The 57,019-nt window shown below is 69.6% G+C and carries 54 protein-coding genes and 1 tRNA gene (2 of these 55 cut by a window edge); 24 read left to right on the top strand and 31 right to left on the bottom strand.

The features are described 5' to 3' along the window. From A5730_RS20480 to A5730_RS20460, 5 genes are all read left to right on the top strand, one after another. Positions 1–1,127: the 3' portion of a PPE family protein gene (locus A5730_RS20480; protein WP_067904409.1), read on the top strand. Its footprint begins 64 nt before the window's first position; 1,127 of the gene's 1,191 nt are visible here — the last part of the coding sequence; its start codon lies beyond the left edge, outside the window; its stop codon occupies positions 1,125–1,127. A gap of 37 nt (positions 1,128–1,164) precedes the next feature. Beyond that, entirely contained in the window at positions 1,165–1,734 is a 570-nt protein-coding gene (locus A5730_RS20475) for a dTDP-4-dehydrorhamnose 3,5-epimerase family protein (RefSeq protein WP_055402669.1), read from the top strand. A 65-nt stretch (positions 1,735–1,799) separates the two neighbouring features. Continuing rightward, positions 1,800–3,302 (top strand): sugar transferase, encoded by a 1,503-nt coding sequence (locus tag A5730_RS20470; protein ID WP_231994736.1) that lies wholly within the window; start codon positions 1,800–1,802, stop codon positions 3,300–3,302. Between the two features lie 6 nt (positions 3,303–3,308). Next, entirely contained in the window at positions 3,309–4,772 is a 1,464-nt protein-coding gene (locus A5730_RS20465; protein WP_067904404.1) for a flippase, read from the top strand. Next, on the top strand, positions 4,769–6,685 hold the full coding sequence (locus tag A5730_RS20460; protein ID WP_067904401.1) for a glycosyltransferase: 1,917 nt from the start codon (positions 4,769–4,771) through the stop codon (positions 6,683–6,685). Before A5730_RS20465 ends, A5730_RS20460 begins: the two co-directional genes overlap by 4 nt. Positions 6,686–6,718: 33 nt before the next feature. Here the strand turns inward: A5730_RS20460 and A5730_RS20455 are convergent, their stop codons facing one another. Continuing rightward, positions 6,719–7,588 carry a hypothetical protein gene (locus tag A5730_RS20455; protein ID WP_067904400.1) on the bottom strand — a complete coding sequence of 290 codons (870 nt, stop codon included), beginning with the start codon at positions 7,586–7,588 and terminating at the stop codon, positions 6,719–6,721. A gap of 177 nt (positions 7,589–7,765) precedes the next feature. On the opposite strand from A5730_RS20455, the gene A5730_RS20450 reads away from it, so the two are divergent. Next, positions 7,766–8,584, top strand: coding sequence for a methyltransferase domain-containing protein (locus A5730_RS20450; RefSeq protein ID WP_067904399.1), 819 nt, complete (start codon positions 7,766–7,768; stop codon positions 8,582–8,584). An 11-nt stretch (positions 8,585–8,595) separates the two neighbouring features. After that, positions 8,596–9,639 (top strand): glycosyltransferase family 4 protein, encoded by a 1,044-nt coding sequence (locus tag A5730_RS20445; RefSeq protein WP_197506303.1) that lies wholly within the window; start codon positions 8,596–8,598, stop codon positions 9,637–9,639. Positions 9,640–9,645: 6 nt separating this feature from the next. Here A5730_RS20445 and A5730_RS20440 read toward each other — a convergent pair whose 3' ends face one another. The 8 genes from A5730_RS20440 to A5730_RS20405 form a co-directional block, all read right to left on the bottom strand. Next, the gene (locus tag A5730_RS20440) at positions 9,646–11,349 is read right to left on the bottom strand and encodes an FAD-dependent oxidoreductase (protein WP_067904397.1); all 1,704 of its coding nucleotides are present in this window, start codon (positions 11,347–11,349) and stop codon (positions 9,646–9,648) included. Further along, on the bottom strand, positions 11,346–12,272 hold the full coding sequence (locus A5730_RS20435) for an aldo/keto reductase (RefSeq protein ID WP_067904541.1): 927 nt from the start codon (positions 12,270–12,272) through the stop codon (positions 11,346–11,348). The genes A5730_RS20440 and A5730_RS20435 overlap by 4 nt, the downstream gene beginning before the upstream one ends. Before the next feature lie 16 nt (positions 12,273–12,288). Continuing rightward, positions 12,289–13,302: a glycosyltransferase family 4 protein gene (locus A5730_RS20430; protein WP_067904396.1), complete on the bottom strand. Its 1,014-nt coding sequence runs from the start codon at positions 13,300–13,302 to the stop codon at positions 12,289–12,291. Further along, positions 13,299–14,777 carry an O-antigen ligase family protein gene (locus A5730_RS20425; RefSeq protein WP_067904393.1) on the bottom strand — a complete coding sequence of 493 codons (1,479 nt, stop codon included), beginning with the start codon at positions 14,775–14,777 and terminating at the stop codon, positions 13,299–13,301. Before A5730_RS20425 ends, A5730_RS20430 begins: the two co-directional genes overlap by 4 nt. Then, entirely contained in the window at positions 14,774–16,231 is a 1,458-nt protein-coding gene (locus A5730_RS20420) for a polysaccharide biosynthesis tyrosine autokinase (RefSeq protein ID WP_067904389.1), read from the bottom strand. Before A5730_RS20420 ends, A5730_RS20425 begins: the two co-directional genes overlap by 4 nt. A 162-nt stretch (positions 16,232–16,393) precedes the next feature. After that, a complete protein-coding gene (locus A5730_RS20415; RefSeq protein ID WP_067904387.1) occupies positions 16,394–18,070 on the bottom strand; it encodes a hypothetical protein in 1,677 nt (558 codons plus the stop codon). A gap of 10 nt (positions 18,071–18,080) precedes the next feature. Next, positions 18,081–19,943, bottom strand: a complete 1,863-nt coding sequence (locus tag A5730_RS20410) for a bifunctional diguanylate cyclase/phosphodiesterase (protein WP_067904384.1) — start codon at positions 19,941–19,943, stop codon at positions 18,081–18,083. A 244-nt stretch (positions 19,944–20,187) separates the two neighbouring features. Further along, positions 20,188–21,801: a hypothetical protein gene (locus tag A5730_RS20405; RefSeq protein ID WP_067904538.1), complete on the bottom strand. Its 1,614-nt coding sequence runs from the start codon at positions 21,799–21,801 to the stop codon at positions 20,188–20,190. A 291-nt stretch (positions 21,802–22,092) separates the two neighbouring features. Here A5730_RS20405 and A5730_RS20400 point away from each other — a divergent pair, with 291 nt between their 5' ends. Genes A5730_RS20400 through A5730_RS20390 form a run of 3 tightly spaced genes read left to right on the top strand, consistent with a single transcriptional unit; the run spans position 22,093 to position 25,476 of the window. After that, the gene (locus A5730_RS20400) at positions 22,093–23,274 is read left to right on the top strand and encodes an NAD(P)/FAD-dependent oxidoreductase (RefSeq protein WP_067904382.1); all 1,182 of its coding nucleotides are present in this window, start codon (positions 22,093–22,095) and stop codon (positions 23,272–23,274) included. Continuing rightward, positions 23,271–24,182, top strand: a complete 912-nt coding sequence (locus A5730_RS20395) for an RNA polymerase sigma-70 factor (protein WP_067904380.1) — start codon at positions 23,271–23,273, stop codon at positions 24,180–24,182. The genes A5730_RS20400 and A5730_RS20395 overlap by 4 nt, the downstream gene beginning before the upstream one ends. A 40-nt stretch (positions 24,183–24,222) precedes the next feature. Further along, positions 24,223–25,476: an aminodeoxychorismate synthase component I gene (locus tag A5730_RS20390; protein ID WP_067904378.1), complete on the top strand. Its 1,254-nt coding sequence runs from the start codon at positions 24,223–24,225 to the stop codon at positions 25,474–25,476. 3 nt (positions 25,477–25,479) lie between these two features. On the opposite strand, the gene rsmI is transcribed toward A5730_RS20390, so the two are convergent. Next, positions 25,480–26,316, bottom strand: a complete 837-nt coding sequence (gene rsmI / locus A5730_RS20385; RefSeq protein WP_067904376.1) for a 16S rRNA (cytidine(1402)-2'-O)-methyltransferase — start codon at positions 26,314–26,316, stop codon at positions 25,480–25,482. Positions 26,317–26,341: 25 nt separating this feature from the next. Between rsmI and A5730_RS20380 the strand changes: the two genes are divergently transcribed. Then, positions 26,342–27,910, top strand: a complete 1,569-nt coding sequence (locus tag A5730_RS20380; RefSeq protein WP_067904373.1) for a dolichyl-phosphate-mannose--protein mannosyltransferase — start codon at positions 26,342–26,344, stop codon at positions 27,908–27,910. Positions 27,911–27,926: 16 nt separating this feature from the next. On the opposite strand, the gene arcA is transcribed toward A5730_RS20380, so the two are convergent. After that, positions 27,927–29,141: an arginine deiminase gene (gene arcA, locus A5730_RS20375; protein ID WP_067904371.1), complete on the bottom strand. Its 1,215-nt coding sequence runs from the start codon at positions 29,139–29,141 to the stop codon at positions 27,927–27,929. 88 nt (positions 29,142–29,229) lie between these two features. Here arcA and A5730_RS20370 point away from each other — a divergent pair, with 88 nt between their 5' ends. Then, positions 29,230–29,826, top strand: coding sequence for an alpha-ketoglutarate-dependent dioxygenase AlkB (locus tag A5730_RS20370; RefSeq protein WP_197506298.1), 597 nt, complete (start codon positions 29,230–29,232; stop codon positions 29,824–29,826). Between the two features lie 9 nt (positions 29,827–29,835). Here A5730_RS20370 and A5730_RS20365 read toward each other — a convergent pair whose 3' ends face one another. The 3 genes from A5730_RS20365 to A5730_RS20355 are packed head-to-tail and all read right to left on the bottom strand — an operon-like array spanning position 29,836 to position 32,157. Continuing rightward, positions 29,836–30,489: a DUF5642 family protein gene (locus A5730_RS20365; protein WP_067904361.1), complete on the bottom strand. Its 654-nt coding sequence runs from the start codon at positions 30,487–30,489 to the stop codon at positions 29,836–29,838. A gap of 28 nt (positions 30,490–30,517) precedes the next feature. After that, positions 30,518–31,210 carry a DUF5642 family protein gene (locus tag A5730_RS20360; RefSeq protein WP_067904358.1) on the bottom strand — a complete coding sequence of 231 codons (693 nt, stop codon included), beginning with the start codon at positions 31,208–31,210 and terminating at the stop codon, positions 30,518–30,520. Next, complete coding sequence (locus A5730_RS20355) at positions 31,207–32,157, bottom strand: GNAT family N-acetyltransferase (RefSeq protein WP_067904535.1); 951 nt, start codon at positions 32,155–32,157, stop codon at positions 31,207–31,209. Before A5730_RS20355 ends, A5730_RS20360 begins: the two co-directional genes overlap by 4 nt. A gap of 261 nt (positions 32,158–32,418) precedes the next feature. On the opposite strand from A5730_RS20355, the gene A5730_RS20350 reads away from it, so the two are divergent. Next, positions 32,419–33,213 carry a WecB/TagA/CpsF family glycosyltransferase gene (locus A5730_RS20350; protein ID WP_231994727.1) on the top strand — a complete coding sequence of 265 codons (795 nt, stop codon included), beginning with the start codon at positions 32,419–32,421 and terminating at the stop codon, positions 33,211–33,213. On the opposite strand, the gene A5730_RS20345 is transcribed toward A5730_RS20350, so the two are convergent. The 3 genes from A5730_RS20345 to A5730_RS20335 are packed head-to-tail and all read right to left on the bottom strand — an operon-like array spanning position 33,200 to position 35,405. After that, a complete protein-coding gene (locus tag A5730_RS20345; RefSeq protein ID WP_067904353.1) occupies positions 33,200–33,754 on the bottom strand; it encodes an HAD-IIIA family hydrolase in 555 nt (184 codons plus the stop codon). The genes A5730_RS20350 and A5730_RS20345 overlap by 14 nt on opposite strands. 14 nt (positions 33,755–33,768) lie before the next feature. Continuing rightward, a complete protein-coding gene (locus tag A5730_RS20340) occupies positions 33,769–34,386 on the bottom strand; it encodes an SIS domain-containing protein (protein WP_197506297.1) in 618 nt (205 codons plus the stop codon). After that, on the bottom strand, positions 34,374–35,405 hold the full coding sequence (locus tag A5730_RS20335) for a GHMP kinase (protein ID WP_055402624.1): 1,032 nt from the start codon (positions 35,403–35,405) through the stop codon (positions 34,374–34,376). Before A5730_RS20335 ends, A5730_RS20340 begins: the two co-directional genes overlap by 13 nt. Positions 35,406–35,532: 127 nt before the next feature. Here A5730_RS20335 and A5730_RS20330 point away from each other — a divergent pair, with 127 nt between their 5' ends. Next, complete coding sequence (locus A5730_RS20330) at positions 35,533–36,273, top strand: class I SAM-dependent methyltransferase (RefSeq protein WP_067904346.1); 741 nt, start codon at positions 35,533–35,535, stop codon at positions 36,271–36,273. 5 nt (positions 36,274–36,278) lie between these two features. On the opposite strand, the gene A5730_RS20325 is transcribed toward A5730_RS20330, so the two are convergent. From A5730_RS20325 to A5730_RS20315, 3 genes are all read right to left on the bottom strand, one after another. Then, a complete protein-coding gene (locus A5730_RS20325) occupies positions 36,279–36,530 on the bottom strand; it encodes a hypothetical protein (RefSeq protein WP_067904343.1) in 252 nt (83 codons plus the stop codon). A gap of 85 nt (positions 36,531–36,615) precedes the next feature. Next, the gene (locus tag A5730_RS20320; protein ID WP_067904340.1) at positions 36,616–37,761 is read right to left on the bottom strand and encodes a M42 family metallopeptidase; all 1,146 of its coding nucleotides are present in this window, start codon (positions 37,759–37,761) and stop codon (positions 36,616–36,618) included. A 69-nt stretch (positions 37,762–37,830) separates the two neighbouring features. After that, positions 37,831–39,051, bottom strand: a complete 1,221-nt coding sequence (locus A5730_RS20315) for a cytochrome P450 (RefSeq protein WP_067904337.1) — start codon at positions 39,049–39,051, stop codon at positions 37,831–37,833. Positions 39,052–39,207: 156 nt separating this feature from the next. On the opposite strand from A5730_RS20315, the gene A5730_RS20310 reads away from it, so the two are divergent. The 4 genes from A5730_RS20310 to usfY all read left to right on the top strand — a co-directional run bounded on the left by A5730_RS20310 (position 39,208) and on the right by usfY (position 41,923). Then, on the top strand, positions 39,208–39,801 hold the full coding sequence (locus A5730_RS20310) for a TetR family transcriptional regulator (protein WP_082946925.1): 594 nt from the start codon (positions 39,208–39,210) through the stop codon (positions 39,799–39,801). Between the two features lie 45 nt (positions 39,802–39,846). After that, entirely contained in the window at positions 39,847–40,434 is a 588-nt protein-coding gene (locus A5730_RS20305; RefSeq protein WP_067904334.1) for a TetR/AcrR family transcriptional regulator, read from the top strand. Next, the gene (locus tag A5730_RS20300) at positions 40,431–41,255 is read left to right on the top strand and encodes a hypothetical protein (RefSeq protein ID WP_067904332.1); all 825 of its coding nucleotides are present in this window, start codon (positions 40,431–40,433) and stop codon (positions 41,253–41,255) included. The genes A5730_RS20305 and A5730_RS20300 overlap by 4 nt, the downstream gene beginning before the upstream one ends. 308 nt (positions 41,256–41,563) lie before the next feature. Then, a complete protein-coding gene (gene usfY / locus A5730_RS20295) occupies positions 41,564–41,923 on the top strand; it encodes a protein UsfY (RefSeq protein ID WP_231994726.1) in 360 nt (119 codons plus the stop codon). Here the strand turns inward: usfY and A5730_RS20290 are convergent, their stop codons facing one another. The 6 genes from A5730_RS20290 to A5730_RS20265 all read right to left on the bottom strand — a co-directional run bounded on the left by A5730_RS20290 (position 41,924) and on the right by A5730_RS20265 (position 46,998). Beyond that, on the bottom strand, positions 41,924–42,508 hold the full coding sequence (locus tag A5730_RS20290) for a hypothetical protein (RefSeq protein ID WP_067904329.1): 585 nt from the start codon (positions 42,506–42,508) through the stop codon (positions 41,924–41,926). A 255-nt stretch (positions 42,509–42,763) separates the two neighbouring features. Continuing rightward, a tRNA-Ala gene (locus A5730_RS20285) sits at positions 42,764–42,836 on the bottom strand. A 51-nt stretch (positions 42,837–42,887) separates the two neighbouring features. After that, complete coding sequence (gene glpR / locus A5730_RS20280; protein WP_067904326.1) at positions 42,888–43,910, bottom strand: gephyrin-like molybdotransferase receptor GlpR; 1,023 nt, start codon at positions 43,908–43,910, stop codon at positions 42,888–42,890. Between the two features lie 163 nt (positions 43,911–44,073). Next, on the bottom strand, positions 44,074–44,727 hold the full coding sequence (locus A5730_RS20275) for a GNAT family N-acetyltransferase (RefSeq protein WP_067904527.1): 654 nt from the start codon (positions 44,725–44,727) through the stop codon (positions 44,074–44,076). A gap of 21 nt (positions 44,728–44,748) precedes the next feature. Further along, complete coding sequence (gene glp, locus A5730_RS20270) at positions 44,749–46,038, bottom strand: gephyrin-like molybdotransferase Glp (RefSeq protein ID WP_067904323.1); 1,290 nt, start codon at positions 46,036–46,038, stop codon at positions 44,749–44,751. Positions 46,039–46,089: 51 nt separating this feature from the next. Further along, on the bottom strand, positions 46,090–46,998 hold the full coding sequence (locus tag A5730_RS20265) for a UTP--glucose-1-phosphate uridylyltransferase (protein ID WP_067904320.1): 909 nt from the start codon (positions 46,996–46,998) through the stop codon (positions 46,090–46,092). A 76-nt stretch (positions 46,999–47,074) separates the two neighbouring features. Between A5730_RS20265 and A5730_RS20260 the strand changes: the two genes are divergently transcribed. From A5730_RS20260 to mscL, 4 genes are all read left to right on the top strand, one after another. Beyond that, positions 47,075–47,668 (top strand): 5-formyltetrahydrofolate cyclo-ligase, encoded by a 594-nt coding sequence (locus A5730_RS20260; RefSeq protein ID WP_067904317.1) that lies wholly within the window; start codon positions 47,075–47,077, stop codon positions 47,666–47,668. 88 nt (positions 47,669–47,756) lie between these two features. After that, a complete protein-coding gene (locus A5730_RS20255) occupies positions 47,757–48,083 on the top strand; it encodes an FmdB family zinc ribbon protein (protein WP_067904314.1) in 327 nt (108 codons plus the stop codon). Between the two features lie 67 nt (positions 48,084–48,150). Beyond that, positions 48,151–48,813, top strand: a complete 663-nt coding sequence (locus A5730_RS20250; protein ID WP_067904311.1) for an SAF domain-containing protein — start codon at positions 48,151–48,153, stop codon at positions 48,811–48,813. A gap of 67 nt (positions 48,814–48,880) precedes the next feature. After that, complete coding sequence (gene mscL / locus A5730_RS20245) at positions 48,881–49,339, top strand: large-conductance mechanosensitive channel protein MscL (RefSeq protein WP_067904308.1); 459 nt, start codon at positions 48,881–48,883, stop codon at positions 49,337–49,339. 6 nt (positions 49,340–49,345) lie between these two features. Here the strand turns inward: mscL and A5730_RS20240 are convergent, their stop codons facing one another. From A5730_RS20240 to rpmF, 5 genes are all read right to left on the bottom strand, one after another. Continuing rightward, positions 49,346–49,903: a molybdenum cofactor biosynthesis protein B gene (locus A5730_RS20240; protein WP_055402749.1), complete on the bottom strand. Its 558-nt coding sequence runs from the start codon at positions 49,901–49,903 to the stop codon at positions 49,346–49,348. Further along, positions 49,903–51,381: a S1C family serine protease gene (locus A5730_RS20235; protein WP_067904305.1), complete on the bottom strand. Its 1,479-nt coding sequence runs from the start codon at positions 51,379–51,381 to the stop codon at positions 49,903–49,905. Before A5730_RS20235 ends, A5730_RS20240 begins: the two co-directional genes overlap by 1 nt. A gap of 72 nt (positions 51,382–51,453) precedes the next feature. After that, positions 51,454–52,992: a HAMP domain-containing sensor histidine kinase gene (locus A5730_RS20230; RefSeq protein WP_067904303.1), complete on the bottom strand. Its 1,539-nt coding sequence runs from the start codon at positions 52,990–52,992 to the stop codon at positions 51,454–51,456. Positions 52,993–53,008: 16 nt separating this feature from the next. Next, entirely contained in the window at positions 53,009–53,698 is a 690-nt protein-coding gene (gene mprA, locus A5730_RS20225) for a two-component system response regulator MprA (protein WP_067904300.1), read from the bottom strand. 66 nt (positions 53,699–53,764) lie between these two features. Then, positions 53,765–53,938, bottom strand: a complete 174-nt coding sequence (rpmF, locus tag A5730_RS20220) for a 50S ribosomal protein L32 (protein ID WP_007168835.1) — start codon at positions 53,936–53,938, stop codon at positions 53,765–53,767. Positions 53,939–54,229: 291 nt separating this feature from the next. Here rpmF and A5730_RS20215 point away from each other — a divergent pair, with 291 nt between their 5' ends. Together A5730_RS20215 and A5730_RS20210 are read left to right on the top strand one after the other, a co-directional pair. Further along, positions 54,230–55,939: an acyclic terpene utilization AtuA family protein gene (locus A5730_RS20215; protein WP_067904297.1), complete on the top strand. Its 1,710-nt coding sequence runs from the start codon at positions 54,230–54,232 to the stop codon at positions 55,937–55,939. Further along, positions 55,936–57,019, top strand: partial view of an acyl-CoA dehydrogenase family protein gene (locus tag A5730_RS20210; RefSeq protein WP_067904294.1) — the 5' portion only. It continues 65 nt past the right edge of the window; only the first 1,084 of its 1,149 coding nucleotides appear in the window; it begins with the start codon at positions 55,936–55,938; the stop codon falls past the right edge of the window. Before A5730_RS20215 ends, A5730_RS20210 begins: the two co-directional genes overlap by 4 nt.

Below are 57,019 nucleotides of genomic sequence, written 5' to 3'. Positions count from 1 at the left end.
CGCTCTCGCTGGTGGCCGCCTCGGTGGCCTGGGACAGCCTCGCCGCTGAGTTGTACACCGCGTCGAGCTGCTACCGGACGGTGATCGCGGGCCTGACGACCGGCCGCTGGTTGGGTCCCTCCTCGCTGACCATGGCGTCCGCCTTCGCTCCCTACATGGCATGGACCGCCGGCGCGGCCGCGCGGGCCGCCGAGACGGCCGGTCAGGCCAGGCTCGCGGTGGAGATCTACGAGGCGGCGTTCGCGATGACGGTTCCCCCGCCGGCCGTCGCCGCCAACCGGGTCCAGCTCGCCACCCTGATCGCCACCAATTTCTTCGGCCAGAACGCCGCGGCGATCGCGGCCACCGAGGCCGAGTACGGCGAGATGTGGGCGCAGGACGCCGCGGCGATGTACGAGTACGCCGCGGGTTCGGCGGCCGCGTGCGAGGTGACCCCCTTCACCCCGCCGCCGGACGTCGCCAACCCGGCCGGCGTGGCCAGCCAGGGCAGCGCGGTCGCCCAGGCCGGAACGTTGGCGGCGACCCACACCACGCTCTCGAACGTTGTCTCCACGGTGCCGAACACCCTGCAGGGGCTTTCCTCACCGGTGAGCGCGCTGACGAGCGGAACCACGGCGGCCACCGGCGGCACCGGCTCGGCCACGTCGTCGCTCATGGACAGCCTGGTGTCCAGCCTGCCCAGCTCCGTGCCCACCTACTTCATGGCCGCGGCCACGCCGCTGTACGGCATGTCCTCCATCCTCGGCATGGCGCAGACCGCGCAAGGCTTGGCGAACGGGGCGATGGCGGCCGCGAGCACCGCGGCGTCGGGGGCGGCCAGCGCGGCGAGCACCGGCGTCGGCGCGCTCGGATCGCTGGGCTCGCTCGGGTCGGGTGTCGCCGGCAGCCTGGGCAGCGCCGCGTCGCTGGGACCGCTTGCGGTGCCGGCGAGTTGGACCAGCGTGATCCCGACGGCGCAGAGCGCCGCGTCCGCGCTGCCGGCCATCAACCTCGCCGGCGCCAACACGCCCCCCAGCATCATGGGCTCGCTGCCGCGCCTGGCCGCCGCGTCGGGCAAGAACCTCGGACCCCGTTACGGCGTCATCCCCACCGTGATGACCCGCCCGCCGTCCGCCGGATACGGATGATCCGGCCAGAACTGCCCGTGATGCTAAGGAGCGGTAAGTGAAGTACACGCCCACTCAGGTCGCCGGCGTGACGATCATTGACCTCGAACCGCAGCGCGACCATCGCGGCTTCTCTTCCCGTTCCTACTGCGCCGACGAATTCGCCAGTCGCGGGCTGACTTTCGACGTCACCCACACGCACATCTACTTCAACTACACCCGCGGCACGGTGCGGGGTCTGCACCACCAGGGGCCGCACGCCCAGACCCAGCTGATCCGCTGCACCCGCGGCGCCATCGCCGCCGTCGCGGTGGACATTCGCCCCGGGTCGAAGAGCTACGGCGACCACACGATGGTCGAGTTGAGCGCCGAGAACTACCGGGCGCTGTTCCTGCCGCCGTTCGTGGCGCACGGCTTCCAAACCCTGGTCGACGACACCGAGGTCAGCTACCAGGTCAGCGGTCCGCCGGCGCCGTTCGACGAGCAGGGATTCCATTGGAGCGAACCCGAATTCGGGATCGTGTGGCCGTTGCCGGTCACGGTGATCTCCGAACGCGATGCCAGTTGGCCCTCACGAACAACCAATTACCCGTCGATCGAGAGTGCAGCGTCATGTCTGAGCCGTTGATGACCCAGGAATCGGTGGATGTCATGTACGTCGAACCAGGGCCGCAGAAGCGGAAACCGGCCGCCATGACGTCGTTGTCCCGCCGCACCACCGCGTTGCCGGTCACCGCCACTTCGGCGCCCGCCCCCGCCGCAAATCCCGTTCGGCGCTGGCAGCACCGGTATTCGCACCGGCTGCGCATCACCGACACGGTGATCGTGTGCGCGTCGGTGCTGCTCGCGCAGCACGTCCGATTCGGTGAAATCGCCAACACGTCGGGTTACTCGGACCTGAGCATGACGCTGCTGTCCCTCCTGTTCGCGGCGCTGTGGCTGTCGTCGCTGGCGGCCTTCCAGACGCGCAAACCGCGGGTCATCGGCGCCGGCATCGACGAGTACCGGCGGATCGGCAGCGCGTCGTTCTGGACCTTCGGAATCATCGCGATGGTGACGCTGCTGGCCAAGGTCGACTTGGCCCGCGGATACCTCGCGATCGCGCTTCCCATCGGCACCATCGGCCTGCTCGGCAGCCGCAGCCTGTGGCGCCAGCACATCACCCGCATGCGGACGCTTGGCCACTGCCAGACCACGGTCCTGGCGATCGGGGACCGGCAGGCCGTTTCCCACCTTGCCCACGAACTGGCCCGCAACCCGCTGGACGGCTACGTCGTGGTGGGCGTGTGCATCCCCGGGTACGGCCCGCCGCGCGGCAACACCATCACCCTCGGCGGCCGCGCGGTGCCGATCCTCGGTGACGTCACCCACGCGGTCGCGGCGATCCAACGCTGCGGCGCCGACACCGTGGCGATCACGCAGACGGATCACTTTGGCATGCACGGGATCCGGGAGCTGATGTGGCAGTTGGAGACCATGGATGTTGACGTCGTCGTGTCGCCCGGGGTGATGGACGTCGCCGAAGCCCGGCTGACCCTGCGCCCCACCGCTGGAATGCCCCTGCTGCACGTCGAAAAGCCGCAATACGAAGGGACGCAACGCTTCCAGAAGCAGGTGTTCGACTTCCTGTTCTCGCTGGCGGCCCTCATCGGCACGGCGCCCATCCTGATCGCGGCGGCCATCGCCATCAAGCTCACCAGCAAGGGCCCGGTGTTCTACCCGGCCGAGCGGATCGGCATCGACGGCAAGCCCTTCACCATGTTCAAGTTTCGGACCATGACCGACGGGGCCGACACCCAGCTCGAGCAGCTGTTGGCCCACAACGAGGGCGCCGGCGGGATGCTGTTCAAGATGCGCCAGGACCCGCGGGTCACCCCCGTAGGCAGGATCCTGCGCAGGTTCAGCATCGACGAACTGCCCCAGTTCATCAACGTGCTCAAGGGTGACATGAGCGTCGTCGGACCCCGCCCGCCGTTGCGGCGGGAAGTCGAAAATTACGACGGCGACGTCAAGCGGCGGCTGTTGGTGAAGCCGGGCGTCAGCGGTTTGTGGCAAGTCAGCGGCCGGTCCGACCTGTCGTGGGAAGAGTCGGTGCGGCTGGACCTGTCGTACGTCGACAACTGGTCGATGTCGGGTGACCTGATGATCGTCGCCAAGACGGTTAAGGCCGTTCTCACCAGTCACGGCGCATACTAGGGAGTCATGACTGAGCCGACGACGCCTGGCGCGGTCGTCCCGTCGGTTCCGCTCTCGCGGATGGCTCACGCGTTCTCGATCCAGCTGATCTGCCGCGCCCTGGGCATGCTGGCCTCGGTGGTCTCCGTGGCGATGACCGCGCGCTACCTGGGCCCGGGACGCTACGGCCTGCTATCCATCGCCGTCCTCTTCATCGCCATGTGGACCAGCCTGGCCGATCTGGGCATCGCCACCGTGATCGTGCGGCGGGTGACCTCCGGGCGGGGCGACCTCGAGCGCCTGGTGCGCGTGAACAGCGGCATGGCCCTGATCTATTGCGTTCCGCTCGCGTTGCTGGCCGCCGGATCCGGGTTGCTCATCTATCGCGACACCGACGTGCGCGTGATGCTCGTGGTGCTGTCGGGGGCGCTGCTGATGCAGACCATGACGACGCGGTTCGAGCCGGTTTTCCTTGCCACCGTGCGGTTCTCCGCGGTGGCCATCTCCGACGTCGTCGGCCGGCTCGGCGCGCTGGGCATGGTCGCCTTCCTGGTCGCCCAACGCGCGGACGTCATCTGGTTCGCCGTCGCGCAACTCATCCCACCCGCCGTGCAGCTGATCATCCAGGGCGCCGCGGCGATGCGGCACATCTCGGTGCGCCCGGTCTTCGCGCCGCGGGAGGCCGTCGACCTGTTGCGGGAAAGCCTGCCGCTGATGGGTTTTCTCGTCGTAGGACTACTGTACTGCCGCGCCGACGGCGTGATCCTGTCCCTGCTGAGCACCCACTCCGAGGTGGGCGTGTACGGGTTGGCCTTCACGATCGCGTTCAACACCATCGTGGTGTCCCTGGTCTTCCTCAAGTCGACGCTGTCGACGGCCACCGAGCTGTTCGCGCGCGATGTCGCCGCGTTCGCCGGCTTCCTGCGCCGCAGCGTGGAGCTGATGTACTTCGTGGCGGTCCCGGTCGCGGTGGTCGGCGCGCTGCTGGCCGGGCCGTTGATCGGGTTGTTCGGTGACAAGGCGTTCATCGCGCGCGGGACGCCGACGCTGGCGCTGTTGTTCGTCGCGGCCGCCGTGCGATTCGTCAGCGGCACCCTGGGCCAGGGTTTGGTCGCCAGCCATCACCAGCGGATCCTGTTGTGGCTGACGGTCGCGACCCTGGTGCTCAACGTGGCGCTCAATCTCGCCCTCGCCGGCCGGTTCGGCGCCGTCGGCCCCGGCGTCGCCCTGGTGTGCACGGAGTTCTTCAACATGGTCGTCAGCAGCTGGTGGCTGCGCCGGCACTGCGGCTACCGTACGCCGGTGATGTTCTTGCTGCGGGTGCTGATACCGACGGGAGCGAGCGCCGCGGTGGCGCTGTTGCTGCAGGAGCATCACGTGATTCTCGTTCTCGCGCTGGCCGCCGTCGTCTATCTGGTCACCAGCGCGGCGGTGGGCCCGTTGCGCTGGTCGGACGTGACTTCCTTGCGTCGAAGTCAGCTGGCGGCATGAAGCGTGAATTGGACCGGCAGTATCTGCAGGCGCCGGCCGGCGACGCAACCGCACTGCCGCCGGGGCGTCCGCTCGCGGTATTGATCGTCGCCGACGACCGCGCCCCGCTCGAAAGCTGCCTGGCCGGCGTCGCCGAACAGCTGCCCGAGCTTCCGGTCTACGTCTACGACCGCGCGGACCGTCCGGAGTCGCCGGCCCGCCACGTTCACTGGGTGTCGGGAACGCCGAAACTCGGCTTCGCCGAGGCGTTTAACGCGCTGGCGGCGCGCGTCCCGGGCGACGCCGACCTGCTGTTGCTGGATGCCCGCGCCCGCCTGCTCGGTCCGTTGACCCGCACCCGGGAACTGCTCGGCCGGCCGCGGGTGGGCGCGGTTTCACCGATGGCGCGCAACGACGCCGTGCCCGGCTGGGCGCCGTGGGACGTCGCGACCCGCCGGCGAACCTTGGTCCGCGAGCTGGCGGCGGGCCGTTCCCGCGCGCGGCGCCGTTCGCCCATCACGGGCCGCTACGCCCGCCAGCCGACCGAAACCCAAGGCGTCGAGGGGGATTTGGACGCCACCTGCCTGGCGATCAGCCGTGCGGCGTGGAACACCATCGGCGGCTTCGACGAAGAATTCGCCGACTTCGGGGCCGCCGCCGACTGGCAGGCCCGGGCCCGCGCGGCGGGCTGGCGGATCCTGCTGGCCGACGAACTGGGCGTCGTCCGCGCGGGGCCCGACGACGTCGGGGGCAGCGCCGCTCGGCGCCGCCGCGAGCAAGACCTGGCGCGAGCCAACACCGCGCTGCTGCTCGAACACCAGCACAGCGTGCATCACGCGGACGCGTACCTGGCGGCGACAAGCCTGCGGGGCCGCTCGCGGCGGACCGCCCGCACCGGCCGGCCCGCGATCGTGATCACCACCAACCGCCTGGTCTACGGCGGCGCCGAACGGCAGAAGGCCTTGCTGGCGGCCGAATTGGATCGCCGCGGCTACCCGGTCACCATCGTCTGCGTGCAACGGTTCGGCCCGATGATCTCCGAGATCCCGGACACCGTGCGCGTGGTGCGCCAGCCGTGGTGGGCGCCCGTCGTCGACCTGCCCGCGGGCCCGGCGGTGCTCATCACCGCCGACACCAACACCGAGGCGGGGTTCGCCACGTTGTGGCGCGCGGCCGGTCGTGATCGGCGCTGGTTGGTCGCGCCGCACGTGCCCCCGGAGGAGGACCGGCCCATCTATTCGCGGCCGCTGACCGCCGCCATGCGCCGGGCCGACGGGTTCATCGTTCTCGCGCAACGGCATTGGGACATGCTGACCGCCCAGCATCGGCTCGGGGGGCGGCGGTTCGTGGCGCCCAACGGCGTCGCCCTGGCCGGCGACCCGGCGCCCCGGACCCGGGCCGCCGGAGAGCCGTTGCACTTGGTCATGCTCTCGCGCATCGTCGAGCACAAGAACCCGCACCTGTTGATCGAGGCGCTCGGCGGCCTGCCCGACATGGCTTGGCGGCTATCGATTTTCGGCGACGGCCCGGACCGCGAGAGGTTGGAGGCGCTGACGCCCGCCGGCTTGCGCGATCGGGTGCGGTGGCGGGGCTGGTCGGCCGGCCCCGGGCCCGCGCTCGCCGATGCGGACCTGCTGTGCGTTCCGAGCCGGTCCGAGGCGTTTCCACTGGTGATCCTCGAGGCGATGGCGCGGGCGGTTCCCGTTGCGGCGTCGGCGATCTGCGCGGTGCCGGAGATGCTCGACTTCGGCGCCGCGGGGTTTCTGGTCGAACCCGTATCGGTGTCGGGATGGCGGGAGACCCTGGCCCGGATCCTGGCGGACCCGGACGCGCTGCCGGCGGTCGGGCGGCGCGGCTTCGAGCGGATGCGCAAGCACTACACCGTGGAGGCGATGACCGACGCCTACCTCGATGCGATCACCGCGGTGTTGTGAAAACGCCCACCGGCAAATGACTTTCACGGGGCGCTAGGCCGGGCGCCGCCGCAGGATCTTCGCCACCGTGCGGGGGGACGTCTTGTGCTGCCCGAACCCGCCGTAAAGAAAGTACCTGGGCTCCACGTAGAGCCGCTCGATGTCGGTCGGCACGTCCTCGAAGTGTTCGGAAAGGGCGGCGTCGACAAAGAACGCGTCGGAACCCGAGTGGGAGTTGCAGCAAACGAGGCGGTAGCCGAAGCGGTCGAACAGCGCGGCGAAACTGCTCAGTGATGCGCCGAAGTAGTCATCGGATTGCCACACATGATCGGGGTCGTAGTCGATCTGGAACTTCACCGGCGGCGGGAACTTGCCGTTGTATTCGACAATGAACAGCTTGGGCCGCAGGCCGTCGGCCAACAACTTCTCGACGAGGTAGATGTCGTTGCCGTCCAGGTCGAGGGAGATCACGTCGACTCCGGTGGCGTCGATGCGGGCCAGACCGGTCCGGGTCAGCGCAAGGATGTTGTCCGCGGTGATCCACGCCTGCTGGTAGCTGAACCGCGGGTGGTCCTCGACGGCGACGGCCAGGTCCTGTCCCCCGACCCAGAAGCCCTTCCAGCCCAGGGCGGCAAGGACCAGCGTGTTGTTCTGCGTCCCGTCGCCGACACCGAATTCGGCGAACACACCGTCGTCGAGCCGGCCGATCCGGCGCAAGATTTCCAGTGTTATCCCGTCCTCGTCGGTCGCCGAAAAGCATCGTTTCCCGGCGCGGTTGAGCGGGTTGGGGTGGTTGGCCTTGAGCGACTGGGAATGGTCGAAAAGGATCAGATCCTTGAGCTGGTCCCGCGTTTCGCCGCCAAGAATGCGCCGGATCTTCTGCCGGAGCGTTTCTTTCGTTGGCGGTGTAGCGCTTCTGGCCATTGGAAGCTAAAGCTATCACGGCAATGGGCGGGCATTCCGCGCGTTCGGTGAATAGCGCTGCTGCACAACGGCCGTCCGCGCCGCAAAATTCGGTGCCGATTTGCTTGCCCAGGGCGTTGACCGTGCCGTAGGTTCTGCATTGTCCCGCGCGGGACAGCTCGGGAGGGTTGGATAGGCGTGCTTTGCCGCATCTGCAGTTCGGGCACCACTCTGGCCTTCACCCGCAAGGTCCTCGCCAAATACGACTGCAAATATTACTTCTGCGACAACTGCGGCGCATTGCAGACCGAAGAGCCGTATTGGCTCGACGAGGCGTATGCCAGCCCCATCGCCGCGGCGGACACCACCATGTTGTGGCGCAATCAATATCTGGCCCGGGCGATGTCGGTGCTGCTTTACTTCTTCTTCGATCGCCACGGCCGGTTTCTCGACGCGGCAGGGGGCTACGGCGTTTTCACCCGGCTGATGCGCGACATCGGCTTCGACTATTACTGGACCGACAAGCACTCCCCCAACCTGACCGCGCAGGGCTTCGAGGCGGACGCGGGCCCCGGACCGCCCTACACGGTCGTCACCGCCTTCGAGGTGATGGAGCACCTGACCGACCCGGTCGGATTCGTCGCCGAACTGCTGGAGACCACCGGCACCGACACCATCGTCTTCACGACCGAGATCTTCGACGGCGGGCCCCCGCCGCCCGAGGAATGGATGTATTACGCCTTTGCCACCGGCCAGCACATCACCTTCTATCAGAAATCGACGCTTCAGTTCATCGGACGGCAATTCGGTCTGCAGTTCCACACCTCCAAAACGCGGTGGTGGCAGCTCGGTGGCATGGGTCTGCACATCTGGACGCGGGCCAAGATCAATCCCGTGGCGTGGCGACTGCTCGCCTCGCCGCGCATCACCGGCCTGCTCGAGGGGTTCCCGCGGCGCGCGCTGGAAACCCGCATGTGGACCGACGCCGATGTCTTCCTGCAGGCCGAGGGGCCATGAAATCGCCTCGGGTGCTTTGGCTTTCGCCGTGGACGCGGCCGGCGGTGCGCGTGCAGGCCGAGGGGCTGCTGCGGCGCGGGGCCGACGTCTTGTTGGTCACCTCCGACCGGCACCCGGAGTCGGATGCCGCCCGCGACTACGAGCTGGTCCTCGATCCGCGGTTCAAGACCGCCGCGACGTGGCTGCCGACCGCCAAGGCGTGGCGCCGGGTGCGGCAGTTTCGGCCCGACGTGGTGATCGCCGAGATCGTCCGCGATCCGCGGTGGATCGCGCTGGCCGGATGGGTTCCCCGCATCCAGGTGGTGCACGACGACCGGCCGCACGACCCAGGCGAGCAGGTTCCCTCCTACGAACGCGCGGTGTTCGACCGGTGGGGCGCCCGCTCCGCCGCCACCATCACCTACAGCAACTACGTCGCTTCCGCCGTCGCCGGGCGCCGTGACGTCGCCGGCACCCCCGTGCATGTGGTGCCGCTCGCCAGTGACATTGACCCGCACCGGGTTCCACCGTTCGTGGGGCCCGAGGGCCGACGCGACTTCGTCATGTTCGGCCGGCTCAACCCGTACAAGAACGTCGACGTGGTGCTCGAGGCGTGGCAGCGCCACATCGTCGGCGGCGGCTGGCGCGGGGACAACCTGGTGCTGATCGGTGGCGGGGACCTGGACGCCGGCGCCCTGCCCAAGCACACCCGCTGGCGCAACGGCAGTTACCGCTACGCCGACGTCATCCCGACACTGGCCGCGGCGAAGGGTTCGGTCTCCCATTACCGGCGCGCGTCACAAAGCGGCGTGCAGGTGCTCTCCATGCAGCTGGGGGTGATGCCGATCGTGTCCACGGCCGGTGGTCTGCCCGAGTACCAACCGCCGGGGTGCCCCCCGGTCGGCGTCGACGACGTCGCGGGCCTGGCCGCCGCCTTCGACCTGTTGGCCGACCCGTCCGTCGCGGCGCAGCGTGGTGCCGAGGCGGCGCGCCACTACGCGCGGCATTGCGACGTCGACATCGTCGCGCAGCGCTTCCTGGAAGTCATCGCCGAGGTGCTCGCCGGCCGGCGCTGACGTGGCTCAGGCCGTCCTGGAATCCGAAGGCCGGCAATCGGTTCGGGACTTGGCGAGGCGCTCGGCGAGCCGCACGCCCAGCGCGATGCCCACCAGGGTCGGGTTGGCCTGACTCGACGTGGGCAGCACCGAGGTGCTCGCGACGTACAACCCACGCACGCCGTGGACCTGCAGGTTGGGGTCGACGACGCCGCCCTGAGCGGTGTGCGACATCCGCGTGGTCCCCGCCTGGTGGTAGCCGGCGTGCCCGCCGAGGAACTCGCGGACCGAGCCCTCGACGTCGTCGGTCAGCCACTCCACGCGCCCCGCGCCGTGGCGGCGGAGGTGTTCGTCGATTACGGTGATGGCCGCGCGGACGCTCTCGAAGTCGGCCTCGGAGAAGTGGATGTGGGTACGGAGCCTGCGCATCCCCAGGGCGTCGCGGTCGTCGGTGAGCTCGACCCGGCTCTCCCAATGCGGGAGATGCTCGCCGTGGTAGTGCAGCAGGTACCGATTGTCGGCGCTCTTGACGAAAAAGCCGGGCGCCTTGCGGCCCCTGCGGAGGAACCGGGCATAGGAGAACGTCAGCGCGAACCGGATGGAGCCGAACAGGTCTCGCACGATGTTGCGCAGGTGGGCCAGGATGCGGGGCGGACCGTCGGTTTCGGTGTGCTTGGCGCGGATGGCCTCGGCGAGCAGGAACCGGCCGACCGGGGAGATCAGCGTGAGGTAGACGCCGGACAGGATCCCGCTGCCGTGCCCGGGGTCGCTGATCGGCGGATTCACCAGCCACACAGCGGCGTTCGGCATCCCGGCGGCGCGCTGCAGGCGCGGATCGAGGGTGAAGCGCCGGCGGACATACACCCCGTCGCCGTCCCGCTCGTAGCCGTAGATGACCTGATCGGTGCTGAACTGCACGCGCGCGACCCGGCCCTCGACGTGGGACATGTACCAGCGCCCGAGGTGACCGCCCGCATTCCCCAGCCCGGCCGGATGGTGGCGATCCGACGCCAGCAGCAGGCGGGTCGCCTCCAATCCGCCGGTCGCGATGACGTAGTCGGTGGCGACCACCCGGCCCTGGCGGCCGTCGAGCGCCTTGATCACCAAATGGTCGACGGCGTCGCCGGCCGGCGTCGTCACGATCTCGGTGCAGGTGAGGCCGGTCCACACGGTGAGGGTCGGGGCGTCGCGCAGCGCGGTCCGGTACTCGCTCCCGAAACGCGTTGGCAGCGCCCAGCGCTCGAGATCGGTGGTGCGCACGTCGCCGTCGGGGAGCCCGGCGACCATGTCGCGGTGCGCGAGCTCGGGGATGTCGCGCGCGTTGAATTCCGCCCGCCCGCACGCCGCCCAGTCGCAGGCACGCTCCTGGTACGGTTCGACGTCCTCGAAGCGGATCGGCCAGGGCGCCTGCGCGGTGAGCGGGCGGTCCTCGAAATCGATGGGGTCGAACTTGACGCAGCGGCCGCCCCAGAGCGCCGTCGTCCCGCCCAGCTGTCGGCGGATCATCAGCTCGCTGCGCGCATGCAGGTCGTCGTCCTGCCCCGAGCCCAGCGCTGACAACTCCTGTGCCGCTTTGTCATTGCGCTCCAGGCCGCTTTCGATCAGCGCCACCTGGACGCCGGATCGCGCGAGTTCCAGCGCCGTCGCGATGCCGATCCCGCCGGCCCCGACGACCACCACGTCGGTCTGGATCGTCGTGTCGGGGGCGAACTCCCGCGGGCCCCGGATCACGCGGCGGCACCCCCGCGCAGCTGCGCCGCAAGCGCGAGGAAGCGCGCCACCGTTTCGGCGTCCGGCGGCGCCGCGACGGCCCGGGCCGCCTCGGCGACGCGTCGCGGATCGGTCGTGCTGTAAAGGATTGCGCGGCAACCCGTTGCGGTCGCCGACGACCCGAGGATCAGCTTGGGCAAAGCCCCGGGGGCGAGCGGATCCAGTTGAAGGGCCTCGCGCCACCGTCCCGCCAGATCCGCGTCCGACCGCAACGCTTCGACGAGCGTCGCGTACGACCGCTGCAGCACGCCGAACGCAAGATCCGCCGGCCGCGGCGGCGGATGGAGCAAATCGGCGCGCACCTGGCTCACGCCCCCCGGCGTGAATGCCTCGGCGAAATCCACCTCGAGCCCCTCGTCCTGCGAGACGCCCCAGCCGCGAATCTTGCCCTGCCCACGGGCCCTTTCGAAGAATTGGCGAAGTTCGTCGCCGGCGACGGCGTCGCCCGGGCGGGGGCCGTGCACGAACAGGATGTCGACGTGATCGACACCGAGGGCGGCGAGGCTCTCGTCGAGGCTGCGGGCGGCGATTCCCGCGTCGTAGGTCCGGGCGCTCTCGGGTGTCGCCTGCCGGCGCTTGACCGCGCGCCGCAGGGCCGGCGCCTTGCGCAGCAGCGCCCGCGCCGGGGCCTGGAACCGGCCGAGCCGCCGCGCCATGCCGCCGACATCGATGCCGAATTTCGTTGCCACGGTTACCGAATCGCGCGGGACGGTGCGCAGGAACGCCCCCAGCTCCGCCTCCGCCATGCCCAGGCCATACATCCGTGCGGTGTCGAAGTGCGTCATACCGTTGTCCACGGCCGCGCCCAAGACGGCCATCCGTTCGCGACGGGACGGCGACTGCATCAGGCCGCCGCATCCGAAGCCGACCGCGCTCACCCTCAGCCGCGGCCCCTCGAGCTCAACCTGCCCCAACACCGCAACCCTCATAGATCCGGCGAAGCTGCGCGTCGATGATTTCGGGGCTCCGGGTGGCCGCAATGTGTTCCTGACCCCGCCGGCCGTCCCGCTCGGCCAGTTCCGGGTCGCGCAGGTACCGGCCGATCGCCGCGGCCAGGGCGGGCGCGTCACCGACGGGGACGAGCATGCCCGGGTCGGAGGCGATTTCGGCGGTGCCGCCTACCGGGGTCGCCACGAAGGGTCGCGCGCCGGCCAGGGCCTCGGTCAGGATCATCGGCATTCCCTCGGCGAACGACGGGAGCGTCACCACCCGCACCGACCGGAGCAGATCGCGGACGTGGTCCGGATGCACCCGGGGCTCCACCGACAGCCGCTCGGTGGGCGGCGGCATGTAGTCGTCGACGAGACCCACGATGCGGCAACGCCCTTCGATGCCGTCGGCCAACAGCAGCCGCCACGCCGCGACCAGCGTGTCGACACCCTTGCGGCGGCCGATGGTGCCCGCGAAAAGCACGACCGGCGGGGTCGACCCGGCCCCGGGTGCGTCCCAATCGATGACGATCGGGTTGGCCACGACCGACACCTTCACCGTGGGCGCAACCCAGTTCACGGCCGCGCGCGCCTCCTCCGACAAGACGATGACATGGTCCGCCTTGCTCAGCGTGCCGCCCACGAAGCGGGGGCGCGACCGGGAGAACTGGGGGAAGTCGGAGCCGTGGATGGTGACGATGACCCGGAATCCCCGGGCTCTCGCGAGTCGAATCAGCGGCCCCTCCCGCAGCCAGGCGCCCCCGTTCGACATGTGGAAGTGCACGATGCTGGCGCGCGGTGACCGCGCGAGCGCCGCGCCCGCGCGGGCAGTGAGCACCAGGTTCCTGGCGTGATGGCGCCCGTTCCAGGTCGACAGCACGCGGATCTCATCGGCGCCGATGCCGTTGTCGCGGATGACCCGGATCACCGACTGCGTCCCGCCGAAGCTGTACATGTCGGGACCGACGTGCGTGACGGCGATCATTGCCGGCCGGCGCCGGCCAGCGCCGGCGCGCCGTCGGTGCGGGCGCCTTCCGCTTCTGAGTTCCTGCGCCACAGCCCGGCGAATCCCGTGGCCGTGCCGAGCGCCAGCCCCAATGCCAGTGCGTCCATGGGCATTTCGGGCAGTGGCCAGACGGCGGATATCGCCAGCAGACCGGCGCACACCGCCGCGCTGATCTTGGCCGGCACGGTTGCGCAGCGCACCGCCCTGACCACCGGCGTCAACGCGAACCACGCGAACGCCGCCATGCCCACGGCCCCGGCCTTGGCCAGCCACCATTGGTAGAAGAGGTGCGAGTAGGTGGGACCCAGGGTCCAGGCGAAGGCCTTCGGATCGTTCCCGGAGGGCAGCTGATAGGCGTAACCCAGGCCATGGCCGAACACCGGGGCCTGCGCGATCGCGGCGTTGAGGCGGGCGACTTCGCGCAACCGGTCCAGCGTCGATTCGTCGGTGGCGAGCGCACTGGCCGAAACACCGCCCAGCACCCGCTGATTGAAGGCCGTGAACTGATCGCTGAGCCAGGACCCCGCCTCCGAATGCTGAAGCAAGAACAGCGATCCCGGCACGGTCAGCGCGAACACGCCCGCGCTGACGACGGCGACCATGGCCGAGCGGCGCAGGGCCGGCCAGCCGAAGGTGGTGAGGAAGGCGACGGCCGCGCCCACCGCGACGGCGATCAGCGTGTTCCGGGAAAAGGCCAGCAGCGAAATGATCAACGCGGGCGGTCCGAAGGCGAAATACGTTGCGGGCCTGACCCGGCCGATGATCGACGCGGCGACCAGGGCGGTCAGCGCGGCGGTGGCCGGGGTCTGGGTGGACAGGACGATCCGCAGAGCCTGACCCGCGCCGGTCGCCCCCTCCAGGCTCTCCGCCCGCCCCGCCAGCCGGATCGCATGCAACGAGCTGATGATCGCCATGCCGGCCGAAAACCACAGCGTCACGACCATCACCCGGATGCAGAATTTGAGGTATCCGCCGTACACGATCAACAGCGCCAGCACGAATCCGACGACCATTTCGATCAGGGTCGTCGACTCGTGCAGCACCATGGTCGGATCGTGTCCCATCTGGAACCCGACGACGGTGAAGTACACGACGGTCAACGCGAACATCGCGGGCAGCAGGAATTCCTTGGCCCGCGGTTTCACGATCGGCAGCAGGTAGCAGATCGCCAGCACCGCGGCCACCTGGTACGCGTAAATCGCCAGCGGGCCAATGACTTTGCCGATGTGCAAGCCCTCCGGCAGCGCGGCGAAGGCCAAGAACAGCGTCACCCCCGCCAGCCCTTCGCGCTTCACCCAGTAGACCACCAGGCAGAAGGTCGCGGCGATCAGCAACGCCCCCTCGGTGGTCCGGCGCACGGAGAGCACACCAAAGATGAAGCAGCCGAACAGGAATACCGTCAGCAGGACGCCGTCAACTGCCAGGCGGGGGCGACCGGGCAGGTAGGGAATCACGCTGGCCCGCTGACCTTCGTCCGGTAGGTCTTGGTCGCGGCCCGGATGTGCAGGGACGGCCTGGCGTCGGTCAACACGGTGCCGACCACGTGCGCGCCGGCCGAGCGCAGGGCGGTGAGGGCGTCATTGAGCTCGTCGACGGTGGTCCGGCGCGCCCGCACCACCAACACGGTGGCCGACACCGCACCGGCCAGCAGGCCGCTGTCGGCGGTCGCCAGCACCGGGGGGCCGTCGACCACGATGCGGTCGAAGCGTGACGACAGGTCCAGCAGCACCCTGTCGATGACTTCCGGCAGAAACGCGCTGGACGGCGGGGTCTCGCGGCGCGCGGATCGTGAGGCGAGGATGAACAGCTTGGCGATCGGCGTGGGTTTCACCGCTTCACCCGCGATTTCGGGATTGGCCAGGGCGTTGGCCAGGCCCTCCCCCGACTCGACGCGCAGCAATCCGGCGATCACGTGCCGGCGCGTGTCGCCCTCGACGAGCAACACGTCTTCGCCGATCTCGGCCAGCGCCAGCGACAGGTTGAGCGCCGTGGTGGTGGTCCCCTCCCCGCCGAACGGCGCCGCCACCAACACGCGGCGGGCGTCGGACCCCATCGCCCTGAGCAGCCGGGCGCGCAGGCCCCGCACGGCGTCGTCCAGGGCGGAGTCGACGCCGAACCGCGGGGTGTTGCCGCGCCGGCCGGGCAGCTCGGCCAAAGTCGGCAGGCCCGAAAGTTGTTCGAGCTTCTCCCGCGAGCGCACCGTGCGATCGTTGGCCTCGCGGGCCACCGCCACCGCGATGGCCAGAAGTATCCCGGCGACGAATCCCATCGCCATGTTGCGCACCGGCACCGGCGTGACGGGATGATCGGGCACCCGCGGCGCCTCCACCACCCTTGCCCGGGCCACCGGCAGCGGCTTGGCCGCGGGTTGGCCGGGCGTTTCCGACGGTTGGGGCGCGGGCGGATTCGGCTCACCGTTGTCGGGCCGCACCCCGGGGGTCACCGGCGCGGGACGACTGTTGGGGCCCGTGGTCGCGCCGAGCGTGGGCACCAGCGCGGCGAACTGATCGGCCATCGCTCCGGCCAGCGCCGCGGACCGGTTCGGGTCGGTGTCCTTCACGGTGATCGTGAAAAGCATGGATTTCGCGGTGTATTTCACCTGGGTCTGGGTCACCAGGGCGTCGGGGCTGATCGGGACCTGAAGCTGGTTGACCGCGCGTTCGGCGACCGTCCGTCCGCCGGCGATCTGCGCGTAGGACGACAACCGCTCCTGCGCGGTCAGCGTGCCGTTGTACAGCTCGGTGAGGTCGGTGGCACCGGGGAACGAAATGAGAATGGTGGCCGTCGACTGATAGTGCTTGGTCTGCAACGCCGTGACGGCCGCGGCACCGATCGTGCATGCCAGCAGGGCACCGAGGGCGAGTTTCCAATGCGTGAGCAGCGTCCGGACAAAGGTGCGGAAATCCATCCACTAACCTTTCTGGGCCGACGCCACCCGGCGTCGAATTCGATTTGCTTTGCGCCAGCCGCGCAAAGCCCAGTGCACATTATGCAGCAATGGCCATGCAGCATCGTCCTAATCGCAATGCCTTGTGGTCCGCGCGGTCGACGCATTTGCTGGCGGCCAGCATCATTGGGGCGGGGCGGATGTCAGCGCATCGCGCGGCAAGTCGAGCGTCGCCAGCGGATACCCGCCGGTTTCGTCGCGTCCGTAGCGCGCCAGCCGCATTGGCGGATAGTTCACCACGTGCGACGCGTCGGGCTTGTGCTGTTGCCAATCCACGGAAGCGCGCAGCGTGTAATGCCCCGGCGCCAACCCCGCCAGGTCGACGGTCACCGATTCGGTGAACGACGCCGGGGCCGGCTGATTTCCGGCGTTGTCGCCGGAGCCCACCAGCTTCTTCAAGGCCACTCCCGTCGGCAGCGTGCGGACCACCGCCCCGGAGAAATCCACCAGCCGGTAGCTGGGCACCCAATTCTCGATCGCCCCCGCCGAGCCGTAATTGGTCCACACCACCGATATGCTCGCCACCCCGTCGCGGACCGATTGCGATCCCTGCCGAGCCTCCACGGAGTATCGATAGCCCGCCGCGACGTTGGCCTGCGCCCACAGCAGGTACAACGCCGGGTCCATCGGGGTGGTCGAATCCACGGCCGGGAAGTTGAAACTCGAGGTCATCGACACGTGATACTTGACGACGTCGCGCAGGCCCTTCTCGTAGTAGGACCGCGGGCTGGTTCCCTCGGGCAGCTGGCACCACTCGGTGATCACCAACGCCGAGGCCAGCCGGTCCTTCAGCTGGGTGACGAGCGGATCCTTCGTGTGCACGTAGTAGGAGCCGTCGGAGTCGGCCCAGACCGGCAACGGCGCATAGACGCCCAGGCAGTCCGAGCGGATGCCCACCGGCGCGGAGACCCGCTTGGTGACGTCGTCGGCGAGCAACTGGCGAACGATCTCCGGGTTCAGCGCGGTGGTCACCAACTGCGTGTGCGGGAAGGCATTCACGTTCGCCGTGACGAGCTGGGCGATAGCCGCCTTGGTGATGCTCTGGTCACGAAACTGGCTGTAGTAACCCAGCTTTGCGATGCTCTCTTCGGGTAAGGGGCCGGGCGCGCCCAGCGTGTCGCGCAGGTAGGCGATGTGGTTCTCGCTGAAGTCCCCGTAGCCGGAGAACTCGAAGACGCTGAGCCGCTCGTCGCGGTCGTAGCGGCGGCCGAGCGCGGCGAGCAGCTGACCGAAGGCGTTGAGGTAGGCCGAATCGTTCCAGTTCGGCACCACCTGGGCCACCCCGGGCGTCCACCAGTATCGTTGCGGCCCCGTATAGCTGGTGGACGCGGGACGCATCCAGTCCGGAATCGCGATGTTCGTGTTGTTCGGGTAAGTGGTGTCGCAACAGGAGCTGTAGGCGAACACGCGAAGGGTGAGCCGCATGTTCCGGCTCGCCACCTTGGCCAGCGCGTCGTCGATCACGCTGAAGTCGAACTTCTTCTCGTCGGGGGCGTCGGCGGGCAGCGTGCCCGGGTCGACGGGCTGCAGCTGCCGCCACGAAACGCGCAAGCTGGCGTCGTAGGAGGCCGGCCAGGCCGGATACCGCTGCTGAGCGGAATTGGCTTGCGGGAAAAGCGGCATCAATAGGTCTTCGTACTGACCGCGCAGGGGATTCGAGATCTCCTGCACGTTCAGCGGGATGGCCGGACTGATCACCGCCGACAACGGATCGGGGTCGCTGTGGCCTCCGCATCCGCTCAGCACCAAGGCCGCGCACGCGACAATCGCCGCCGCGCGTCTTCTGAGTGTTCGGGCCATCGCTGCGATGCTAGATGGTGCCCGTCGGCAACGCCTTGCGGTCGGCCAAAAACGGCAGCGACAGCCAGCGCGCGGCCAGTAGGGCCTCCATCGCATCGCCGGGGACGGGCCGTGACAACAGGAAGCCCTGCGCCCGGCGGCACCCGTGTTGCACCAAAGTCGTTGCCGCGACCGGTGTTTCAACTCCCTCGGCGACCACGTCCAGACCGAACGCCTCGGCCAGCCCGATGATGGCGCGCACGATCGCCAGATCACCGGCGTTGTTGCCCAGGTCGCGCACGAACCCGGTGTCGATCTTGAGCATGTCGACCGGCAGGGACTTCAGGTGCGACAACACCGCATAGCCGGTGCCGAAGTCGTCGATGGCCAGCTGGACCCCGATCTCCTTGAGCTCCGCCAACGTCTTTCGCGTGGTGTCGATGTCGTGCACCACGGCGCGTTCGGTGATCTCCAGGCACACCGAGCCGGGTTCGAGGCCGAACTCGTCGATCGTGTCGGCGACGTCGCGTACGAACCCGGCGGTGATGAGCTGGATGGGCGACACATTGATCCGCATGACGGTTCCCCGGCCGACGCCGTTGGCCTGCCAGCGACTGAAGTCGGCGCACGCGGTGCGCATCACCCAGCGGCCCAACTCCCCGGCCAGGTTGGTCGATTCCGCGATCCCGATGAACGAGTCCGGCAACAGCAGCCCCCAGATCGGGTGCCGCCAACGCACCAGCGCTTCGGCCCCCACGACGGCGCCCGTCGACAGGTCGACCTCCGGAAGGTAGTGCAGCAGCAGCGCTTCGCTGCCGATGTCGCCTTGCAGATGCAGCTCGATGTCGTTGCGGAACGCGCGTTTGAGGGACATGTCATCGGTGGACATCGCGATCTGGTTGCCGCCCGCGCGTTTGGCCGTCAGCACCGCCTCGTCGGCGCGGCGGAGCAGGTCGGTGCAGTTGTCGCGGCCCGGGGTGCCCACCGCCAGCCCGATGCTGACCGTGCGGCTGATCACGTGACCGCCGATGGCCAGGCGCTCGCACAGCATGGTCGACAGGCGCTGGGCGAACGATTCCGCGTCCTCCGGCGACATCGGCTCGTCGGGGACCACGACGAACTCGTCGCCGCCCAACCGGGCGATGGTGGCGTTCGGCGCGCAGATCCGGATGCGCTGCGCGAAGACTCGAATGAACCAGTCGCCGGCGGTGTGGCCGAGGTAGTCGTTGATCGGCTTGAGCCGGTCGAGGTCGAGGTACAGGACCGCGACGGGACCGGGGCGTCCCGTCAGGAGCCGCTCGGACAGGTGCGCGACCAGGGCGCGGCGGTTATAGAGGCCGGTCAGGTCGTCGTGCTCGGCGAGATAGCGAAGCTTCTCCTCGGCCGCGATGCGCGCCTGCAGCTGCGCGAACAACGCGGCGACGGCCTCGAGCGTGTTGATCTCCTCTTGCAGCCACTTGCGGGCGCCGAACTTGACGAAGCCGAGCAAGCCGGTGGTCGTCTCACCCGACACCAGCGGCGCGGCGGCCACCGAGGGCGAGGCCTCCACTTTCTCGCCGCCCAGCCGGCGCCGGAAATACCGTTTGGACTGCGCCGGCCGGACCACCACCGGTTTGCGCGCCTCCCGGCACTGCGCCAGGACCGACTCGGCGATGTCCAGCTGGGCGAACGCCGTCGGATCCGGTTCCCCGGCGTCCGTTCGCGGCGGCCACTCGGCGACCAGCGCCGAGGTCCCGGTGTGCGGGTCGAGGTGACGCAGGAAGCTGGCGTCCACATCGAACTGCTCGACGAGCTGCTCGAGTACCTTGGCGCTCACCTGGGCGGCCGTGGTCGCCGTTGCCTCCATCAGCTGTGTGGCAACGGAGGTGACGACTAGGTCCAGGCTGCGCGGCACGGTCTCCTCCGGTAAGGGCAAACATCCAGGAGCGGTCGCGATGGCGAATTCCCGTCAACTGCGCGTCGATGCGCATCGGCGGGCCCTTTGGGTTCGCTTGGCTGTCTGTCAGGCGTATTCGGACCGGGCGGGCCACGATCGGTTTTGGTCAGCAGAACCTATCACGCACGACCCGCCCCAACTGGGCTAACGAAGATCTTCCGGCCCGGTCCGGTCGACGCTGGTGGACGCCACGAAAGGCCGGTCAGGCCGACGCCGCGTCGTTAGCTATGTCAAGCGTCGCGATCGGGTACAGACCGGATCCGTCGCGCCCGTCGCGGGCCAGCGCCATCGGCGCGTAGTTCACCACGTGCGCGGCGCCCGGCTTGTGCTGCTGCCATTCCACCGACGCGCGCAGCGTGTAGTGACCGGGCGCGAGCCCCGTCACGTCGACGCGCACCGACTCGGCCGTCGACTCCGGCACCGCCTCCTCGCGGGACTGGCTGGAGTCGTCGTGCACCAGCGTCTTGAGATTGACCGCCGCCGGGATGGTGCGGACCACGGCGCCGGAGAAGTCGACCAGCTTGTAACCGGGCGCCCACCGCTCGGTGGCCGCCGCGGAGCCGTAGTTGGTCCAGACCACGGAGATGGACGCGACCTTGCCCTGGATCGACTGCGACCCCGGCTTCGCCTCCACCGAGTAGCGGTAGCCGGCGGAGGTGTTCGCCTTTGCCCAGAGCAGGTACAGCTTGGGGTCCATCGCCGACGTCGCGTCCCGGTCCGGGAAGTTGGCGCTCGACGTCATCGAGACGTGGTACTTGACGACGTCGTGCAGGGCCTTCTCGTAGTAGGACCGCGGGTCGGTTCCGTTGGGCAACCGGCACCACTGGCTGATCACCAGCGCGGAGGTGAGCCGCTGCTTGATCGCGGCGACGGCCGCGTCGTTGAACCGCACGTAGTGCGAGTCGCTGGACTCGGCCCATTCCGGCAGGGGCGACTGCACGCCAAGGCAATCCGCGCGGATGCCGACCGGCGCGGACAGTTTTTTCGTCACGTCGTCGGCGAACAATTCGCTGGTGATTTCCGGATTCTCGGCGGCGACCACCAGTTGGGTGTGGCCGAACGCGTCGACGTTGGCCGCGACCAGCTGCCCGATGGCCGCCTTGGTGATGCTCTGATCGCGAAACTGGCTGTAATAGCCCAACTTCGGCAGGCTGTCGTCCGGGCCGGGCCCCGGCGCGCCGAGCGCGTCGCGCAGGTAGGCGAGGCTGGTCTTGCCGAAATCGCCGTATCCGGAGAACTCGAACACGCTCAGGCGCTCATCGCCGTCGTAGCGCCGGCCGAGCGCGGCCAGCAACTGCCCGAAGTTGTTCAGGTAGTCGGGGTCGTTCCAGTTCGGCACGACCTGCGTGACACCCGGGGCCGGACTGTTGGGCGGCGAGGGATAGCTGGTGGCCGCCGGGCGGAGCCAGTCCGGAATCGCGATATTGGTGTTGCCCGGATAGGAATCGTTGCAACAGGATTTGTACGCGTACACGCCGAGGGTCAGCCGCATGTTGCGGCTGCCGACCTTCGCCAGCGCGTCGTCGATCGCGCTGAAGTCGAACTTGCGGTCATCGGGGGCGTCGGGGGGCAGCGTGCGCGGGTCGACGGGCTGCAACTGTCGCCACGACACCCGCAGGCTCGCGTCGTACGAAGCCGGCCACGCGGCGTACCGCTGCTGAGCGGAATTGCCTTGCGGGAAAAGCGGATTCAAGCCTTCTTCGTACTGGCCGCGCAACGGGTTGGGAATCTCTTGAGCGCTCGGCGGGATGGCCGGACTGACCATCGCGGACAGCGGCCCGGGATCGCTCTTGTCGCCGCATCCGCTCAGCACCATGGCCGTGCACACGGCAGCGACCAGCGCGCTCTTCCTCGTCTTCACGGTTGCTTCTCCCAACACACACCGATGGACCTCGAAATGGCCCCCTACTACCTGGGTTATCTGGTGCGTGTATCCGACGCGGGGCAGGTCACGAATTGGCGTAGCGCAGCGTAACACGCACCGCCCGGCCGGCCCCGCCCCGCGAAGCGGCGTCAGTGAGACGGGTCACAATGTGGGCGACCCTGTCACGCTCGAGGAGCCCGCGGTGTCTCAAGGGCATCAGGCCCGTGAGAACAGGAGACAGCAATGACCGAGGTGGCCGCACAGAAAACTCATGTCGTCGTGGTCGGAGGCGGATACGCCGGAACCCTGGCGGCGAATCACCTACGGCAGCGTCCGGACGTCGACGTCACCCTGGTGAACCCCCGCCCCGTCTTCGTGGAGCGAATCCGCTTGCACCAGTTGGTCGCCGACACCGGCGCCGCGACCGCGGACTACGCGACGCTGCTGGCCGACGGTATCGAGCTGGTCGTCGACACCGTCGACCGCATCGACGCCGCCGCGCGGCGGGTCCTGCTGGGCTCGGGCGCCGAACTCGACTACGACTACCTGATCTACGCCGTCGGCAGCACGGGGGCGGCGCCGTCGACCGTGCCCGGGTTGGTGGACTTCGCCCATTCGGTGGCCGACCTGGAGAGCGCGCAGCGACTGCGTTACGCGCTGACCGACCTGCCGCTGTCCGCGCCCGTCACCGTAGTCGGCGGCGGCCTGACCGGCATCGAGACGGCGGCGGAGCTGGCCGAACAGGGCCGGCGGGTGACCCTGGTCTGCGGCGGCACGCTCGGCCCGTCGCTGAGCAAGCGGGGGCGTCGTACGGTGGCCAAGCGGCTGCGCGGTTTCGGTGTCAACGTGCTGGAATTCGTGGCGGTGGCCGAGGTGCGCTGGAACGAGGTGGTGTGCAGTGACGGCGCCGCGCGGCCCAGCGCGGCGACCATCTGGACGGCCGGGTTCACGGTGCCCGACCTGGCGGCACGCAGCGGCCTGAGCACCGACGCGCTGGGCCGGCTGCTCACCGACGAGACGCTGACCAGCATCGACGACCCGTACGTCGTCGCGGCCGGCGACGCGGTCGCGCCCTCGGGGCAACCGTTGCGGATGAGCTGCCAGGCGGCCGGGCCGCTGGGCGCGCAGGCCGCCAACACCGTGCTCAGCCGCATCGCCGGGGAGGCGCCCGCGCCGCTGAGCCAGGCGTTCGTCGGCCAGTGCATCAGCCTGGGCCGCTCCTTCGGCACGGTGCAGTTGGCGCGCACCGACGACACCCCGGTGAACGTGGTGGTGGGCGGCCGGACGGCCGCGTCCATCAAGGAGGCCGTGTGCAAGGGCACGCTGTGGGCGATTCGGCGCGAGGTCGCCAAGCCCGGCTCGTATCTCTGGATCAAGGGCGGCAAGAGGCCCGCGCAGGCGCCGGCGGAGACCGCCCTCCGATGACGCACGCGCAGGACGGCAGCGAGCACGCGGCACGGTTCACCGTGCTGCGGCCGCTGCTGTTCACCATCGCCTACGAGATGCTGGGCTCGGCGACCGAGGCCGACGATGTGCTGCAGGACAGCTATCTGCGGTGGGCCGCGGTCGACCTGTCGACGGTGCGCGACACCAAGTCCTACCTGGCCCAGCTGGTCACCCGCCAGGCGCTCAACGCGCTACGCGCCGACGCGCGCCGACGCGAGGAGTACGTGGGCCCGTGGCTGCCGGAGCCGCTGCTCCTCGACGAGCAGGACCCCTCCGCGGATGTCGTTCTGGCGGAATCGATTTCGATGGCGATGCTGGTCCTGCTGGAAACGCTGAGCCCCGACGAGCGCGCGGTGTTCGTGCTGCGCGAGGTGTTCGGCTTCGACTATGCCGAGATCGCCGAGGCGGTGGGCAGGCCGGCGCCGACGGTGCGGCAGGTGGCCCACCGGGCGCGTGAACACGTGCGGGCGCGGCGGAAGAGGTTCGACGCGACCGACCCGCAACGCAACGCGCAGATCACCGCCCAATTCCTGCAGACGGCCGCCAGCGGTGACGTGGAGACGCTGATGACACTGCTCGCCCCCGAGGCCACGTGGACGGCGGACAGCGGCGGCAAGGTCAGCGCGGCCCGTCGGCCGGTGGTGGGCGCCGAGCGGGTGGCCCGGGCCATCGTCGGCCTGATCCGCAAGGCGACGGCGATCGAGGGCTTCCGCGTCGACATGGTCACCTGCAACAGCGCCCCGGCCGTGCTGCTCTACCTCGGCGACCAGCTCGAAGGGGTGATCACGCTGGAGATCGCGAACGACAAGATCACCAACTTCTACGTGACCCGCAACCCGGACAAGCTGACGGCCCTGGCGACGGCCCGCGACGTCAGCCGCGGGTAGGCCGGGGTGCGAAAGGCCGCACTTCTGTCAAGCTAGGTCGGTGCGTATCGACCGGCTCGGCGACCTTGGCGCCGCACCCCAGGTGCTGCGCGCCGTCGGCGCCGCCACGGCCCGGCTCGGCCTGCCGCCGCCGGCCGCGCTGACCGGCGACTGGTTCGGCGCGCTCGCGGTGATCGCCCCGAGCGTGTCCGCGCAGCCGGTCGAGCTCGACGCGGCCTTCGCGGTCCGGCTGGGCGCCCCGCCGGCCGACTCCCCCGCGGCGGGCGGCGGCTGGATCGGCTACCTCTCCTATCCCGATCCCGGCGCCGGCGGCGGGCCGAACCGGATTCCCGAAGCCGCGGGCGGCTGGACCGATTGCGTCCTGCGCCGCGACCGGGACGGCCAGTGGTGGTACGAGAGCCTGTCGGGCGCGGCGATGCCGGACTGGCTGGCCGCCGCGCTGGCGACGGCGCCGCCACCGGCGCGCGAGTGCCGGATCGACTTCCGCGTCGGCGACCGGGTGGCCCACCGCGACGGCGTGCAGAACTGCCTGGAGGCCATCCGCGCCGGCGAGGTCTACCAGGCCTGCGTGTGCACCCAATTCACCGGGACGGTCGACGGCGCCCCGCTGGACTTCTTCGCCGAGGGCATCGCGCGCACCTCCCCGGCTCGGGCGGCCTACGTCGCCGGGCCATGGGGCGCGGTGGCGTCGCTGTCCCCGGAGCTCTTCCTGCGGCGCCGCGGCACGCTCGTGACGTCCAGCCCGATCAAGGGCACCCTGCCCCTGGACGCCTGGCCGTCGGCGCTGCGGGCGTCGGCGAAAGAGGTGGCCGAGAACATCATGATCGTGGACCTGGTGCGCAACGACCTCGGCCGGGTGGCGACCGTCGGCACCGTCACCGTGCCCGAATTGTTGGTGGTGCGCCGCGCCCCCGGGGTGTGGCACCTGGTTTCGACGGTGTCGGCGCGGGTCCCCGTCGACCTGCCGACCTCGGACTTGCTGGACGCCGCGTTCCCGCCCGCGTCGGTCACCGGGACGCCCAAACACCGCGCGCGCCAACTGCTCTCGCAGTGGGAACCGCATCGTCGCGGAATATACTGTGGGACGGTCGGTTTGGCCTCCCCCGTGGCGGGCTGCGAACTGAACGTCGCCATCCGCACCGTCGAGTTCGACGCCGCCGGCGGGGCCGTGCTGGGCGTCGGCGGGGGAATTACCGCCGATTCCGATCCCGACGCCGAATGGGCCGAATGCCTGCACAAGGCGTCGCCGATCGTCGGGCAGCCCCGCATCGCCGCCGCGTTCTCGGCCGGCTGATCCTCACCCGCGGCGCGACTGCAGGACCGCGTCGTAGAGCTGCCGCGAGCGCACGGCCGGATGCTCGGCGGCCACCTCGCCACACGCGTCCTTGACGCGCGCACCCCCGGCCACCAGCTCCTCCACCCGCTCGACCAGCGACGGCAGGTCCGCGCGCGGGGTGGCGCCCGCCAGCACGACGGTGACCTCGCCGAGCACCCCGTCGTCCGCCCACGCCGCCAGCTCGTCCAGCGACCCGCGCACCACCTCCTCGTGCACCTTGGTCAGCTCGCGGCAGATGGCCGCGCGCCGGGCGCCGCCGAGCCGGTCGACGGCGTCGCGCAAACACGCGGCCAGCCGGCGCGGCGATTCGAAGAACACGCAGGTGCGCCGCTCGTCGGCCAGCGAGTCCAGCCAGGCCCGCCGCGCCGCCCTCTTGCGGGGGGCGAACCCCTCGAAGCAGAACTTCTCCGCCGGCAGGCCCGACAGGGCCAGCGCCGTCATCACCGCCGACGGGCCGGGCAGGCAGGTCAGCGGCAGGTCGGCGTCCACGCAGGCCGCGACCAGCCGGAAGCCGGGGTCGCTGATCACCGGCATCCCGGCATCGCTGACCACCAACACCGTCGCCCCGGCCTTCAGCGCGGCGATCAGCGATTCCACCCGGGCCGCCTCGACCCGGTCGAACAGGCTGATGACGCGGCCGCCGATAGTCACGTCCAGGGCTTTCGCCAGGGTGCGGACGCGCCGGGTGTCCTCGGCGGCCACCACGTCGGCGTGGGCGAGGGCGTCGATGAGCCGGGGGGAGGCGTCCGACGGCTGGCCCAACGGGGTCGCGGCCAGCAACAGGCGGCCAGTGGTCATGTCGGACAGCCTACGATCGACACCGATGTCCGCCCCGCCCCGCGAATCCTTGGTCGCCGGCCCCGAGCATGTCGTGCCCGTCGTCAGCCCGGGGCCGATGGTTCCGGTGGCCGACTTCGGGCCGACCGATCACATCCGCGGCTGGGTCGTCACGGGCGTGATCGCCGTGCTGGCGACGATCACCCGGTTCCTCAATCTCGGGTCGCCGACCGACGCCGGCACACCCGTTTTCGACGAGAAGCACTACGCGCCCCAGGCCTGGCAGGTGCTGCACAACCACGGGGTGGAGGACAACCCCGGGTTCGGCCTGGTGGTCCACCCGCCGGTCGGCAAGCAGCTGATCGCGATCGGCGAGGGGATCTTCGGCTACGACGGGGTCGGCTGGCGGTTCACCGGCGCCCTGCTGGGCGTCGTGCTGGTGGTGCTGGTGACGCGGATCGTGCGGCGGATCAGCCGCTCGACGCTGGTGGGCGCCATCGCCGGGGTGCTGGTGATCTGCGACGGCGTCAGCTTCGTCGCCGCGCGGACCGCCCTGCTCGACGGCATCCTCACCTTCTTCGTGGTCGCCGCGTTCGGCGCTCTCATCGTCGACCGCGATCAGGTGCGCCAGCGCCTGCACGCCGCGCTGCTGGAGGGCCGGGCGACCGCGACGGTGTGGGGTCCGCGGTTGGGGGTGCGGTGGTGGCGCTTCCTGGCCGGCGTCCTGCTCGGATTGGCTTGCGGCACAAAGTGGTCCGGCCTGTATTTCGTCCTGTTCTTCGGCGTGATGTCGTTGGCGTTCGACATCGCGGCGCGGCGCCAGTACCAGGTGATCCGGCCCTGGTTCGGGGTGTTGCGGCGCGATCTGCTGCCCACCGGTTACGCGTTGGGCCTCATCCCCGTCGCGGTGTACCTGGCCAGCTACGCGCCGTGGTTCGCCTCCGAGACGGCGATCGACCGCCACGAGGTGGGCCAGTCGATCGGCCCGCATTCGGTGGTACCGCTGCCCGACGCCATCCGCTCGCTATGGCACTACAGCGCCAAGGCTTTTCAATTCCACGCGGGCCTGACGAACTCCGCCGGCAACTACCACCCCTGGGAGTCCAAGCCGTGGAGCTGGCCGATGTCGCTGCGGCCGGTGCTATACGCAATCGATCAGCAGAACGTGTCCGGGTGCGGCGCGCAGTCGTGCGTCAAGGCGGAGATGCTGGTGGGCACCCCGGCGATGTGGTGGCTGGCGGTGCCCGTTCTGCTGTACGCGTGCTGGCGCACGTTCGTGCGCCGCGATTGGCGTTATGCCGTTGTGCTGACCGGTTATTGCGCCGGGTGGCTGCCCTGGTTCGCCGACATCGACCGGCAGATGTACTTCTTCTACGCGGCGACGATGGCACCGTTCCTGGTGATGGGGATCGCGCTGATCTGCGGGGACATCCTCTACCCGCCGAACCGCGCCCGCGGTCTGGGCGCCGAACGGCGCACGCTGGGGCTGATCGCGGTGTGCTGTTACGTCGCTCTGGTGGTGACCAACTTCGCCTGGCTGTTCCCGGTGCTTACCGGGCTGCCGATTTCGCAGCAGACCTGGGACATGGAGATCTGGCTGCCCAGTTGGCGGTGAGGTTTCGCATCGACGCCTAACGCACCGGGTCGCGGGCGACGGGACACGACATGCAGCGTGGCCCGCCGCGGCCGGTGCCCAGTTCGGAGCCCGCGATGGTCAGCACCTCGATGCCGGCGTCTTCAAGCCGCGCGTTGGTCTGCGCGTTGCGCTCGTAGGCGACGACGACCCCGGGCGCCAGCGCCAAGGTGTTGTTGCCGTCGTCCCACTGCTCGCGTTCGGCGATGACGGGGTCCAGCCCCGTGTCGATGACGCGCAGCCGGTCGATCTCCATCGCCTTGGCGGCGGCCTCCAGGAACGGCGCCTCGTCGCTGATCGCGACGCCCTCCGGCGTCCGCTCGATCGTGAACGCCGAGAGCGTGTCGACGACGTTGGCGTACATCACCACGGTGTCGGTGTCGACCATCGTGCACACCGTGTCCAGGTGCATCTGGGCGCGCCGCTGGGCGATCGGCACGGCGAGCACCTTGCTCGCCAGTCCGTCCTCGAAGAGGCTGCGGGCCAACGCTTCCGCACCGGCCGGGGTGGTGCGTTCACCGACGCCCACCGCCACCACACCGGGGGCGAGCAGCAGCACGTCGCCGCCCTCGACGGGAGCGGTGCGCGACTCGTAGGCGCGCCGCACCCCGGTGAATCGCGGGTGGTGGGCGTAGATGAGATCGGTCAACGACGCCTCGCGCACCCGGGCCCGCAGCGCCAGCGTGGGGATCACCACCCGGGGGCCGATCCATATCGACGAGTCACGGGTGAACACCAGATTGGGCAGCGGCTCGATGACGAAGTCCGCCCCCTGGTGCATGCGCAGCACCAGCGACACGTCGGTCCGGATGTCCGACGGCAGTTCGTTGAACGTCATGCCGCCCATCAACACCTGGGCCAACCGGCCCGGGTCCAGCCCCCGCAGGTAGGCCGAAAGCGATTGCGCCAGCGGCACTCCCAGCCGACGGGCATCGACCGCCGCGGCCACCCCCTGCATCCGCGCGGCGCCGCTGTGGGTCAGCGCCTCGGCCAGCAGGTCCGACAAGAGCAGCACCTGCACGCCGCGGGACCGCAGCAATTCGGCGAACTGGTCGTGCTCGTCTTGCGCGCGCGCCACCCAGGGCAACCCGTCGAACAGCAACTGATCCATATTGCGCGGGTTGAGCCGCCGCAACTCGCCGCCGGGGCGGTGCAGGATGACGACGCGCAGCGCTCCCACCTCGGAATCGGTGCCCAGGTCGACCACACCCACAACCGTAGCCGCGCCCGACCCGGCCGTCCGGGCACACGCCCCTCGCGCGCCCCGGGTCATCGAACGGATGTGCGATAGGCTGGGTGCCGTGGAGATGGCGGTACAAGGCTCCCTGTTCCAGCACACCGAGCGCCGGCAACTCGGCGAGGGCGCCTTCATCGAAATCCGCGCCGGCTGGCTCGCCGAAGCGGACGACCTGCTCGACCCCCTGTTGTCGGCGGTCCCGTGGCGGGAGGAACGCCGGCAGATGTATGACCGCGTGGTCGACGTGCCCCGGCTGGTCAGCTTCCACGACCTCACCGTCGACGAGCCGCCCCACCCGCTGCTGGCCCGGCTGCGGCGCCGCCTCAACGACATCTACGCCGGTGAGCTCGGCGAACCGTTCACCACGGTCGGATTGTGTTGCTACCGAGACGGGTCCGACAGCGTGGCCTGGCACGGCGACACCATCGGCCGCAGCAGCTCCGAGGACACCATGGTGGCGATCATCAGCCTGGGCGCCACCCGCACGTTCGCCATGCGCCGCCGCGGCGGCGGGCCGTCGTTGCGACTGCCCCAGGCGCACGGCGACCTGCTGGTGATGGGCGGATCCTGCCAGCGCACCTGGGAGCACGCCGTGCCCAAGACGGCGGCGCCGGTGGGCCCGCGCATCAGCATCCAGTTCCGCCCGCGCGGCGTGCGCTAGGTCGTTGCGCTAGCTGCGGACCGCCTTCACCGCGTTGACGAGCAGGTCGCGGGCGCGTTGCGTATCGACCGCCGCGACCGGCTGCCCGGGGATCACCAGCGGATTGGCCGTGACGATCACCTGGTACTCGCCGAATTGCGCCGAATAGTCGTAGAGCTCGCCGGTGCGTGGCCCGCCCGCGACCAGCGCCTGCAGCACGCGGTGCACACCCATGGTGCGGGCCCCGTCGATCTGCGGCGCGTCGACCACCTCCATGCCGCCCCGCAGCTGGGGGCCGGAGAACGCGATCTTGGCGCATTCCTTCCCAGGGTCGTTGAACGGCAAGGCTTTTGACGTCTCGATGGCGATGACGACGAACCGGTTGCCCTTGCCCTCGGCGGAGACCGCCGCCATGTTGCCCTGCACGCCCGAGGGCATGTCCGGTCCGGTCGCCGCCTTCGCGCAGCCGGCGGGGTCGAAGGTGAGCCCCTCGGGGAGCTTGTGGCCGGCCAGCACCTTGGGATCGATCCCGCGCTCACCGATGTCGGTGACCCTGAAGTCCGGCCCGAAGCTCGACTTCACGTCGGCGACCTTCTTGATGTCGACCTTCGCCGAGGTCGTCGCCCCGGATGAGCAGCCGGCGAGCACGACCACCGCCGCCACTGCGACCGCCTCCTTGAACATCGTCGCCAATCTACCCAAGGCGGCTGCGTCAGCTGCGCAACGTGGACACCGTTTTGACGAGCAGATCGGCGGCGAATTGCGGTGGCAACGCGGGCACCACCGAACCCGGGTCGGTGGTCAGCGTGGTGAACGCGTAGTAGTTGCCCAGGTAGGCCGTGTATGTGTATGTGCGCGAATCTATCTCGGTGCCCGACTCGACGGACGACTTGACGTCGGCGACCATGCCGACGGTCGCGGCGCCATCGATGCGCGGCGCCTCGATGAGGCGCACGCTTGCCGTGGCGCGCCCGGCGGTCATGGTCCACTGCCCACACGCGGCGACGACGTCGCCGGGCAGGTCCACCGGGCCCGGCAAAGCCACCACCACCGCGTCGACGATCCCCCCGCTGCCCGACCCCGACACGCCCTGCGCCGACTGGTCGCGTCCATTCCCGGGGTCGGCGAGCGTCGCGCATTGCGGCGGCCTCGTCGCGCTGTCCAACGCCTCCGGCCCCAGGGCCCAGATCACTCGCGGCGACGCCCCGCTGGGGATGCCCGTGGTCGCCTCGTATCCAGGCGGCAGCTCGCGGACCAACCGCTTGATGTTGGCGGGGTTGACCGCCTTGGGCGCCGGCGATTTCGTAGGCCCGGGCGGGGGAGCGGGTGCGGGCGCGTGGGCGCACGCGGCCACCAACAGCGCGAGCGCGGGGGTTGTCAGCGGGCCGATCCGGAAGGGGCTCAGCCGACCACCTCGATCATCTGGCGGGCGACGTGCTCGATCTGGGCGGCCACGTCGCGACGCACGCCGTGGTCGGGCCGGTGCGGCACGTCGATGACGGTGGTGATGACGCCGACGTCCTCGCGCTGCCAGACCGCACCGTAGTTGTCCATGATCGTGCGCATCGGCAGGTTGTCGGAAAGCATTCGCGCCGAGAATCTTTCGACCCCAGCGACCCGCGCCGCGATGGACAGCGCATTCACCAGAAACGTGCCGATCCCCCGGCCCTGGTAGGCGTCGGCGACGGTGAAGGCGATCTCGGCGACGCTGCGGTCGCTTTCGTCACGGACGAAACGCGCGTCGGCCACGGGATCGTTGCCGTCGATCACCACCCAGACGAAGTGGTCGACGTAGTCGACCTCGGAAAGGTAGTGCATCAACGCCGGGGTGGGCAGTCGCGGCGTCATGAAGCGCCGGTACAACGTCTCGCTGGAGAATTGGATGTGCCCGTGCACGGTCCGCTCGCTGTCGCCGGGCAGCACCGGCCGCAGCATCAGGTGCGTTCCGTCGCGCACCCGGATCGGGATCGGGGTGATGAACGCGGCCAGACGCTGGCGCACCGTGCGCAACAGCCGCTCCATCACGCCGGGAAGGTGGAGCATGTGGGCGAAGGCGTCGTTGTCGCCGATCCACCCCGTCAGCGGGCCGGCGGTGGTGACCGTCGCCGTGCGCGGGATGTGCCGCAGCAGGGCGATCTCCCCGATGAGCATGCCCGGGAAGGCGTGTTCGACGATCACCACGCCGTCGTCGCCAACGTGGGTGATTTCGACGATGCCCGACGAGATGACCAGGAACGAGACGGCCTCCTCGCCCTGCCTCATCAGCACCTGGCCGGCTCCGGCGCGCAGCGGTTGCAGCGCGGCCGCCAACGGCACCAGATCGGAGGTGGGACATCCCTCGAAGATGTCCATCGCCGCCAGCTCGTCCGCTCGCGCGCCGGTCAAGGCCACCGCGATAGCCCGCCGCTCACACCATCGCGGCGCGGGTCTGCGCGTCGCGGTGACCGCCGCTGTGCCATGACCTGCCCGCCTGCGTTGCCGTCGTCTACCGCGCCAGGCCCGACACCCCCGGACACGGTCGGATGTTGCCCAGGTTATGGGCTGGGTTCCGGCCGCGGCAAGGAGGGCGCGTCGAGGGCATCCGTCGGCGACGCCGCGGGGCATGATGATCGGGTGAGCGCAGGCCGCAGGCTGACGGGCGTGGGACCGCGCAAGGTCCAGGTGGGCGGTCTCTGGTTCGACGCCCTGACCGAACCGCAGGTCGTCGAGATCGTGCGCGCGGCCTGGGCCGCCGGTCGGGGCGGCTCGATCGTCCCGGTGAACATCGACGTGGCCCTGGCGGCCGCCCGGAGCCCCGAACTCGCCGAGCTGATCGGCCGGGCGTCCCTCGTCGTCGCCGACGGGATGCCCCTGGTGTGGGCGGCGCGGGCCCGGGGAGACCGGTTGCCCGAGCGCGTCGCCGGCTCGTCGTTGATCCTTACGCTGAGCGCCGCCGCGGCGGCCGACGGGAAGTCGGTCTACCTCCTCGGCGGCGCGCGAGGGGTACCCGAGCAGGCGGCCGCGGCGCTGGTGGTGCGCTCCGCCGACCTGCGCGTCGCCGGCACCTGCTCGCCGGAATTCGGCTTCGACGGCACCGCGGAAGGGACGCCGCGGGCCGTCGCCGCCGTCGCGGCCGCCGCACCCGATCTGGTCTTCGTGGGCTTGGGCTTTCCCCGCCAGGAACGCCTCATCGAACTGCTGCGCGCCGAACTGCCCAACGCATGGTTCCTCGCCTGCGGTGGCGGCATCGCGATGACCGCCGGCGTGGTTCGGCGGGCGTCCCCGGTGTTGCAGCGGCTCGGGTTCGAGTGGGTGCACCGGCTGGCGCTCGAGCCGCGGCGACTCGCCCGCAGGTACCTGCGCGACGACCTGCCCTTCGCGCTGGCGTTGGTGGTTCGCTCTGCGGCGCAACGGTTTAGGCGGGACTAGCCGCCCTGGCGCCCAGGATGAGGCGCACCGCGGCGGCGAGGTCGTCGACCACGACATCGGCGCCGCCCGCCGTGCCACCGCCGGCGCGCAGCAAGACGGTCGCCGCGCCGGCCGCCCGGCCCGCCTGCACGTCGCTCTCGCTGTCCCCGATCATCACCGATTCGGCCAGGGCGAAACCGTGCTCGCGCGCCGCGCGCAACAGCATGCCCGCCCCGGGCTTGCGGCAGTCGCAGCTGTCCGCCGCGTGCGGGCAGTGGTAGGCGGCGTCGATGCGGGCGCCTTCGTCGGCCAGCAGTTGTTCGAGGCGGTGGTGTACGGCGGCGAACCGCGCCGTGTCAGCGGCCGGTTCGGACAGCCAGCGCTGGTTGGTGACCAGGACCGTGCGCAGGCCCGCCGCGTTCAGGGCGGCCACCGCCTGCGCCGCGCCGGGCAGCAGGATTAGCTCGTCGGGCGACCTGATGTACTCGCCGTCGGGCGCCTTGACGTTGATGGTCCCGTCCCGGTCCAGGAAGACGGTGCGGACGTTCCGCAAATCGGGCATCGGTTGGGACGGCCTCAGGAGGATCGGGCGAACAGCGCCGCTTCGACCATCTCGCAGATCGAGTGGCCGAGATGCAGGCACGCCTCCTGCACCCGTCCCGTGTTGTCGCTGGGGACCCGGATGCAGAACTCGGCCACGTCGGCCACCTTGCCGCCGCGCGCGCCGGTGAGCGCCACGGTCGCCATCCCGGCATCGGCGGCCGCCTCCAGCGCGCGGACGACATTCGGCGAGTTGCCCGACGTGGTGAGCCCGACCACGACGTCGCCCGCGCGGCCGGCGGCGAGCACCTGGCGTGCGAACACCTCGTCGTAGGAGTAGTCGTTGCCGATCGCCGTCATCGCCGCAGTGGCGTCCGGCAGGCTGATCGCGGCGAGGCCCGGGCGGTCAAATGCAAAGCGCCCCATCAACTCTGCGGCCAGATGCCCGGCGTCTTGTGCGGATCCGCCATTGCCGAAGAAGATCACCTTTCCACCGGAACGCAGCGACGCGATCATCAGCCGCGCGATCTCGACGGTCTGCGCCGCGACGGCGCCCGACAGCATCTGTTGCTTGACCGCGATCGTGTCCGCCAGTCGCTCCTGAACCAGTTCGACGCTTGGCGGGACGACGTCGGTGCTACTCATGCCTGCCATGTGGTCAATCCCTTGCTCTCGAAAGCGAATTCGGTGATGGTGGCCCCGGCTGACTCAAGGCTTTCGATGAGGCGGTGCTTCTTGGTGAAGTCGCAGAACAGCAGGATGTAACCGCCACCGCCGGCGCCGGTGATCTTGCCGCCGAGTGCGCCGTTGCGCAGCGCCAGGTCGTAGAGCTCGTCGATGCGCTCGTTGGTGATGTAGGGCGACATGCGCTTCTTCTGGATCCACGCCTCGCCCAGCAGCGCGCCGAAGTCGTTGAGCTTGCCCGTCAGCAGCGCGGCCTTCATGGCCACCGCCAGTTCCTTCTGTGCCCGCAATCCGGCCAGTGTGTCGTCGGCACCCGTTGTGGCGCGGCGGGTTTGGTCCTCGATCACGCGCCCGGAGTCCCGCGTGATGCCCGTGTAGCACAGCAGCAGGCTGAGCTCGAGCTCGAAGGCGGTCTGGTCGCGCACGCGCAGCGGATTGACGATCACCCGGTCGGTGAACTCGATGAAGTTGAATCCGCCGAACGTCGCCGCGTACATGTCCTGCATGCCGCCGGCGATGCCGAGGTCCTCGCGTTCGATGGCGCAGGCCAGCTGGGCGGTCTCGTACTCGCCCATCGGCGCCCGGTAGTGCTCGGCGAGCAGGCCGGTGAGCGCGACCATCATCGTCGACGACGAGCCCAGCCCCGAACCGGGCGGCGCGCTCGACCGCAGCACCAGGTCGTAGCCGTCGGTGCCGTCGCGGCCGAAACGCCGCACGGCGGCCTTGATCAGGTCGAGGCTGCCGTCGTAGAGGATCTCGCTGTCGAGCGTCATCTCGTGCGTGGTCTTGAAGTCCACCGACTCGATACTCACCCGGCGATCGGTGCGCGGGGTCAGCGAGCCGTAGGCGTAGCGGTCGATGGTCGCCGACAGCACGCAGCCGCCCTCGGTGGTGGGGAACGGCGGCACGTCGGTCCCGCCCCCCGCGAACGAAATCCGCAGCGGCGCGCGGGCGCGGATTCGGGGCCGGGGATTCACTGCCGACGTCATTGCCTCTGCCAACCCCAATGCATCGATCTCTCACGAAGAGCCCTAGCGTAGCAGTCGGATCGGCGGAAAAATCGGGATTCACCTGCGGATTACGCCGAGGCGCCCAACCCCTCACGAAAGCGATGAAATGAGCCAGGATGCAGTCGAATTGACCCGCGGTCTCCTCACCGAGGCCGCCGCACTGCGGCACGGTTTCCTCGACGTATTGGGCGAATCGACGAGTTCTCCGGCACCGACGTTCGCGCAGCGCGCCATGAACAGCCCGCTCGTCGCGACGGTCTACGAGCGGCTGTGGCGCCCGGCCGCCTTCTACGCCGCCAGCGGCGTCACCACCCGCGCCGAGCAGCGCCGCGCGGCTTCCGCACTGCGGCTGTCGAACGCGCGGCGATTGCTCGACGTCGCCTGCGGCCCAGGCAATTTCACCGGATCGCTGGCCGCGCAGTTATCGGATGGCGGCTTGGCCGTCGGCTTTGACATCTCCGAGCCGATGCTGACCCGCGCCGTCCTGGACAACAGCACGCCGCAGACCTGTTACGTCCGGGGCGACGCCCGGGCGCTGCCGTTCGCCGACGCGACGTTCGACGCGGTGTGCTGCTTCGGCGCGCTGTATCTGATGCCCGAGCCGTTCGGGGTGGCGCGCGAAATGGTGCGGGTGCTCGAGCCCGGGGGGCGGATCGCGATCCTCACCAGCTACGTTCCGGACCTGGCCGCGGTCCGCCGGGTGATGACGGCCGGCGCGGGCGTCATCGGGCTCACGATGTTCGACCGGCATGACTTCGTCGACCTGTTCTCGTCGGCCGGCCTGGTCGACATCGAGCAGCAGACCCAGCGCGCGCTGCAGTTCGTCGTCGCCGCGAAGCCCGCCTGACGGGCCTAAGAGGCCGCCTTGCACACGCCGATAACCCGAACGACCGGCGTGCCCTCCTCGCAGTCCAAAACCCAGGGTTCGCCGCCGTCGACGGGTTCGGACGTGAGCGTGAACCTGACCGGCTGACCGCTGCGCTGCGTCATCTGCGCGCATTCGACCCGAAACAGGCGATAGTCCCCACCGGCCTCAACGGCGAGCGAAAACCCGGGCCGCACCGACTCAACCGGCACCTTCTGCAGGTAGTAGTCAACGTTCATCCGTCGACCGTAGGTCGGGCATTTCGACGCGCCCGGGCCCGCCACGCGGCTCTTAGGCAATGTTCAGGCAAATTTTGGGGCTGTATTAGTCTTCGCCGCGCGCATGCGCGCCGGGCTGCCGCACGAACTCGGCGACGATGGCCGCCATGTCGTCGATCGCTCTGCGCGGGATGACCTCGTAGCCGTGGGTGCTCAACGTCGGCAGGCACAGCAGGCCCGCCCGCGGCGTCAGCCCGTTGGCCTTGGAGTGCGACGCGTCGGATTCGAAGGCGCCCAGCACGGCCGCCTGGGGCGACAGGCCCCGCTCGGTGGCGATGCTCATCAGCCGGTCGGCGACGTCCTTGTCGTAGACGCACAACGCGTCGCTGTAGCCGATGATCGGCCCGCCGCCGACGCTGGTGCCGTACTCCCGCTCGGTGGGACCGACCTCCAACGCAAGGGTGAGGGTCCCCGGCAGCGACCCGCTGGCGTAGGTGCCCCCCACGCCGCCGACCTCCTCGTTGGTGGTGAACACGAGATAGACGTCGTCGACCGGTCGCTGGCCGCCCTCGCGCAGCACGCGGGCGGCGCGCAGCAGGGCGGTCACCGCGGCGCGGTCGTCGAGGAAATAGCAGCCCAGGTACTCGCCGACCTCGACCAGCGTCCGCTTGCTGCGGTCGACGCACACCCGGGTACCCGGGCGGATGCCCGCGGCCTGCAACTCGTCGGGACTGCGGCCCGTGAAGACGTAGACGTGATCCCAATCCAGCGCCTTGTCGCCCTGGTCGGGCTTGGTCTGCCAGATCCGCTGGCTCTCCTGGGTGGTGTGCTCGGACCCGAGCGTGAGCACCGCGGTCAGCGTCTCATTCTCGCCGAGGACGGCGACCGGCCCGAGGCCGAAGTTGCCGGGGTACATCGTCCCGAGCTGCGTCAGGTGCAGCGTGCCGTCCGATTCCACCCGCTTGACCAGCATGGACAGCTCGTCCATGTGCGCCATCACCCGGGTGGCGACGCCGGGTTCGGCCGCCGAGGACACCCGATGGCGGTGCCCGCGCCCTGCGTCGTCGCTCGGCGGCCTGGCGGCGATGTACCCGATGAGATTGCCCGCGTCGTCGGTCCACATGTCGTCGACGACGGGTCGCAGCTCGCGCGCGCACACGGCGCGCACCTCGGCTTCCTGTCCGCACGGCCCGTAGGCCCACAGCAGCTCTTGCAACAGGCGGTCGGAGCCGTCGTCCTCGCGCGTCGCCATGCGATCCCTTCGTTTCGTGGCCCGTCCGAAGGGATCAGTACCCGCGTCATGCGGCGGGCAATCGCCGGCCTACCCGTAGGCGAGCTCGAGGCGTTCGAGGCGCCGCACCAACAGACTCGGGAGCCACTTTCCGACGTCTGCCGCCGCGATGTCTGCGGTCCGTTCGAGGAGCTCGCCCAGCACGATTTTGGCCTCCAGCCGCGCGAGCGCCGCCCCGACACAGAAGTGGATGCCCTTGCCGAAGGTGATATGCCCCTTGCCCGCGGGCCGGTTCAGCCGAAACTCCCCGGGATCGTCGAAGTGGGACGGATCCCGATTGGCGGCGCCCCACAACAAAATCAGGCGCGAACCGGCGGGCAATGCGGCGCCGCACAGCTCGGTGTCGTGCACGACGTGCCGGTAGTGACCCCGGAAGGGCGGTTCGTAGCGCAGCACCTCCTCCAGGAAAGGCCCGAGCAGTTCCGGTTGGTCGCGCACCTGGCGTTGGATGTCCGGCCGCGTCGCCAAAATCCAAGCGGCAGAACCGATCAGGGATGCGGTGGACTCGCCACCCGCGCTGAACAGGGTGATCATCATCGCGAGCGCCGTTAAGTCCTCCAGGTCACCGGCGGCGCAAGCGGCGGCGAGATCGCCGAGCAGATTGTCCTGCCGGTTGCTGGTGGCCTGCTGGAACTGTTCGGTGATGTAGCCGCCAAGTTCCATCACCGCGACGCCGGCCGCATCCATCTGATCCTGGGTGACCAGCCCTTCGACCACTTGGGTCGCGGCGTAGCCCCACTGGATCAGCTTGTCGACGTCGGCGTCGGGGACGCCGATGATCCTGCCGACGATCATCATGGGCAGCCTGTTCGCCATCGCGCTCATCCATTCGATGCGTCCGTCCCGCGCGTGGACGCTCCAGAGACGAACGGCGGTTTCGGCGATGAACGGTTCGAACGCGCGGATGCGCTTGGCCGCGAGCTGTGGCAGCAGGGCCTTCCGGTGCACGGAATGCGCCGGCTCGTCGGCGGTCGCCAGCGCCTGGGTGGGGCCGCCGAGTTCTCCCATCGGGAAGGCCGCGACGCCGCCTCCGGGCTGATACATCATGGTCGCGGTCAGGTTCGACGAGAAGTCTTCGCAGCGGGCGACGGCCTCGTTGACGCCTTCCCAACTGCTCACGGCGTAGAAACTCGAATCGCCGATGCGATGGACATGCGCGGCCCGGTGCATCCGCGTGTAGAGCGGATAGGGGTCCTGGACGAACTCCTCATCGAACAGTGCCAGGCCGAGGGCGCCGTCTTTCGATGTCATTCCCCCACGCTGAGCTGCGAAGACCCGGCCCGTCAACCGGTCCCGAGGAAGTAGCGATGCGCGCGGACCGCGTCGCGGTGGGCCCGTCTCACCGCGGGTTGGCCCACCTGGGCCGATACTGAAACATGGCTGGCTTTTCGTCTCAACGTTGAGATGATGAGAGTCGTACGACTCAAGGGGGTGAAGTTCGTGGTTCGCGACGACTGGGTCGTGGGTGGGGACCGCCGGGCGGCGGCGGCCGATCGAATCTACGCCGCCGCGACGGAACTGATCCTGCGCGAGGGCTTGGACGCCTTCGACATCGACACGCTTGCGGGGCGGGTGCACTGCTCGAGGGCCACGATTTACCGCTACGCGGGCGGCAAAGCCCAGATCAGGGACGCGGTGCTGATCCGCCTGTCGGCCGGGATCATCGACACGGTTCGCCGCGCCGTGGACGGGCTAAGCGGTCCCGAGCGTGTCATCACCGCCGTTACCGTCGCGCTCGATCACATCAGGTCGGACCCGTTGCGACGACTGATGCTCAGTCCGGGCAGTTCCCCCGATCTGAGCGAGCTGCATTCCTCGCCGGTGCTCGCCCGGCTCGCGGCCGAGCTCACCGGAATCACCGACGACCCGCAGGCGGCCCAGTGGATCGTGCGGGTGGTGCTGTCATTGGCCTACTGGCCGCTGGCCGACAGCCGCGTCGAGCATGAGGTGCTGCGGCGGTTCCTGGCCCCCGGATTTACCGCGTCGGAGCCGACTGGCTGACGGCCGTCATTGACGGTCGTCAGCGAATCGGCGTAGGGTGCCCCCATGCCGTCACTGCAGGCGCCGTCCGGCGTGCGGGAGGCCCGGCGACTCGAAACCCGGGCGCGCCTGTTCGACGCCGCGCTGGTCGAGATCGCGCAGCGGGGGCTGGCCGCCGCCGATGTGAGCGCGATCGCCGCCGCGGCGGGCGTGGTGCGGGGAACGTTCTATTTCCACTTCCCGACCAAGGAGCACGTTCTCGCCGAGCTGGAGCGCAACGAGGAAATCCGGATCATCGACGAACTCGGCGAAGCCAAGGGCGATCTCGTATCGGTCCTGTCACGGGTCGTGTCGCGGGTGCTCGACGCCGAACGCCGTTTGGGCGCAGCGGTTTTCCGCGACATGCTGGGTCTGCATTTCTCGTCCGCGCGTCCGGCCGAAGACGAGCTGGCGCAGCACCCCCTCGCGGGGTTCGTGGTGAGCGTGATCGAGCGGGCACAGAGGGAGGGACAGGTCTCCTCGGACGTCGACGCCGCCGAGCTCGGGACCTTCTTTCTCACCGGTCTCTTCGCCCTGCTGGCCACCGGTGCACACAGTGCCGAGCTGTTAAGTCGTTATGTGACAACGGTTGTCAAGGGAATGGAGAAGCGATGAACACCACGGGCATCGAGGGTTACCGGGAATTTCTGGCTCGCCGTGACGGCAAGGCGGACCTGCTCAACAGGCGGCTGGCCAATCGCGAGGAGTTCTTCGGCAAACTGGTGGACAACCCCGTCCGGTCGGCCCACCCGATCGACCAACAGACATTCCTTCGCAACTTGCGCCGCCGCCGGCCGGAGGCAGGGCTGGACAGGAAGATGCTCTTCCTGTTGGCGACCGCCAAGCTGAATCAGGCGGAGCGGTTCGGCGTGGGGCTCGGCGAAACCTACGGGCGCAACAGCGATCAAAATCTGCCGCCCGAAAACGTCTACCTTGAACTGGAAGAGCACTACCACACCCGCCTGCTCGCTTACGCGCTCGACATCTTCGACCTGACGTTCCAAGTCGTCCCTCCGCCATTCGTCATGCGGCAGTTCGTCAAAACCGGTGTGTTCCTTCCCGAACGGCTGAGCTTCGCGTTCGTCGGCGCCGGCGAGATGGCCGGCTGCGTCATGTTCGACGAATTGCGCCGCGTCGGCATCGAGCTGTTCGCCGACGAACCCGAGGTCGCCGAGCGAATCGAACTGCTGTACAGCGAGATCCTCACCGACGAGATCGGCCACGTCGGCTACTGCGCATCGCGATGCACCGCGCCGGAGCGGGTGATCATGCGCCGCATCTACCCGCTCGTCGGCAGGATGTTCGCCCGCCAGACGGTCGAAATCAGCCTGCTGCTCGATCCGAAGGCGTTGCACGCCCGGCTCGACCGGCCCTTCGACGTCGAGGAACTCACCGCCGGCCTGGACAACGAAACGTATCTCGTCGCACATCCGTAACGGCGTCAGCCGTCAAGCGAAGAATCCCGACGGGAAGTGAACGTGCAGGGCCGCCGTCTATAGCCGGTGGCCACTGGGCGGGGCACACTCGACGCAGGAGGGGCTGAACCGAGTCCCATAGGAACAACCCGAGACCGGACCGTGCCGCTCAAGAAGAGGGTTGTTACGCGAGGTTTCCCCCTTTCAGCCCCTCCCCCTCGTTCCGCTGGATTGCCGCCCACCAGGCCCGCCGAACCGCGCCCGGAAGCCGATCGTGTCTATGAGTAGCACCATGCCGCAATCTCGTCCGACGACCGAGGGAGAGGATGATGGGAGACAGGCATCACGATCCGACCGATCATTTCCGGACCACGCAACCGCACGCCGGCATGACGATGAAGGACAACCTGTTGTGGCCAGGGCTCGGCCTGCTGGCCGTCGGGGTGGCCGGGATGATCAGCACCGCAGCAGTCGCGGCTTACGGACATTACGAATGGTTGGCGATGACGGTGTTGGTCGCCGTCCTCGGGACGGTCGCCGGAGCGCTATGGTGGGCCGCCGAGCGTCGCCGTGTGGCCCGCATTGACGAGCGGGTAGGCCGAAGGCGCCGGCTGTCCCGTGGGGGGCGCGCCGCCGACTCGGAGCTGACCCGCGATCGGGTAAGAGAATTCAGCGATTCCAACGCGTAATCAGGGGTACGTGTAATACTCGCGGACTTCCATCACCGATGACCACTGCGGGAATCCCGCGATGATTTCGGCGTCGGAAAGCTCCCCCATGTCCGGCGGAGCCTCGCCCAATCCCTCGATATGTCCGATATAAATTCGAGCGGCTTGACCCGATACGGACAACCGACCGAATTGCAGCAGGTAGCCCGGTGCCGCGCCGGCTGGCTCTGGTGGCGAAGACGCATCGACCGCCCACGAATCGTCATTGCCGGCGCTCCATGCCGGAAACGGCGCGCCGGCGGATCGCTTCGGCCCCCAATCGCCGTACTGCGCGTGCCAGGGCCGCTGACGCCACTGGTCGTCGTTGGACCAGCTGACGCTTCCTACGCCGTTCAGCACGACAAGGGCCACATTGGAGCCCGCGAAGTCACGGCACCATTGAATGGCGCACAGAACGCCGACGCGGGAACGCTGCGGGGACAGGCGCATATCGATGAACTCGGCCTCATCCAACGCGCCCACAAAGACAAGTGGATTTCGTCGCGAAAACGTCGGCTGCACCTCCGGCGTGAATTCGTAAAGCTGACCGACCGGATGAAGACTCATTGGTAGAAGCTTCTCCTCACTCCGGCAACGGTAGGTGCGCGAAGTCGGCTTGCTCGCGTGACATCGCCTGCGACGGAGCGTCTTTGAAAGTGCGGTTGTCGACGCCAGAACGTGGTTGTCGGCCGGGAGGGTATCGCGGACACCGGCGAGTGTAGGTAGGCGATGTCGCGCCTGCCAGTCACCTCGGCCGCGCCGAATCCGTCGGCCGCCGCCGGCCGTGCAGTAACGCAGAGGCTCTGACCTGCTCAAACTGTGTGGAGCTAAGGGGATTCGAACCCCTGACCTACTCGATGCGAACGAGTCGCGCTACCAACTGCGCCATAGCCCCTGATCGCTAGCAGGCTACCAGCCGCGGCGCGAACCGCCGAACACCCCGGCGCTACTCGCCGACGGCGCGCGGCAAGTCGCGGGGCCAGCCGTAGTTGCGCATCGGCATCGCGTAGTCCAGGTGCTCGAAGATCGGGTCCTCGTCGTCGATCTCCAGCACCACCGCGCCCGGGCGGCGCAGCCGCGACGGGACCACGTCGTAATCCCGGTCGTAGGCGTTCTCCACACCCATGCGGGCCCGCGCCATCCGCTGCATGCGGCGGCGACGCACCTTCTCCTCGATGCGGGTCTGGCGGCGCAGGTACGCCAGGTAGAGCAGCGTCACGGCGGTGGCGGCGCCGCACGCCCACCACGCCGTCGGCGAGATCTTGAACGCGGCCGTGGCCGTGCCGACCAGGACGACGGCCATGACCATCAGCACGCGCTTGCGAAACTTGTACTTGCGGGCGCTCACCGCGGCGGCGGTCTTCGCGTCGAACCGGCGCCGGCGCGAGGCGTTCCGCGGGATCGGCGCCGGCATCTCCTCGTCGTCGGCTTCGGCGTCCGGCTCCAAACCCGAGGAGTCCTCGACGTACTCGTAGCCCTCGTCGTCTTCGTCGCCGTGCTGGGCGACCACGTCGGTGTCGGAATCCTCGTCGTCCTCGTCGGCTTCGGGTTCCTCCTCGACCGCGGCGGCGACGCCCGCCGCCAGCGCCTGCGAATCCTCGACCACGTCGACGTCGAGGTAGTCGGGCTCGGCGCGCTCGGGCGTCGCGAGCTTCATGACGACGGGACGCGCGGCCTGCAGCTCCTCGGTGTCGTGCTCTTCGTCCTCGTCCTCGCCCTCGGCGAGGTCGACGTCGCTTTCGGCCGACCCTTCCGCCGGCTTCCAGTCCGGATCGCTGCGATGACCGGCGGCCGGGCCATTGCGCTTGAGCAGGCGGGAATTCGCACCCCCGTTGAGGACCCGGGTCGCCAGGGCCACGTCGCTGGTGCGCCGCACGGCGTCTCGTTTGCTGACGAGCATCGGCACCAAGACGAACAGCCAAAGCACAACGAGCGAGATCCACAACAGTGACTGCGGGATGCTTGGCATGACGACCTGCTCTCTTCGGTTCCGATCCCCGCGAGGCTTGGCCAGCGCGGCCGGGTCTTAGTGACCAGCACAATTACACACCTGTAATTTGGCTCTCACAAGCACCACGAGTCACTCGTGTCGCGATAGCCACAGATAGGCCCCGCTTGCCAGGGCGGCGCGGTCATGCCCAGCTGGCGTGCCCGCCCCGAACCAGGGTCGATGCCACCGATCCGGACACCTCTTCGGCGGTGATGGCCATCAACAGGTGGTCCCGCCAGGCCTTGTCCACCTCGAGGTAGCGCTGCAACAACCCCTCTTGGCGGAAGCCCACCTTCGCCAGCACGGCCCGGCTGGCGGCGTTCTCGGGCCGCACGGTGGCCTCGACGCGGTGCAGCATCACCGGGCCGAAGCAGTGGTCCAGGCCCAGGGCCAGCGCGGCCGTGGCCACCCCGCCGCCGGTCGCCGACCGCGGCACCCAGTAACCGATCCAGGCCGACCGCAGCGCCCCGTGGGTGACGTTGCCGATGGTCAGCTGGCCGCAGAACTGCCCGTCGAGTTCGATGACGTAGGGCAGCATGCGGCCCGCGCGGGCTTCGGCGCGCAGACCGGAACACAGCGCAGGCCACGCCGCGACCGTGTGCCGGCTCGTCCAATCGGTCTCGGCACTGGGTTCCCACGGCTCGAGGTGCGCGCGGTCGGCCAACCGGATGCGGCTCCACTGGGCGCCGTCGCGCATCCGCACGCCGCGCAACCGGACGACGCCGGCCGGAACGCGCAGCGGCCCCACCTCGAGTGGCCAGCCCGGATGACGGGCGTTGGTGCGCAACAGGTTCACGAGCGTGCGGAGTCGTTGCACTTAACCGCGCTGAGCCAGGAAGGCGACGTCGACGATCTCGCCGGTGCGTATCTGTTCGGCGCCGCTGGGCACCACCACCAGGCAGTTCGCCTCGGCGAGGGTGGCCAGCAGGTGCGAGGACGCGCCGGGGGCCCCGCCCAGCGCCTGCACCAGGTACTCGCCGGTCTCCTGGTCGCGCATCAGCTGGCCGCGCAGGTAGCCCTTCCGCCCGGCGACCGAGGTGATCGGTGAGAGCGTGCGAGCCTGGATGATTCGGCGCATCGGCTGGCGCTTGCCCAGCGACAGGCGGATCAGCGGCCGCACCATCACCTCGAAGACCACCAGGGCGCTGACCGGGTTCGCGGGCAGCAGGAACGTCGGGACGCCTTCGCGACCGAGCTGCCCGAACCCCTGCACGGACCCCGGGTGCATGGCGACGCGAACGACTTCCATCTCCCCGAGCTCGGACAGCACCGACCGCACCGCCTCGGCCGCCGCCCCCCCGACCCCGCCGGCGATCACCAGAACCTCGGCGCGGTTGATCTGGCCCTCGACGGTCTCGCGGAATTCGCGGGCGTCGTTGCCGACGATGCCGATGCGGTTGACCTCCGCGCCGGCATCCCGGGCCGCGGCCGCCAAGGCGTAGGAGTTGACGTCGTAGACCTGGCCGTTGCCCGGGGTGCGCGATATGTCGACCAGTTCGCCACCGACGGCCAGCACCGCCACCCGCGGCCGCGGATGAACCAGCACCCGTTCACGGCCGACCGCCGCCAGCAGGCCGACCTGGGCGGCCCCGATGACCGTGCCCGCGCGCACCGCGACGTCGCCCGGCTGCACGTCGTCGCCGGTGCGGCGCACGTACGCCCCCGACGGCGCCCCCCGCAGGATCCGCACCCGGGTGCTGCCGCCGTCGGTCCAGCGCAACGGGATCACGGCGTCGGCCAGCATGGGCAGCGGGGCGCCCGTGTGCACGCGGGCGGCCTGGCGGGGCTGCAGCCGGCTGGGCGTGCGCGCCCCGGCCTCGATGGTGCCCATCACCGGCAGCACCAGGCCCTCACGCCGGTCTTCGTCGATTTCCGTGCCGGGCGGCTCGCCGAGGCTCTCGGCACCCACTTCCCCGACACCGAGCACGTCGACGCTGCGCACCGCGTACCCGTCGATGGCGGCCTGATCGAAGCCGGGCATCGGGCGCTCGGTGACGACCTCCTCGGCGCACATCAGGCCCTGCGCCTCGGCGATGGCCACCTTGATGGGCCGCGGAGCCACCGCGGCGGCCGTTATCCGGGCCTGCTGCTCCTCAACAGAACGCACAGCGCGCCTCTCTGCCGTCTACGGGCGCCCGCTTGGCCGGGTATCGGCCGGCTACTTCTCGGCCAGGCCCAACCGCGCCACCAACCATCGCCGCAAATCCGGGCCGTAGTCGTCACGATCCAATGCAAAGTCAACCGCAGCCTTGAGGTAGCCGCCGGGATTTCCCAAGTCGTGTCGAGATCCGCGATGCACGACGACATGCACCGGGTGGCCCTCGGAAATCAGCAACGCGATCGCGTCGGTGAGCTGCACTTCGCCGCCCACCCCATGCTCGACGCGGCGCAGCGCGTCGAAGATGGCCCGGTCGAGCACGTAGCGGCCCGCCGCGGCGAACAACGACGGGGCGTCCTCGCGCTTGGGCTTCTCGACCATGCCGTTGACCTTCAGTACGTCGGGGTCGGCACCGGGCACCGGCTCGACATCGAAAACGCCGTAGGCGCTGATCTCTTCGGGCGCCACCTCGATGGCGCACAGCACCGAGCCGCCGTAGTCCGCGCGCACCTTTGACATCGTCTCCAGGACGCCGGTCGGCAGCACCAGGTCGTCGGGCAGCAGGACCATCACGGCGTCGTCGTCGGACGTCAGCGTGGGCTCCACGCAACTGATGGCGTGCCCCAGGCCGAGCGGCTCGGCCTGCACCACGGACTCGACCTTGATCAGCTGCGGCGCCCGGCGCACCTTGTCGAGCATCGCCTTCTTGCCGCGGGCCTCCAGCGTGCCCTCGAGCACCAGGTCCTCGACGAAGTGGGCGACGACGCCGTCCTTGCCCTCGGAGGTGATGATCACCAGCCGGTCGGCGCCCGCCTCGGCCGCCTCGGCGGCGACGAGCTCGATGCCGGGCGTGTCGACGACCGGCAACAGCTCCTTGGGCACCGTTTTCGTCGCGGGCAGGAAGCGGGTACCAAGACCGGCAGCGGGCACGATCGCCGTGTGTGGGACCACCACGTTTGGGCTTGACATTGTTCACACGATAACCCGAACGCCGTTTGCCGAGTCGATGTGGCGCGGGCAAAGACGGGGCTGCAATGGTTGTCCCATGGCGACCACCGGCAAGGCCGCGTTGCGCGAGCAGCTGCAGGCGGCCCGGCGCCGCGTTGCCGAGGACGTTCGGGCCGCGGAGGCGCGAATGCTCAGTGCGCGACTGGAAGCCTTGGAAGGCGTCGTGAGCAGCGGCGACACCGTGTGCGCCTTCGTGCCGGTGGGCGCCGAACCGGGCTCGATCGACATGGTCGAGGCGTTGCTGCGGCGGTGCGCACGGGTGCTGCTTCCGGTTGCGCGCACCGCCGCCGACAACGCGCCGCTGCCCCTGCGCTGGGGCGAATACCGGCCCGGCACCCTGACGTCGGCGCGTTGGGGATTGCTCGAGCCGCCGGAGCCGTGGCTGCCCGCGTCAGCGATCGCCGAGGCGAGCCTGATCCTCGTGCCGGCGCTGGCCGTCGACCGCTCCGGGGTGCGGTTGGGCCGGGGCGGCGGCTTCTACGACCGATCGCTCGGCGGTCGGGACCCCCGGACGCGGCTGGTCGCTGTGGTGCGCGACGCGGAATTGGTGGACGAGTTACCGGCCGAGCCGCACGACATTGCGATGACCCACGCCCTCACGCCGCGGCGGGGCTTGATCGCCCTCGGGTAACAGTTCGGGAATGAGTGACATCACGTGGCGGTTCTAGCACTTGAGACGCTAGAGTGCTAACAGACTTTGCAATCATCCGGAGGTTTTCGTGCCGACTTACAGCTATCAGTGCACCGAGTGCGACGATCGCTTCGACATCGTGCAGGCCTTCACCGACGACGCGCTGACCACGTGCGAGCGCTGCTCCGGCCGGCTGCGCAAGCTGTTCAACTCCGTCGGGGTGGTATTCAAGGGCAGCGGCTTCTACCGCACCGACAGCCGGGAGTCCGGCAAGAAGACGGGCTCGAGCAACGGGTCCTCGTCGAGCGACTCGGGTTCGGGCTCGTCGTCGAGCGAGAAGTCGACCGGGTCGAGCGGCTCGAGCGACAAGTCGGGCGCCAGCTCCACGGCGTCCACCGCGGCCGCGTCGGCCTGACGGGTTATCCACAATCGCCGTCGTCGGCGGCATCCGCCCCTGAACGGGCTGCGCTTACCGTTGCCGCGTGCGCGAATCGTCGCTGAACCCAAGCCTGTTCGGCCGCCTCTGGACGCTGCGTCCGGACTGGACTCGGACCGTCATGGCGCGGCGGGTCGCCGCGGGCGGGCTCGTGGTGCTGGCCGGCCTGGCGGCGCTGCGCTCCAACCCGGCCGGTGATTACGCCGACGTGGTGGTCGCCGATCACGACCTGCGGCCCGGCGCCGCGCTGACCCCGGACGACGTTCGCCTCGAAAAGCGTTTGGCCACAACCATTCCCGATGGTTCGTTGGTCGATGTGCGGACCGTGACCGGTTCGACGCTGGCCGGCCCGGCCAGGCGCGGCGAGGTCCTCACCGACGTCCGGTTGCTGGGCAGCCGGCTCGCGGAAGTGACCGCCGGGCCCGGTGCCCGCATCGTGCCGCTGCGGCTGGCCGACAGCGCCCTGATCGACCTGGTCCGCGTCGGCGACGTCGTCGACGTGCTGGCCGCGCCGGCGGCATCGACGGAGACCGCCCAGGCCACCCCCAAGGTGGTGGCCACCGACGCCGTCGTGGTGCTCGTGTCGGCCAAGCCAAAGCTCCAGGGCGCGGACGGTGACCGCGTAGTGTTGGTGGCGCTGCCGGCCCGCGTGGCGAACACGGTGGCGGGCTCGGCGCTGGGCCAGGCGGTGACCCTCACCCTGCACTGAGCGCCCCGCCGCGGTTGGCCAAGCAGCCGACAGCAAACTCTGTCCAATCCCAGGAAGGACATCTTCAATGTTCAAAGGGTTCAAGGAGTTTCTGTCGCGGGGGAACATCGTCGACCTGGCCGTCGCGGTGGTCATCGGTACCGCGTTCACCGCGCTGGTCACCAAGTTCACCGACAGCATCATCACGCCGCTGATCAACCGGATCGGCGTCAATCAGCAATCCAATGTCGGCGCCCTCAAGATCGGCATCGGCGGCGGTCAGACGATCGACCTGAACATCCTGCTGTCCGCCGCGATCAACTTCATCCTCATCGCCGCGGTCGTGTATTTCTTCGTCGTGCTGCCCTACAACACGTTGCGCAAGCGCGGTGAGGTCGAGCAGGCCGACGACGCGCAGGTGGTCCTGCTGACCGAGATCCGCGACCTGCTCGCGCAGACCAACGGGGATTCATCGGGCAGGCACGGCGGCTCGGCGGCCACGACGCCGCCCCCGGAGCACGGCCCGCGCGCGGACGCCGAGGCGTAGGACGGGTTAGATTTCCAGGCTCGACAGCTGCCCGATGATCTGGGCGGCCAGCGGGTTCAGCGTCGCCATGCCGTCGCGCACCGCATAGCGGGAACCCGCCAGGTTCACCACCAACGTGCTGCCGGAGACCCCGGCCAGGCCGCGTGACAGCCCGGCGTCGGTGATGCCCGCGGACAGTCCCGACGCCCGGATGGCTTCGGCGATGCCGAGGATTTCGCGATCCAGGATCTCGCGGGTGGCCTCAGGGGTGACGTCGCGCGGCGTGACACCCGTCCCGCCGACGGAGACCACCAGGTCCACCCCGCCGATCACCGCGGTGTTGAGCGCGTTGCGGATCTCGACCTCGTCCGCAGCGACCGCAACCACACCGTCGACGACGAAACCCGCCTCGGTCAGCAGCTCGGTGACCAACGGCCCGCTGTGGTCCTCGTCCCCGTGGGCCGTGCGATCGTCGACCACCACGACCAGGGCCCGGCCAACGACCAACTCCGCGCCCGTTTCCATGGGTGCCACCGTATAACCGAGCTCCGACAATCCCGCTGCGGAGGGTTCTTCGACTCGCATTACTGATCCGCCTTCCCCAGGGTTACCGGCACGGTACGGCTGCCACCAGCGGGATCCTGGAAGGTCAGCGATATCTTGTCGCCGGGCGCCTTGGACCGCACGGCGGCGACCAACGCGTCGGCACTGCTGATCGGGCGGTCATCGACCTTGGTGACGGTGACGTTCTTGGGCACCCCGGCGGTCGCGGCCGCCCCGCCCGGCACGACGTCGACGACCTTGGCGCCCGGCGAACCCTTGTCGTTGGTCACCTGCACGCCCAGCGAGGCGTGGGACGCCTTGCCGCTGCTGATCAGCTCGTCGGCGATGCGCTTTGCCTGGTCGACGGGGATCGCAAAACCGAGGCCGATCGAACCGCTCTGGGCGTCCGGCGAGTCCCCACCCAGGGTGGCGATCGCCGAATTGACGCCGACCAGTTGACCCTGCATGTTGACCAGCGCGCCGCCGGAGTTACCCGGGTTGATGGCGGCGTCGGTCTGGATCGCGTCCAGCACGGTGTTCTGGTTGCCCGACTCACCGGTGGTGGACACGGGCCGGTTCAGCGCGCTGACGATCCCGGTGGTGACGGTTCCCGACAGGCCCAGCGGCGACCCGATGGCCACCACTGGTTGGCCGACGCGCAGATCCGACGACGAGCCCAGGGAAATCGGGGTCAGGCCGGAGACGCCCTGCACGCGGATGACGGCGATGTCGCTGGTGGGGTCGGCGCCGACGACCGTGAACGGCGCGGTGCGACCGTCGGCGAAGGTCACCGTGGTCTTCGGGGCGGGACCGCCCGGTCCGCCACCGGGACCTCCGGGCGGAGCGCCGGGGGGCGCACCGGGCGGAGCGGGCGGCTTGGGCGTCCCGGCGGCCGCGGCGACCACGTGGTTGTTGGTGAGGATCAGCCCATCGGCCGAAAGGATGATGCCGGAGCCCTCCTCGGACTGCCGGCCCAGGTCGGTCTCCAGCATGACGACGCTGGGCACCACCTTGGCGGCGACCTGTTCGACGCTGCCCGGCGGCATGTTCGCCGCCGGGACGCTGGGCGCGCCGCCGCCGGTGATGATGTGCCCGCTGCCGTTGTTCGAATGCGTGCCCAGCTCGACGGCCGTCGCCGCGGCGCCGCCGCTGCCGGCCGACACCACCGCGATGGCCAAGGCGCCCACAGCCAACAGCCCTGCGCGGGGCCGTTTTTGGGGGCCCGGGGGCATCGGCGGCAGCATGCCGGGAATCGGGCCCGTCCCCGTGGCCCCGGGAATCGGGCCTACCCCGGTGCCACCGGGGATGCGGCCTGGGCCGGTGCCGCCGAACGGGTCGTAGGGCTGCCGGAACTGGCCGGTCGGCTGCGATTGCTGCCGCCAGTCGAACGGCTGGCCGTACGGTTGCCCCTGGCCATAAGCAGAGGCCCCCGGGTGACTCGGGTTGGGCGCAGGCTGATTCGGCGCAGGACGATATCCCGGCTGCTGCGGCGGTGGCGAATACCTCGGGTCATTCGTCATGTCGCTACGTCGCTCTTCCTCTATGTATTCGGCTCGGCGGCTCGACTGGGCCCTTCAACCCTAGCCGCAGACCTAGGTTGCCCGCGCGGACTGAGAGTCCACTGAGATAACGTTCGCCGGTTCCCGAGAGTTCGACTCCCCGGTCGCCACGGGAACGGTGGGGTCGGTGCCCGATTCCTTGTCGGCGGGTGCCGGATACGCCGGCGGCGGCATCGGCCGCCCGGGCAGCAGCACGTAGAACGAGGTCCCCGGTGGCTGACCGCCCGGCAAGGTGTCCTCGACCCGAAGCAATCCGCCGTGGTTGAGCACGACCTTCTTGACGATCGCCAGCCCGAGCCCCGAACCGGGCATCGCGCGGGCGGTCGTCGAACGGTAGAACCGCTCGAACACCAGGCGGCGTTCGTGCGGCGGAATGCCGGGGCCCTGGTCGGACACCACCAGCTCCGCGTGCGACGGGTCGAGTTGCCGCATCCTGACGCCGACGAGGCCGCCCGGCGGGCTCCACTTGGCCGCGTTGTCCAGCAGGTTCAGCACCGCGCGCGACAGCCCGGCGGCGTCGCCGAACGTCTGCCAGGGCGTCACGTCGACGTCGAAGTGAATGTCGTTGCGCCGCCGCCGGACTCGCTCGAGGCTGCGTTCGACGACCTCGGACATGTCGACGGGTTCGTGCACCACCTGGCCGGCGTCGTCTCGGGTGAGGTCCACCAAATCGCCCACCAGCGTGGAGAGCTCCTCGATCTGCGCCAGCACGTCGGCGCGCAGGCCGACCATCTCCTGCTCGGGCAGCCGCGGCGCCCCGGGTTCCATCGACGCCATCAGCAGCTCGACGTTGGTGCGCAACGACGTCAGCGGGGTGCGCAATTCATGCCCGGCGTCGGTGACCAGCCGCGCCTGCCGCTCGCGCGACTCGGCCAGCGCGCGCAGCATCAAGTTGAAAGCCTCGGTGAGCCGGGCCAATTCGTCGCTACCGAACACCGGAATGGGCCGCAGGTCGTCGGTGCGCGCCACCCGTTCGGCCGCTTCGGTGAGGCGGGCCACCGGGCGGAGCCCCGCCCGGGTGACCATGCCGCCGGCCACCGCCGCGACCGCGACGCCGACGCCGCCGACGATCAGCAGCACCCAGCGCAGCTTGGTCATCACCGCCTCGGTCGGTTTGAGGCTCTTGGAGATCAACAGCGAGCAGCCGTTGGGCAGGTGGATGGCCAGGACCCGTTGATCGGCCGCCGTGCGCCGCGACATGAACAGGTCACCGCGGATCACCGCTTTCTCCGGCGCGCCGACGGGCAGCGTCTGGCCCGGCTGCTGCGCCGTATAGATCGAGTGGCCGGGATTGACCAGCATCGCGTTGACATCGGAATAGGCGGTGCCCTCGATGGCCTTCCCGGGGTCGGCGGCCAGCGAACCGCTGGCGATCAGCAGCTGCGCCCGGCTTTGCAGCTGATTGTCGATGTCGTTGTACAACGCGGCCGAGATCACCGCGTACACGGCGAACGCCATCAGCACGACGACCATCGCCACCATCGACATCGCCAGCAGCATCACGCGCCACCGCAGGGACAACGAGCTGGTGGCGCGCAGCGGTACGCGTTGGGGCCGTTGGTACCGGATCATCGGCGAGGGTGGCTGGTCACGGCGGCGTCTCCCGGAGGACGTAGCCCACGCCACGCACCGTGTGGATGAGTCGTGGTTCTCCGTCGGCCTCGGTCTTGCGGCGCAGATAGCCGACGTAGACCTCCAGCGCGTTGCCGGAGGTGGGGAAGTCGAATCCCCACACCTCCTCCAGAATCCGGCTGCGGGTCAGCACGCGGCGCGGATTGGCGATCAGCATCTCCAGCAGGGCGAATTCGGTGCGGGTCAGGCTGATCTGCCGTTGCCCGCGGGTGACCTCCCGGGTCACCGGGTCCAGCGTGAGATCGGAGAACGTCATGGCCACCGAATCGGCGTCCTCGTCGTCGGGCTTGGTGCGGCGCAGCAGGGCCCGCATCCGCGCCAGCAGCTCCTCGAGCGCGAACGGCTTGGGCAGGTAGTCGTCCGCGCCGGCGTCCAGGCCCGCGACCCGCTCGGAGACCGAATCGCGGGCGGTGAGCACCAGGATCGGCAGGTCGTCGCCGGTGCTGCGGAGCTGACGGCACACCTCGAGGCCGTCGAGCCGCGGCATCATCACGTCGAGCACGAGCGCGTCGGGCCGGTCGCTGGCGATCAGCTCCAGCGCCTCCACCCCGTCGTGGGCCAACTCGACCGAGTAGCCATTGAAGGAAAGCGACCGGCGCAGCGATTCACGCACTGCGCGGTCGTCGTCGACGACCAGTATCCGCACGGGCCTAGTGTCGTCCCGACGCCTGAGAGCGGGCTGAGAGGCGCGCCGCGTATTTGCCGAGATTAACTAACGGCGATCGAGGTCGATCAGGCCGAGGCGGGCGGCCTTGAGCAGCCGGCGGGGCACCTTGTGCTTCTGGCCCGCGACCGTCACACCGACGAGCTCGGTCTTGGTGGCCTTCCACTGCGCGCGACGGCTACGGGTGTTCGCGCGCGACATCCTGCGCTTGGGTACGGCCATGGTCGGGCCCAACTCCTCGTCTCGGGGGCTTGTCGCGCGGCGTGGCCGGTGCGGCCGAACGTGCGACGATTGCTACCAGGATAGTCGGTGGCCTGCCGCGCACCAAAATGGCGCCCGCGGGCGTCGAGATTGCCGTGGCGGCTGTGATCCGGGCGCGGACCACGACCATGGCGGCAATCTCGGCGCGGCAAGCGGCGGGGGCGTCCTTGACGGGGCGCCGGCGCGACCCGCTAACCTACCGGTTGGTTGGTTGGTTTGCGCTCACCGGTGAATCGCAGATGGGAGGACGCCGTGGCCTCTGCCCCTGGTCGTGGCGCGGTCCGGATCGCGAACTGCTCCGGCTTCTACGGCGATCGGCTCTCGGCGATGCGCGAGATGCTCACCGGCGGCGACGTGGACTACCTGACAGGCGACTACCTGGCCGAACTGACCATGCTGATCCTGGGCCGCGACCGGATGAAGCATCCCGAACGCGGCTACGCCAAGACCTTCGTCACCCAGCTCGAGGACTGCCTGGGCGAGGCCCGCGACCGGGGTGTTCGCATCGTCGCCAACGCCGGCGGCCTAAACCCGGCCGGCCTGGCCGACGCGCTCCGCGCCCTGGCCGAGCGCCTCGGCATCCGGGCCAGCATCGCCCACGTGGAGGGCGACGACCTGCTGGGCCGCGCCGCCGAACTCGGGCTGGGCACCCCACTGACCGCCAACGCCTACCTGGGCGCCTGGGGCATCGTCGAGTGCCTGGACCACGGCGCCGACGTCGTCGTCACCGGCCGGGTCACCGACGCGTCGGTGATCGTCGGGGCGGCCGCCGCGCACTTCGGTTGGGAGCGCACCGACTACGACCGGCTGGCCGGGGCGGTGGTGGCCGGCCACGTCATCGAGTGCGGGGTGCAGGCCACCGGCGGCAACTACTCCTTCTTCACCGAAATTGCCGACCTGGGCCACGCCGGCTTCCCACTGGCCGAGGTGCACGCCGACGGCTCCTCGGTGATCACCAAGCACCCGGGCACCGGCGGGCTCGTCAGCGTCGACACCGTCACGGCGCAGCTGCTCTACGAGATCAGCGGTGCCCGCTACGCCAACCCCGACGTCACCGCCCGGATGGACACCGTCGAGCTGTCCGCGGACGGCCCCGACCGGGTGCGCATCAGCGGCGTGCGCGGGGAGGCGCCGCCGCCCACCTACAAGGTGTCGCTGAACAGCATCGGCGGATTCCGCAATTCCATGACGTTCGTGCTGACCGGTCTCGACATCGAGGCCAAGGCCGACTTGGTGCGCCGGCAGCTCGAGGCCGCGCTCACCGTCAAGCCCGCGGAGCTGCAGTGGTCGCTCGCCCGCACCGACCACACCGACGCCGACACCGAGGAAGCGGCCAGCGCGCTGCTGCACTGCGTGGTCCGCGATCCCGATCCCGCGAACGTCGGGCGCCAATTCTCCTCGGCCGCGGTGGAATTGGCGCTCGCCAGCTACCCGGGCTTTCACGTGACCGCCCCGCCGGGTGACGGCCAGGTCTACGGGGTGTTCACCGCGGGCTACGTCGACGCCACCCAGGTGCCGCACGTCGCGGTGCACGCCGAGGGTACCCGGGTCGAGATCCCCTGCGCCGCGGACACTTTGGAGCTCGCGCCCGCCGCTCCCCCGCCGCTGCCGGAGCCGTTGCCCGACGGGCCCACCCGCCGCGTGCCGCTGGGCCGCATCGCCGGGGCGCGCAGCGGCGACAAGGGCGGCTCGGCCAACGTGGGGGTCTGGGTTCGCACCGACGAACAATGGCGCTGGCTGGCCAACACGCTGACCGTCGACCTGCTCAGGGAGCTGCTGCCGGAAGCGGCGGAGTTCGACGTCACCCGGCACGTGCTGTCGAACCTGCGCGCGGTCAACTTCGTCATCGACGGCATCCTCGGCCAGGGCGTCGCCTATCAGGCACGGTTCGACCCCCAGGCCAAGGGGCTGGGTGAATGGCTGCGCGGCCGCCAGGTCGACATCCCCGAAAGGCTCCTATGAATCTTTGGACGACGCCGGAGCGCGAAGAGTTGCGAAAGACGGTGCGCTCCTTCACCGAACGGGAGATCCTTCCCCACGTCGACGAGTGGGAACGCGTCGGCGAGCTCCCGCGCGAGCTGCACCGGCGCGCCGGGGCGGCCGGGCTGCTGGGCGCGAACTTTCCCGAGGCGGTTGGCGGGGGCGGGGGCGACGGCGCGGACGCGGTGATCATCTGCGAGGAGGTGCACCAGACCGGCGCTCCCGGTGGTGTTTTCGCGTCGCTGTTCACCTGCGGCATCGCGGTGCCGCACATGATCGCGTCCGGCGATCAGCGGCTGATCGAGGAGTTCGTCCGGCCGACGCTGACCGGCGACAAGATCGGCGCGCTGGCCATCACCGAGCCCGGCGGCGGTTCGGACGTCGGGCACCTGCGAACCTCGGCGGTGCGGGACGGGGATCACTACGTGGTCAACGGCGCCAAGACCTACATCACCTCCGGGGTCCGCGCCGACTACGTCGTCACCGCGGTGCGCACCGGTGGCCCCGGGGCGGCGGGGGTTTCCCTGCTGGTGATCGAGAAGGGCACTCCGGGTTTCGAGGTAAGCCGCAAGCTGGCCAAGATGGGATGGCGGTCCTCCGACACCGCCGAACTGTCCCTCGTCGACGCGCACGTGCCGGCGGCCAACCTGGTCGGCCCCGAGAACAGCGGCTTCCTGCAAATCGCGCAGGCCTTTGTGGCCGAGCGCATCGGCCTTGCCGCACAAGCGTATTCGAGCGCCCAGCGGTGTCTTGACCTGACGCTGCAGTGGTGCCGCGACCGCGAGACCTTCGGCCGGCCGCTGATCTCGCGCCAGTCGGTGCAGAACACGCTCGCCGAGATGGCCCGGCGCATCGACGTCGCCCGCGTCTACTCCCGCAACGTGGTCGAGCGCCAGCTCGCCGGCGAGACCAACCTGATCGCCGAGGTGTGCTTCGCCAAGAACACCGCCGTCGAGGCCGGCGAATGGGTGGCCAACCAGGCCGTGCAGCTGTTCGGCGGCATGGGCTACATGGCCGAATCCGAGGTCGAACGCCAATACCGCGACATGCGGATCCTGGGCA

This window comes from Mycobacterium sp. ACS4054 (genome assembly GCF_001667275.1).
Lineage (GTDB): Bacteria > Actinomycetota > Actinomycetes > Mycobacteriales > Mycobacteriaceae > Mycobacterium.
The sequence above is the reverse complement of the archived record's forward strand: the minus strand, read 5'-3'. Positions and strand labels throughout refer to the sequence as shown.

Excerpts from the sequence above, each read along its gene's own strand:
- rpmF (WP_007168835.1), bottom strand. The coding sequence starts at position 53,938 with ATGGCCGTACCCAAGCGCAGGATGTCGCGCGCGAACACCCGTAGCCGT.
- A5730_RS20355 (WP_067904535.1), bottom strand. The coding sequence starts at position 32,157 with ATGGACATCTTCGAGGGATGTCCCACCTCCGATCTGGTGCCGTTGGCG.
- A5730_RS20335 (WP_055402624.1), bottom strand. The coding sequence starts at position 35,405 with ATGACGTCGGCAGTGAATCCCCGGCCCCGAATCCGCGCCCGCGCGCCG.
- A5730_RS20470 (WP_231994736.1), top strand. The coding sequence starts at position 1,800 with ATGACGTCGTTGTCCCGCCGCACCACCGCGTTGCCGGTCACCGCCACT.
- A5730_RS20235 (WP_067904305.1), bottom strand. The coding sequence starts at position 51,381 with ATGACGAATGACCCGAGGTATTCGCCACCGCCGCAGCAGCCGGGATAT.
- A5730_RS20240 (WP_055402749.1), bottom strand. The coding sequence starts at position 49,903 with ATGCGAGTCGAAGAACCCTCCGCAGCGGGATTGTCGGAGCTCGGTTAT.
- A5730_RS20405 (WP_067904538.1), bottom strand. The coding sequence starts at position 21,801 with ATGGTGCTGAGCGGATGCGGCGACAAGAGCGATCCCGGGCCGCTGTCC.
- A5730_RS20420 (WP_067904389.1), bottom strand. The coding sequence starts at position 16,231 with ATGGATTTCCGCACCTTTGTCCGGACGCTGCTCACGCATTGGAAACTC.
- A5730_RS20400 (WP_067904382.1), top strand. The coding sequence starts at position 22,093 with ATGACCGAGGTGGCCGCACAGAAAACTCATGTCGTCGTGGTCGGAGGC.
- A5730_RS20415 (WP_067904387.1), bottom strand. The coding sequence starts at position 18,070 with ATGGCCCGAACACTCAGAAGACGCGCGGCGGCGATTGTCGCGTGCGCG.
- A5730_RS20305 (WP_067904334.1), top strand. The coding sequence starts at position 39,847 with ATGCCGTCACTGCAGGCGCCGTCCGGCGTGCGGGAGGCCCGGCGACTC.
- usfY (WP_231994726.1), top strand. The coding sequence starts at position 41,564 with ATGGGAGACAGGCATCACGATCCGACCGATCATTTCCGGACCACGCAA.
- A5730_RS20230 (WP_067904303.1), bottom strand. The coding sequence starts at position 52,992 with ATGATCCGGTACCAACGGCCCCAACGCGTACCGCTGCGCGCCACCAGC.
- A5730_RS20430 (WP_067904396.1), bottom strand. The coding sequence starts at position 13,302 with ATGATCGCCGTCACGCACGTCGGTCCCGACATGTACAGCTTCGGCGGG.
- A5730_RS20330 (WP_067904346.1), top strand. The coding sequence starts at position 35,533 with ATGAGCCAGGATGCAGTCGAATTGACCCGCGGTCTCCTCACCGAGGCC.
- A5730_RS20315 (WP_067904337.1), bottom strand. The coding sequence starts at position 39,051 with ATGACATCGAAAGACGGCGCCCTCGGCCTGGCACTGTTCGATGAGGAG.
- A5730_RS20380 (WP_067904373.1), top strand. The coding sequence starts at position 26,342 with ATGTCCGCCCCGCCCCGCGAATCCTTGGTCGCCGGCCCCGAGCATGTC.
- A5730_RS20260 (WP_067904317.1), top strand. The coding sequence starts at position 47,075 with ATGGCGACCACCGGCAAGGCCGCGTTGCGCGAGCAGCTGCAGGCGGCC.
- A5730_RS20265 (WP_067904320.1), bottom strand. The coding sequence starts at position 46,998 with ATGTCAAGCCCAAACGTGGTGGTCCCACACACGGCGATCGTGCCCGCT.
- A5730_RS20300 (WP_067904332.1), top strand. The coding sequence starts at position 40,431 with ATGAACACCACGGGCATCGAGGGTTACCGGGAATTTCTGGCTCGCCGT.
- glpR (WP_067904326.1), bottom strand. The coding sequence starts at position 43,910 with ATGCCAAGCATCCCGCAGTCACTGTTGTGGATCTCGCTCGTTGTGCTT.
- A5730_RS20340 (WP_197506297.1), bottom strand. The coding sequence starts at position 34,386 with ATGGCAGGCATGAGTAGCACCGACGTCGTCCCGCCAAGCGTCGAACTG.
- A5730_RS20465 (WP_067904404.1), top strand. The coding sequence starts at position 3,309 with ATGACTGAGCCGACGACGCCTGGCGCGGTCGTCCCGTCGGTTCCGCTC.
- A5730_RS20395 (WP_067904380.1), top strand. The coding sequence starts at position 23,271 with ATGACGCACGCGCAGGACGGCAGCGAGCACGCGGCACGGTTCACCGTG.
- A5730_RS20320 (WP_067904340.1), bottom strand. The coding sequence starts at position 37,761 with ATGGCGACGCGCGAGGACGACGGCTCCGACCGCCTGTTGCAAGAGCTG.
- A5730_RS20325 (WP_067904343.1), bottom strand. The coding sequence starts at position 36,530 with ATGAACGTTGACTACTACCTGCAGAAGGTGCCGGTTGAGTCGGTGCGG.
- A5730_RS20365 (WP_067904361.1), bottom strand. The coding sequence starts at position 30,489 with ATGTTCAAGGAGGCGGTCGCAGTGGCGGCGGTGGTCGTGCTCGCCGGC.
- A5730_RS20460 (WP_067904401.1), top strand. The coding sequence starts at position 4,769 with ATGAAGCGTGAATTGGACCGGCAGTATCTGCAGGCGCCGGCCGGCGAC.
- A5730_RS20345 (WP_067904353.1), bottom strand. The coding sequence starts at position 33,754 with ATGCCCGATTTGCGGAACGTCCGCACCGTCTTCCTGGACCGGGACGGG.
- A5730_RS20455 (WP_067904400.1), bottom strand. The coding sequence starts at position 7,588 with ATGGCCAGAAGCGCTACACCGCCAACGAAAGAAACGCTCCGGCAGAAG.
- mscL (WP_067904308.1), top strand. The coding sequence starts at position 48,881 with ATGTTCAAAGGGTTCAAGGAGTTTCTGTCGCGGGGGAACATCGTCGAC.
- rsmI (WP_067904376.1), bottom strand. The coding sequence starts at position 26,316 with ATGACCACTGGCCGCCTGTTGCTGGCCGCGACCCCGTTGGGCCAGCCG.
- A5730_RS20290 (WP_067904329.1), bottom strand. The coding sequence starts at position 42,508 with ATGAGTCTTCATCCGGTCGGTCAGCTTTACGAATTCACGCCGGAGGTG.
- A5730_RS20310 (WP_082946925.1), top strand. The coding sequence starts at position 39,208 with ATGAGAGTCGTACGACTCAAGGGGGTGAAGTTCGTGGTTCGCGACGAC.